Raw genomic sequence first — 57,671 nt, 5'->3', positions numbered from 1 at the left:
TTCAGACGCACGATCGCGACGGCTCCGTCGCGCTCGACTACAACGGATTCCTCGGTACCGGTCTCGGACACGGGCGCCCATCCTTTCAGAGGGTTCGAGCCTTCTGGGTTCGGCCCAACCTACCCGTAGGCTCCCGTCGGGACGCCCGAAGGACTAGTGTTCGGTTGTATGCGCAGGACGGCGAAGATGTTCGCGACGGCTGCGGCACTGACGACGATCATGGTGGGACCCCAGTCCGCATGGGCAGCACCGATACCGGTCCCGACCCCCGACGGGACGGTGAGCGCCCCCGCGCGCACGCAGATCTCGTTCGCTCCCCTGTCCGGCGCCCGCACCGGAACGGCGAACGAACACGAATCCCGCACGGCGATGTCGATCATCAAGCTCTACCTCGCCGAGTACGTGGTCCGGCACGGTGATCCCGCGGATCGTGACGCCGCGGTCGAGATGATCCGATCGTCCCACGACGGGATCGCCGAGCGACTGGCCTCGAAGTACCCGGGCGCGATCGCGGCGACGATCGCCGAGTTCGGGCTCGTCGACTCCTACGCCTCCGGATACTGGGGAACCGCGACGACCTCGACCTACGACATGGTCACCTATCTGGATACGAAGATTCGGACCGACCCCGGATCACCGGTGCTCGCGGCGATGTCGTCGGCCAATGATCGGGCGGCGGACGGAACCGCCCAGAACTTCGGTACCGCGCGGTTGCCGGGAGTGGTCGGCACCAAGTGGGGGTGGACGGACGATCGCAGTTCCGCGCACGCGTCGGCGTCGTTCGGACCGGATTTCGTGGTCGCCGCGTCGACCTACGGTTCGGCCGAGCAGCTTTCGTCCGACGTGACCGCCGCATTCACCGACGGTCCGGCCAACCCATCGCCTTCGGATCCGTTCTGCATTCCGATCGCGCCGCCGCTGTGCATACCGGGGACAGCGGTGGCGAGTCCCTAGTATTTTTGCCGCCATGACCAGTTCGTGGCAGGACCCCGATGCCGTCGAGTTCATGCTCGACGAGTGCGACACGTGGGCCGTCGTCGGGTTGTCGGGTGATCCGAGCCGGACCGCGTACGAGATCGCGGAGTTGTTGCAGTCGCGCGGTAAGCGAATCGTGCCGATTCACCCGTCGGCGCCGACGGTCCTCGGCGAGCAGGGCTACGCGACCCTCGCGGACGTCCCGTTCCCGATCGACGTCGTCGACGTGTTCCGGCGTTCGGAGGCTGCCGGCGAGTTCGCGGACCAGGCGGTGGACGTCGGCGCGAAGGCCGTGTGGTTCCAGCTCGGCGTCGTGGACGAGGACGCGTTCGACCGGACGATCGCGGCGGGTGTCCCGATGGTCATGGATACGTGCCCGGCGATCGAGTGGCGCAAACGCGGCTCGCGGTGAGTCAGCCGTTCAGCGGAACGCGTCGCCCTTTGTCCACGCAGCCTTGACGCGTTCGACGATCCGGTCGTGCAGCTTCGACGCTGTGCGCCACCGCATCGCGAGCCGGTCGTAGTCCATGTTGTGTTCGGCCACGATGTCCTTGAGCTGCTCGAGTTCCAGAGGAGCCAGCCGCGCGCGCAGTCCATCCTCACCGTCGGTGCGGTACACCGCGAACGGGTCGAACGGGCCCGGGGACCGCTTGCCGCGCCGCGCAACCGGTTTCCTCTCGGCCGGTTGCTTGTCGACCGGCGTCGCCGCGACCGGCGCCGGCTGGGGGCTCGCCGGTTCTGCCGCTGCCGCAAGGACACCGGAGAGTGCCTTCGCGAATCTCGGTGTGCGCGAGGCCTCGTCGGCGACGACCTGGACGAGCTTGATCAACGCGGTCGCCACGGCCGGTGTGCTCTCGCTCAGGCGCAGCAGGGCCGCACCGGCCTCCCCGAGTTGCAGGCGTAGTCGGGCCTCGCTTCGGTCGATGTCGGTCACAGCATTACCTGCGCATTCATGAGCACGTCCTCGGTGAGCATGCGCAGTGCGTCGTACTGTCCGCTGTTGCCGTACTTGCGCTTGAGCGTGCCGTACGGCACGAAGTCCGCGGACTGCGCGATCTGCGTGGCCTCCGGGATCCACGACGGTGCGACATTGGCGGTCTTCTCGTCGCGCTGCAGTCGCTCGATCGTGCTGCGGTGCAGATTCGACGCGCTGCGGTACTTGGTGATGACCAGCCCGATCTCCTTGATCGGATGACCGACCCGCTCGGCGAACTTCTTCACGCGGGACTGGAGTTGCGGAATTCCGTAGGTGGACAAGATGTCCGGGATCGTCGGGATGATGTATCCGTCGGCGAGCCGCAGGCCGTTGAGGGTGAGCATACCGAGGTTCGGCGGGCAGTCCACGAGGATGTAGTCGTAGCCGTCGGCGATCGGGGCGATCGCGGAGGACAGCACTTCGATCGGGCGGGTCGAGACCGGATCGGCGTACTGCTGGTGGCTCAGTCCCTCCTGGATGTCCATGAGATCGAGCGACGATGCGAGCAGGTCCACGCCCTTGACCGTCTTGACGGACGAGACGTTGCGCTGCAGCGCCTTCTCGATGTCGAAGTCGGGCGCCGACGGATCGACGGCCTTGCGGAACAGTGTCGCGAGGGTCCAGCCGAGTTCGTTGAGTTCCTGCCAGCGTTCCTCGCCGACCATCATGGTGGTCAGGTTGGTCTGCGGATCGAGGTCGATGAGCAGCACCCGCTGCCCGAAGTCGGCGGCCATGAACTCCGCCAGTGCCGCGGTCGTCGTGGTTTTCCCGACGCCGCCCTTCAGGTTGATCGTCGCGATAACCCGCGCCACCACCCGCTCCCTCCGCAAGAACCTCTCGTTGCGCGGGCAACTATACGTCGGTGTGGGTGTGTGGCTTCCGAGCAGGTCAGGGGAACTCGATGATCGCGCGACCCACGATCTCCCCGCGTCCGAGGGCCCGGTATGCCTCGTCGACGTCGTCGATCCCGTAGCGGCGGGTGATCACGCTCTCGGGACGGACCGTCCCGGCGGCGACCATCGCGAGCAGGGCCGGCATGTCGGTGCGGGCGCGGGCGCCGTAGGAGCCGCGAATCTCGAGCTTGCGCCGCACCAGCCGAGCGAGGTCGATCTCGCCGGTCGACCCGGCCGGGGCGATACCCACCACGACGGCACGTCCGCCGTCGTCGAGGACGTTGAGGGCGGTCGCGAACGTGTCGGCGCGGCCGAGCGCTTCGAAGGCGACGCGGACACCGGTGCCGCCGGTCAGTTCGCGAATCGCCTCGACGGGATCGGTGACCGAGGAGTTCACGGTGTGCGTCGCTCCGAGTTTCGTGACGGCGTCGAGTTTGTCGTCGCTGACGTCGACGGCGATGATCTGCGTCGCACCGGCGGCCTTCGCGAACTGGACGATGCTGGAGCCGACCCCGCCGGCCGCGATCACCGCGACGCGGTCGCCGACGACAACCTGCGCGACGTTCGCGACCGCGCCGTACGCGGTGAACGAACTGCACCCGAGGATCGACACCTCACCGAGGCCCACACCGTCGGGGACTCGGAACACGTCGGTGGCGGGAACGACGCAGTATTCGGCGAGTCCGCCCATCGAGTACATGGCCAGCGGAGTGCCGTCGGCGCGGGACAGCCGCGTCTCGCCGTCGTAGAGGGTGCCGCCGAGCCGGTTGTACGCGAAGAACTTCTCGCACAGGTCCTCGGCGCCGCGCACGCAGTGACGGCAGGTGCCGCACGGCATGATGAAGCTGCACACGACCGGGTCGCCGACCGCGAGTCCCTCGACGTCGTCACCGAGTTCGGCGACGGTGCCCGAGACCTCGTGCCCGAGGACCGCGGGCACCGGGAACGCGACCTCCGACCGGAGTACGTGCAGGTCGGTGTGGCACACCCCGCACGCGGAGACCTTCACCAGAACCTCGCCGCGGCGCGGGGCCGGGCGTGGGATGTCCTCGACGACGAGGGTCGGTGCGTTTCCTTCGAACACAGCAGCTTTCACGGCGTGGCGCCTTCCGTTCGGTGTCGTCGGACACGCTCACGCTAGTACTACATCGACGGTCCCCGCGGCAAGAGTCGCCGGACTCTGGCCGATTCCCTCCACCCCGCTGTAGGACTACAGTGGAAAGCAACTGACTACGGTCGTAATCAGATGGAGGGGGCGTATGCGCACCATCGACACACTCGGAGATCTCGTCTCTCCACTCGGCGGCTCGATCAACGCCGCCAACGTGATCATGCAACTCGCTCATCCCGGTGTCGGGCAGGGCGTGGTCGACAGCAAGGTCGACTCCGGCCGGGCCGACCTGCACCCCGTCAAACGTGCCCGCACCACCGGCACCTACCTGGCCGTCGCCGTGTTCGGCACCGAGGACGACCGCGACTTCATCCGTGAATCCGTGAAGAAGATCCACGCGCGTGTCACCTCCGAGCCCGATTCCGTCGTGCGGTACAGCGCCAACTCCCCCGCGCTGCAGCGGTGGGTGGCGCTGTGCCTGCTCAAGTACTTCATCGACCAGCACGAACTGCTCTACGGCCCGCTCACCGAGGAGGAATATCACCGGATCCTGCTCGACGGCAGCACCCTCGGGACGACGCTGAACGTGCGCCCCGAGGCCTGGCCGACCACCCGCACCGAGTACGAGAGGCTCTGGAAGGAGGGGGTCGCGGAGATCTCGATGAACGACGAAGTGCGCGAATACCTCACCGCACTGTGCAATCTCGCTGTTCTCCAGGTGCGCCTCGGCCGGGTGGGTCGCGCGATCCACCGCACGCTCGGGACGCCGTTCGAACTGGTCACACGCGGCGCGCTGCCGCCGGAGTTCCGCGACGTCATGCACTACCCCTGGACCGCCGACGACCAGCGGCGATTCGACCGCTACCTCCGGGCGGTCCGCCGACTCCACCGGGTGACCCCGCACGTGTGGCCGCTGCTGTGGAAGGCCTACCTCGTGGACATGCGCACCCGTCGGCGCCTGGGCCTGCGCGTCTTCTGACCGCGCTATCTGCCCTTGGCTTCGACAGCGATCGTGCCGCGCGCCCCACCGGGCGCAGCGGTCACGGCCGAATCGGCGGTGGCGTAGCCGTGCAGGTCGAGGCTCGGGGCATGGTCGAGGACCGCTCGCACGACGGAGTTTCCGGACAGGAAGATGATGACGCCGTCCGCGCCGGCGGTGGGCAGGTTCTCCCAGAGCGTGCTCTCGGTGCCGATGCTGCGGTTCACCTCGCTCATCAGCAGCGGCACACGGAAGTAGTACATGCGGTCCCATCCGCTGATGCCCGCGGCTTCGGCGACCTCACCGAGTGTGCGGGATTCTCCGTCCGCCAGAACCTTTTCGAAGGCGGTTTCGAGGACCGGGTCCTCCACGATCTCGACGGTGTTCGGACCGCCGCCGCAGGCCGCTCCCGTCGCCGCCACCGCGGCAGCCAGCCCCAGAATCGTCAGCTTCCGCGCCCAGCACGACGCCACTCCGGTAACTCCTGTCACTCGCCCCCCACCACGACGGCGAGAAAGCTATCACCCGGACCGGAGCAAATCCACGGGCGGTCAGACCGGAGGCCGCTCCCTCGCGGTGAGCACTGCGATGTCGCCACGCAGGGCTGCCTGCAGGGACCGGATGGAGCCGGCCGCGGCGTCGACCTGATCCCCCACGAAATGCGTGTTCTCCGCGGACAATTCACGAGCTCCCGAACGTCCGATGAGGCGGTCGATGCGCTCGTCCAGGCTGGCGGTACGTTCGGCGATCCGGTCGTGACGCAACTGCTCCTCCGCCGTGGTGAGCAGATCACCGATGCGCGCGAGCGCCGCGACGCGGTCGACGAGCTGATCCCACACCGCCTCCAGCGCTGTCGCCCTCGCCTCGAGCCCGGCGCGCGCGGCCGGCGCGCTACGTGCCGCGTCGGCGAGTTCCGCGAGCAGCCCGCGCAGGGCGACGGTGTCGACGGCGATCTGGGTGAGTTCGTCGGCCAGATCCAGTTGTGCGCGTTGGACGACGAGTTGCTCGGAGTTCCACGCAGCAGACATTTCGATGCGGTCGTAGAGGCTGCCCGCGAGAAAGAGAAGTGTGTCGTAACGGTCGACGAATCGATCGTCGTCCTCGGGAACCCGGCGGGACAACGCGTCGGCGGCCCGGCGACCCACAGCTTCGGCGGGGGTGCCTTCGGACCAGCGGGCGACCCGCTCGACGGCGACGCCGAGCACGGCGCCGCGCGCCTGGGCGGTGACCGGCACCGACACCGGTACGGGGGTGCGCTGCAGCGCGGCGAACAGCGCGTCGCGCTGCGCCGGATCGAGGTGCACGCCGTCGCGGCGGTCGCGGCGCACGGCCCGGACGCCCTGCGCATAGTGCGCCGGGGAGTGCACGAACGCGCGGTGTGCGGCGCGCAGGCGCTTGTCGAGTTCGAGTGCGCGGTACTCGAACACGAGCCGTGTCGCGCCGGGGCGCAGTTCCGCAGCGCGCGACGCGATGCGCGCGTGTTCGTCGGTGAGCCGGCGCAGGTCTCCGAAGCCGTCGAGGGTGGGCAGGGGCCGGCCCGTGCGGCGTCGGACCGCGAGGATCTCGCGGGTTTCCTCGTCGAGGTGCCCGGCGGCCAGGCACAGGGCTGCGGCGTCGCTCAGCGGCGCGTGCCGGCCGTCGATGCGGGCGCGATCGCACCACTGCCGCACCTGGCGGTCGATGCGCTCGCGGCGCAGCGCGGGCGAGTCGAACGTGTGCTCGTCGGACATCATTCAGGGCCTCCTCGCGGTGTCCGGACCCTTCCACTGTTCCAGAATCCGTGACGGTGCGACACGGACACCGCCCGCGAGCCACCGAAAGCGGCCCGTCGACGTGCCGTCGTTTTGCAGACCGCCGGGTCGGATTGCGTGAGATGGGTCACAGAAGTCGCGGATTCCGCCCGATTTGTCGTGCTCTTTCTTGACAGATGGATGAATTTGTCAAGTTGCCGACGGCATGTGACGGCGATACCGGCGGGTAACCTCCCGATCGGCACCGGCCGCGTGGTTACCCGTCGGTGTTACCCCGGAGTACGTGCGTGACGCTCGCCACACTCCGCATGGTTGACCCTTCATCGAAAGTCCAATTCGCGCTCTGCGCAACGCTTTCCACCACACGAAGGGTGGATGCGCAAGACCCCCAGGGTGTCGACATCCAAAACGTGACAAACCCTCATGTTTGGTCCATGCTTGTTACCGGAAGGATTACCCGTGCAGGGGCGGTCATCGACGACGATGGCCGAATGTGGCGGGAAACCTGCCGCAGAGCCGTCCGCCGGGCCGGGGTCGTCCTGGCACTTCGGACCCATGACCTGCCTTGCCCATCATGAGGAGTCGATCGATCACATGCACACGTCCGCGTTGTCAATTCGTGACATTGTCGGCGTTCTGATCGGTTAATTTGTCTTCCTCATCGGGGCGGAGTTTCGACGAGCGTCGCTACGAGCGCGCACAACCTTGGAGAACGGTGGCAACGAGTATGTTCAAGCGGATCGCAGTGGTCAACAGGGGTGAGGCGGCAGTCCGTCTCATCCGCGCAGTCCGGGAGCTCAACTCCGAGCACAACTACGACATCAAGACGATCGCGCTGCACACCGACGCCGAACGGCGGGCCATGTTCGTCCGCCAGGCCGACGAAGGCGTCACCCTCCGGCCGTCCACCACGGCCGCGACGTCCTACCTCGACCACGCCGAGCTCGAGCGCGCCCTCATCGAAGCGAAGGCCGACGCCGTGTGGGTCGGCTGGGGCTTCGTCGCCGAGGACCCCGCGTTCGCGGACCTGTGCGCCAAGCTGGGCATCACCTTCATCGGCCCGTCCGCCGAAGCCATGCGCCTGCTCGGCGACAAGGTCGAAGCCAAGATCCTCGCCGAGAAGGTCGGCGTGCCCGTCGCGCCGTGGTCCGGCGGTCCGGTCGAGAACCGCGCCGACGCCCGCCGCCACGCCCAGGCCATCGGCTACCCGCTGATCATCAAGGCCCGCTCCGGCGGTGGCGGTCGCGGCATCCGCAAGGTGTACGCGGAGGACGAGCTCGAACTCGCCCTCGAACGCACCCAGGGTGAGGCCGAGCGTTCCTTCGGCGACCCCGTCGTGTTCATCGAGCGTCTCGTCACCGACGCCCGCCACGTCGAGGTGCAGGTCATCGCCGACAACCACGGCAACGTGTGGGCACCCGGTGTGCGCGACTGCTCCATCCAGCGCAAGAACCAGAAGGTCATCGAGGAATCCGCGTCGCCGCTGCTCACCAAGGAGCAGTCCGATCACCTGCGCAAGGTGTCCGCGGACCTGGTGCGTGCCGCCGGATACAGCGGCGCCGGCACCGTCGAGTACCTGTACCAGCCCGACCTGAAGATCTTCACGTTCCTCGAGGTCAACACCCGCCTGCAGGTCGAGCACCCCATCACCGAGGCCACCACCGGCATCGACCTGGTGAAGCTGCAGATCCTCGTCGCCGCCGGCGAGGCCCTGCCCGGCGACTGCCCCACCGAGTTCGGGCACGCCGTCGAGGCCCGCCTCAACGCCGAGGACGCCGACAACGGCTTCGCTCCGGCGCCCGGCACCGTGCAGCTGCTGAAGTTCCCGCTCGGCTCCGGTCTGCGCGTCGACACCGGTATCGCCCAGGGCGACGTCATCCCGCCCGACTACGACTCGATGGTCGCCAAGATCATCGCGTGGGGCCGTGACCGCGACGAGGCCCTGGCCCGTCTGCGCACCGCGCTGCGCGAGACCACCGTCGTCCTCGACGGTGGCACCACCACCAAATCGTTCCTGCTCGAACTGCTCGACCGCACCGAGGTCATCGACGCCTCCGCCGACACCGGCTGGCTCGACCGCACCGGCGCCGGCACCGCCACCGGCCCCAGCCGGGTCGCGGACGTCGCGCTGATCTCCACCGCCATCGACGTGTACGACGCCGACGAGGCCCGCGAACGCTCCGCGTTCCTCACCTCCGCGCGCGGTGGCCGCCCCCGCGCCGGCCACACCGTCGGCCGCAAGATCGAGCTGAGCTACCAGGGTCAGGCCTACGAGCTGTTCGTCGGCCAGGTCGGCCCGCACCGCTACCGCGTCGAAACCGGCAGCGGCGAACTGGATGTCGACGTCGATCGTCTCGGCGAGTACGAATCGCGCGTGACGGTCGCCGGACGTCGCCACCATGTCGTCTCCATCGCCGGACCCGCGCACTTCCTCGTCGAGGTCGACGGTGTCAGCCACCAGATCAGCCAGGACGAGGCCGGTGTCGTGCGCACGCCCGCACCCGCCGTCGTCGTCGCCGTGCCCGTCGCCGTCGGCGACGAGGTCGAGGCCGGCCAGACGCTCGTGGTGCTCGAGTCCATGAAGATGGAAACCGCCGTCCGCGCACCCTTCGCCGGCAAGGTCCGCGAAGTCCTCGCGGTCGTGAACTCGCAGGTCGACGCGGGCGCTCCGCTGCTGCGCGTCGACCAGGTCGCCGAGGAGACCGTCACCGCGGTCGTCGAACGCGTCCAGTTCCCGGCCCCCGCGCCCGCGATCACCGGTGACGCCGGTGCCGACGCCCTCGCGCGCATCGACGCCCTCGAAGCGCTGATCACCGGCTACGACGTGTCCGCCAAGCGCACCGCGACCCTGCTGAGCGAGTACGACCGCCTGCGCAGCGAGGCCGGCAAGCAGTGCGATCTGGTCCGCGCCGAGCTGTCGCTGCTCACCACGTTCGCGGACGTGTGCGAGCTCTCGCGCAACAGGCCCACGCAGGACGAGGAGTCGGGCGACAACCGGGTGCACAGCCCCCGCGAGTACTTCCACGGCTACCTGCAGTCCCTCGACGTCGAGGTCGGCGGCCTGCCGGACAGCTTCCGCACCCGCCTGTCGCGCGCACTGCGTCACTACGACGTCGATTCGCTCGACCGCACCGGCGAACTCGAGGAAGCCGTCTATCGGCTGTTCCTGGCGCAGCAGCGCATCGAGACCGCGGTGCCGGTGGTGTCGGCGCTGCTCGAGCGGTGGCTCGCGAACGTCGAGACCCCGCGCCTGTCGCACGAACTCAACGAGGTCCTGGACCGGCTGATCGTCGCCACCCAGGTGCGCTACCCGCTCATCGGTGACGCCGCCCGCAACCTGCGGTTCCGGTTCTTCGAGGAGCCGGTCATCCGCAAGGCCCGCGAGCAGGTGTACGACGGGGTGCGCGGCAGCCTCGCGTACCTCGCCGACAACCCTCAGGCCGCCGACTACGCGCAGCGCATCGAGACCCTCGTCGCGACGCCCGAGCCGCTGATCGACCTGCTCGCGCAGCAGATCACCCGCCCGGAATCGGTGCCGGGACCGCTGCTCGAGGTGATCACCCGCCGCGCCTACAAGATCCGCACCCTCGAGGACGTGCAGTCCTACACGGTCGACGGCCGCCAGTTCGTCACCGGAAACTTCGACCTGCGCGGCACCCGCCTGTACCTCATCTCCGCCGAGGCACGGCATGCCGAGCTGTCGGCCGCGCTCGACTCGGTCGAGGCCGCTGCGAAGCCGCTGCCGAGCATCGAGAACCTCGTCGTCGACCTGTACGTGGCGTGGAACGACGCCCCGGCCGACGCCGACGCCCAGGCCGAGGCGCTGCGCACCGAGCTGCTCGCCCGCCCGGTCACCGCCACGGCTCGCCGCGTCACGGTCACGGTGTGCCACACCGACACCGCCGAGGAGCACGTCTTCACGTTCCGCCCGTTCGCCAGCGGATACGCCGAAGAGCACAACATCCGCGACATCCACCCGCTGACCGGTCAGCGACTGGATCTGTGGCGGCTGAAGAACTTCGTCGGCACCCGCCTGCCCGCGAACCCGGACACGTACCTGTACCACCTTGTCGCCAACGAGAATCCGTCCGACGAGCGGTTCATCGCGCTCGCCGAGGTCCGCGACATCGCGCCGCAGCGTGACGAGACCGGTGCGATCGTGGCGCTGCCCGCGTTCGAGCGGGCGCTGGCCAGCTGCCTCGACGGCATGCGCCGGGCGCAGGCCGCCCGCGGCAACCGCCGCCTCGACTCGAACCGCGTGGTGCTGTTCGTGTGGCCGGTCGTCGAACTGACCCTCGACGAGCTCAAGCGCGTCGGGCAGGGTGCGGCGCCGATCACCGTCGGTGCCGGGCTCGAGGAGATCACCGTCATCGGCTGGCTGCGCGACAACCCGGAATCCCCGGCACGCGAAGTGGCGCTGCGGTTCTCGTACCGCTCCGGCGCCGGCGTCGTCGCCCGGGTGACCGAGCCGCCGAAGGAGCCGCTGAAGCCGCTCGACGAGTACACCCAGAAGGTCCAGCGCTCCCGGGCGCGCGGCACGGTGTACCCGTACGAGCTGGTTCCGCTGCTCACCAAGGGCAACGGCAGCTTCGTCGAATACGACTTCGACGCCTCCGGCGAGCTCGTACCGGTGGACCGCCCGTACGGCCGCAACACCGCGGGCCTGATCGTCGGCGTCGTCACCACCAAGACCGCGCGGTACCCCGAGGGCATGACCCGTGTCGCGCTGTTCGGCGACCCGACCAAGGCGCTCGGCACGGTCGCCGAGGCCGAGTGCTCCCGCATGGTCGCCGCGATCGACCTCGCCGAGAAGCTCGGCGCCCCGGTCGAATGGTTCGCCCTCTCCTCCGGCGCGACCATCTCGATGGACTCCGGCACCGAGAACATGGACTGGGTGTCGCGTGGCCTGCGCCGCATCATCACGTTCACGCAGAACGGCGGCGAGATCAACGTCGTCGTCACCGGCATCAACGTCGGCGCGCAGCCGTACTGGAACGCCGAAGCGACGATGCTCATGCACACCAAGGGCATCCTCGTGATGACCCCCGACAGCGCGATGGTGCTCACCGGTAAGCAGTCGCTCGACTACTCCGGTGGTGTCTCGGCCGAGGACAACTTCGGTATCGGTGGATACGACCGCGTCATGGGCCCGAACGGGCAGGCGCAGTACTGGGCACCGAACGTCTCGGCCGCCGTCGAGATCCTGTTCGGGCACTACGAGCACGCGTACCTCGCACCGGGAGAACGCTTCCCGCGCAAGGCCGAGTCGAACGACCCGATCGACCGCGACGTCCGGGTGTACCCGCACGTGCACCCGTCCAGCGACTTCACGACCGTCGGGGACATCTTCTCCTCGGAGACGAACCCGGATCGCAAGAAGCCGTTCGACATCCGCACGGTGATGCGCGCCGTCGTCGACCAGGACCACGCGGTGCTCGAGCGCTGGGCCGACATGGCCGACGCCGACACCTCCGTGGTGTTCGACGCCCACCTCGGTGGCCACGCGGTCACGGTCGTCGGCATCGAGTCCCGCGCGATCGCCCGCAAGGGCTGGTTCCCGACCGACGGACCGGACCAGTGGACGTCGGGCACGCTGTTCCCGAAGTCGTCGAAGAAGACGGCCCGCGCGATCAACGCGGCGAGCGGTAACCGGCCGCTGGTCGTGCTCGCGAACCTGTCGGGCTTCGACGGTTCCCCCGAGTCGCTGCGCAACCTGCAGCTCGAGAACGGCGCCGAAATCGGCCGAGCCATCGTCAACTTCGACGGCCCGATCGTGTTCGTCGTGGTCTCCCGCTACCACGGTGGCGCGTTCGTGGTGTTCTCCGGCGCACTGAACGAGAACATGGAAGTGCTCGCGGTCGAGGGCTCGTTCGCGTCGGTGCTCGGTGGCGCACCCGCCGCGGCGGTCGTGTTCACCCGCGACGTGAACAAGCGCACCGCGTCGGACCCCCGTGTCGTCGAACTCGAGGCTCAGCTCGCCGCCGCCGAGGACGGCGAGAAGGCCCGCCTCGGTGTCGAACTCGCGACGCTGCGCACCGCGGTGCGGTCGGAGAAGCTCGGTGAGGTGGCCGCCGAATTCGAGGCGATCCACAACATCCAGCGCGCCCAGGAGGTCGGTTCGGTGCACCGGATCGTGCCGGCAGCCGAACTGCGTCCGCAGATCATCGCCGCCATCGAACGAGGCATCGCCAAGACCCTCGCGTAACACGGCAGTAGCCGAAGGGCCCCGCACCTATGCAAGGTGCGGGGCCCTTCGGCGTCTCGTGCTGTGGGTCGTGGGTGTGGTTGTGGCCCGCGGTTTTCCGAGCGAATGTACCGCTCGTCTCCTCAGACCGACCGAATGTGCCACTCGCTCGGAAGGGGGCGGGGTTCGCTCGGAAGGGGGCGGGGTTCGCTCGGAAGGGCGGCAGGTTCGCTCGGGAGAACCGGGGTCAGTCGAGGGTGCGGATCCAGTCCGCGACCACTCGCGCGACGTCGTGGGGAGCCTCGGGGATCAGCGCGTGCCCGCAGCCCGGAATCAGGGCCGTGGTGACCTTGTCGGCGCCGAATTCGTCGACGAGCTCGCTGCGGGTCTCGGCCGGACGGAAGACGTCCTCACCGGCCTGTACGTCCAGCAGCGGCGACGGCGCGACCGTCCACCACGATTCCTTGTCGGTCGCCGCCATCGCGGCACGCTGGGCGATGATCGCTTCGGGCCACCAGCCTCCCAGCCACTCGGACGGGTCGTGACCGGGCGCGAAGAACACCGCGGCGAGTTCTTCCAGGCGTTCCTCGTCCGGCAGGGTCAGATCCGAGCACCGGGCGACGCGTGCGGTCAGCGAACCGGGGAAACGTCGGGCGCCGGCGGCGAGGACGGCGACGCCGCGCACCAGGTCGGGCCGGTCCGCCGCCAGCACACGGGCGACGTAGTGGCCGAAGGCATGACCGGCCACCACGGCCGGTGCCGCATCGAGGCGCTCGAGCACCTCCGCGACGTCCCGAGCGAGATCGTGGAGGTCCAGACCGTCCATCGGGCCCGTGCTCGCGCCGATGCCACGCGGCTGGGGACGCAGCACCCGAAAACCGGCTGCGGCGAGATCGTGTGCGACAGGATCGAAGTCGAGGGAATCGCGTCCGAGGGACGGCAGCAGGACGACGGTGGGACCGGCGCCGTCGACGAGCACCTCCATCCGGACGTCGCCGAATCGGACCGTCTGGTTGTCACCCATGTCCGTCACCCTAGTGGGCCCTTGTGGGTGCACCCGATGGCCCCCTCTCCGGCACGGCGTGTCAAATCGGACGGATACCTCGGATCGGTGTGGCACCGAGCGCCAGTCAAACCCCAATGTGACCATGTTCACATCGGACGGGTCACTTCTTGAGGAGTCAACACGGACAAATGTTTCCGGTCCGTGACCTCGAACTATTGCTGCACTCAGTGCATTCCACACGCGGTCGGCAGCCTTACCCGCCACCGATGCACTCGCACGTCGTACTTTCGCTTGTACCAACGATTTTCAAAACATACCGACCGAATGTTGCTCATTATCTTGATACTTCAACCTCGAAACTCACGTACGCCAGTTCCCCTCGGCAGGTAAACAATTGGTGAAGTCCACCCGAACATGCCGTTGGCACGTACCCATCGGTACATGCTGGACGTATGACCAGTTCGATGCCCGAGACGGGCCCATCGAACGTCCAAATCTCTTCTGCACCCGCATTTTTCGAATTTCGGACCGCTTCGGTGGGGCCCAAAGTCCTGACCGCGAGACAGACATGACAAACCACGGGGGATGCTGCAGGATCGTTGTTGTCAGCAACCACCCCCGCGATTGAGATTTCGATCCTTTCGGCCCACAGCGGTTTTCGCCGCAACCTCGGAAAGCAGCAGGGGCATCCGAGGAGAGGGGCCGGGGTGCCGGCCGAACCCGACGACGGTTCGCGCTCGCATCGACACACCACCTCGCGTCGAGGACGACCAGAGCAGGAGAATACGAAATGACCAGCACCCTCGAACCGTCGACCACCACTGCCACCGCACCCGGTAACAAGCTCCGCGGACGCGTCGCATTCGTGACAGGCGGAACCCGCGGGATCGGTGCGGCCATCAGCCGCAGCCTCGCCGCCCAGGGTGCAACCGTGGCCGCGGGTTACGGCCGCAACACCGAACAGGCAGCGCAGTTCCTCGACGTTCTCAACGGTGAGGCCGGGGAAGGTGCCGGCATGAGCGTGCACCAGGGCGACGTGTCCGACCCCGCCGAGTGCCGCCGTACCATCGACGAGGTGATCGAGCGCCACGGCCGTCTCGACATCCTGATCAACAACGCCGGCATCACGATCGACCGCACCGTCCCGAAGATGACCGACGACGACTGGAACACCGTCATCTCCGTGAACCTGTCCGGGGCCTTCTACCTCGCGCAGGCCGCGATGAAGCACATGCTCCCCCGCGGCACCGGGCGCATCGTCAACGTCTCGTCCGTCATCGGCGAGACCGGCAACATCGGCCAGGCGAACTACGCGGCGTCCAAGGCCGGGCTCTTCGGCCTCACCAAGACCCTCGCCCGCGAGGCGGCGTTCCACCTCGCCCGCGCCGGCAAGCTCAACGACGGTGGCATCGGCCTGACCATCAACACCGTCACCCCCGGCTTCGTCGCCACCGAAATGGTCGACGCCATCCCGGACAAGGTGCTCGACCAGATCAAGGAGAGCATCCCGGTCAAGCGCCTCGCCCATCCCGACGAGATCGCACGAGTCGTGCATTTCCTCGCCGCCGACGCCTCCTCTTACATCACCGGCCAGGTGTGGGGCGTCAACGGCGGCCTCGACATGTGATCATCTCCAGTTCCACAACTATCCCGAACGGCGAATCGTCCACATGCAGCAATTCGAAGTGAATCGACACGGTCGAATCGTATTTCCGTGCAACTTCTTTCCCGATCTCGACTTCTCGACGATCACAAGTCTCGAGCAGCTCGACTCGATCATCCGGCGTGACTTCGACACGAAGGCGCCGACGGTCTCGGAGATGATCGCGCGCAACGAACGAGGTGCCTACCGGTCGAAGACCGACCTCATGCGCGACATGGCACTGAACGTGTACTGGGCGAATCGTTTCGTCATCACCATGTTCGAGAAGCGTCCGATGCGCTGGGCGGACGTCCCGCGCACCCGCGACGATGTCTACATGCCGGTGATGACCCCGTGGCCCGGCAGCGAAGCCCGCGCCGCGGAGATCGAGGACGCGTTCCGCGCACTTCCCTCCGGGCCTGACGCCACCGCCGAGGAGCACATCTTCGACGTCCTCTTCGACGTGTTCGCCGCGCGCAAGAACATCGCGTCCGACCTTCCGACGGTCAAGCCCACCGTCGCGCAACTGCTTGCCGATCCGAGCAACATGACGTTGCGGCTCGGCGACTACGACCCCGACTTCCGTCGCTACAGCTACGACGAGATCCTCGACGTCAGCGAGGACGTCGCGGAGCTGGAGGCCCTGCACCGCTGGGCGATGGTGCTGCACAACCAGCAGCCGTGGGATCGCACCCAGGCCGAGCTCGTTGCGGTCGAGGACCTGAAGGACGACGACTACGTGGTGGTCCTGCATCCGCGTGATCGTCATGTCCAGCGCTTCATCGCCAAGGCACTGGCCGAGCCTGCGTCCGGCACGCTGCTCGCACCGGTGTCCCCGTACTCGGCGCAGGAGCCGGTCGAACCGGTGCGTCCGTTCCCGCCGATCGACGTGCGGCGCGACTTCGCCGTCCAGCCGCGGATCGAGGCGTTGTCGGCGGTGCACGGCGACACCGTCTGCACGAACGAGGACCTGATCCGCAACTCGGCCTACAGCTGGTCGCCGATGACGGCGGACGAGATCACCGCGAAGACGGGGATCGAACAGCGCCGCTACACCTCGGGCAGTTTCGAAGAGCTCGCACTGAAGGCCGCGAAATCGGCTCTCGCCCATGCAAATCGGGGCCCCGAGGAAATCGGCGGCGTCCTCGTGTGCACGTGCACCAGCTCCCGGCCCATTCCGTCGCTGGCCACCTGGCTCTGCGGCGAACTGGGTATCGGCCAGACGCACGCGGCGTACGACCTGGTCGCGGCGTGCGCGGGCCTGCCGTACGGCCTCTCCGAGGCGACCCGCATTCTGCAGCAGGTCCAGCGACCGGTGCTCGTGGTGTGTGTCGAGAAGTTCTCCGACAAGGTCGGCAACGTCCGACCGTCGCGGATGATCTTCGGTGACGGCGCGGCTGCGATCGTCCTCGGTGTCGCGCCGGAGGGTACCGAAGGCGACATCGAGTACCTGCAGACCTTCGCCGGAGGTCCGGCCAGCGAGATCAACTCGATCATCTGGCCGAACCCGGACTTCGACAACGCCATCACGGTCTACGGACCCGAGGTGAAGTCGCTGGCCGGCCGGTACCTCGGGCAGATGCTCGACGAGCTGAAGGAACTCCCCGCGCCCGACGGACGGCAGGGCACCCTGCTCGACAACATCGACGTGGTCGTTCCGCATCAGGCCAACAAGACGATGGTGCTCGAACTGGCCGCCGCGTCCGGCCTGGCAGCCGACCGGCTGTACTTCAACATCGACAAGGTCGGCAACGCGTCGTCGGCGAGCATCCCGCTCGCGGTCGCCGACGCCGTCCGCGACGGTGTGATCACGGAGCCCGTCCGAGTATTCGCGCCCGGCTTCGGTGCTGGAGCGGTCGCGGGATTCTCGGTCATGCGTATCGATCCGGCGGTCGTCGCGCCGGCCTGATACGCGACACGCGCGGAATTCGGGAGCCGCGCACGGCATCCGGGACTTCGTAACGACAGTCCCGGATGCCGCGATAGTCCGGTTCGGTCGGCCGATCGGCCGACCGAACCGTTTCCCGAAAGGAACAGCACGAATGAAGTTCCGCCGTATCGCGGTTGCCGCGCTCGGCTGCGTTTCGCTCACCGTGGTCGCCCCCACGACCGCGAACGCGTTCAGCCTCACGGATCTGCTGCCGATGGGTGTCGCCGACATCTTCCCGAGCGGATCCGCCGGTCTGTTCGCACCGCCTCCGCCTCCGCCGCCGGCTCCGGCCCCGGCTCCGCTCGCTCCCCCGGCACCTCCTGCAGCTCAGGCACCGGCCCAGCCCGCGCCGAGGCCCGCCCCGAGCACCGGCTACAAGAACTGCACCGAGGCGTGGAACGCCGGTGTCGCCCCGCTCTACCGCGGGGAATCCGGCTACGCGCCGAAGCTCGACGGCGACAGCGACGGCATCGCCTGCGAGAAGGATCCGCGCTGACGGCTCCGACACCGCACTCGTAACGAGGGGCAGTTTCCCGGATCTCCGGGGAACTGCCCCTCAGCGCGTGCGAGGAGCCAAGCCGTGCAGCAGGGAATCGACGACCTCGACGATCAACTCGTCACGCAGCGGGTCGATCGTTCTGTTGTTCGCCATCACCGCGATCCCCTGCAGCGCGGCGAAGTACACGGTTCCGATGATCTCGGCATCGTCGACGAGTTCGTCCTCGACGGTGGAATCGGCGAATCCACTTGGCAGACTTTGGCAGAGCACCTGGATGTGCAGCAGATCCTCGATCTGATCTTCACCATCGGCAGCTACGACACGCTGGCCCGCATGTTCACGTCGCTGCAACTCGGGATCGACGACGACATCGTCTACCTGATGAAGTTGCCGACGACTCCGCCCGAAACCGATGACGGGACCGTTCACCCGGTCTGAGCAGGTGAACGGTCCCGTCACCGGGAGTGGGGGCGGGCGTCAGAGCCAGCGGGGAGGAGTGGCCTCTCCACCGGTGACACCGACGGCGCCGCGGCCGGCGGCCCAGCGCACGACGCCGGCGAGCGTACCGCGCACGGTGTGCTCGACGGGAGCGTCCTCGATCACGCGCAGCGGTTCGCGGCCGTCGACCTCGAGGACGAGACCCGCACCGAGGTCCTTCTTCCGCCACATACCGACGATGTCGTCGAGCAGCGAATCGAGAACCACCGCAGGGAAATCACCGAAGCGGCCACCGTTGCCGAGGTCGACGGCGTGGATCCACACCTCACGGGTGCGCATCCACGCGGTTTCCTCGGCCGGCACCGTCCGGCCCTGCGCGGTACGGACCTGCGCCTGCCACGCCGACTCCGGAAGGTTCCGCCACTTCTCATCCAACCGGGCAACGGTGTGCGCGAACAGGTTTCGCAGCGCCGCCGGGTTGAGAGTCGCGCCCTCGGCGATCTCCTGTGCGCGCTGCTCGGTCGACTCGTACATCGGCGTCTCGACACCCGTTGCGGCCCAATCCATCAGCCGGCACAACGCGGCGGCGTTGTAGCCCAGGTGCGCGACGAGGTGACGGCGGGTCCACCCTTCGAGCAGAGTGGGGCCGTCGAGCTCGTCGTCGGTCAGTTCCGCGAGACGCTGCGACAGGTAGGCGGTTCCGCGACGTGCGATGAGCAGCCGCTCGGACAGTTCGAGATCGTTGAATCCCACGACGTCCTACTTGATCACGGTCTTGTTCTTGACGGTGCCGAGGCCCTCGATGGTCACCTCGCACACCTCGCCGTCCTGGATGTAGCGGGCGGGCTTGCGGGCGTGGCCGACACCACCGGTCGTGCCGGTGATGATCACGTCACCCGGCTGCAGGGTCACGATGTGGGAGATGTAGTCGACGAGCTTGGCCGGGGTGAACACCAGATCGTTGGTGTTCGACGACTGCATGACCTCACCCTCGAGACGGGTCTCGATGGCGGTGCCGAGCTGGTAGTCGGTATCCAGGAACGGACCGAAACCGCTGGTCTTCTCGAAGGTCTTGCCCTGATCCCACTGCAGCGTGCGGTACTGGTAGTCGCGCATCGTGTAGTCGTTGATGACCGAGTAGCCGGCGATGTAGTCGGCGGCGTCGGCCTCGTCGACCTGGTAGGCCTGCTTGCCGATGACGACGGCGAGCTCGGCCTCCCAGTCGAGCTGCGACGCGGCGTAGGCGGGGACGACTACGTCGTCGTAGGGGCCGGTGAGGGCTTCCTTGAACTTCGAGAACAGGGTCGGGTACTCCGGCAGGTCGCGGCCCATCTCCTTGATGTGGGTCGCGTAGTTCAGTCCGACGCACACGATCTTGCCGGGTGCGGGAACGACCGGCGCGTAGTCGGCGGCGGCGAGGTCGACGGTCTTGCCCGACGCCTGCTCGGCCACGGACTTCCAGTCGGCGTCGGCGAGCAGGGCCGACAGATCGGCGTAGCCGTCGATCACGGTGGCGCTGGAATCGCTGTCGACGCGGACTGCGGCGGTGCCGCCGTCGAGACGGAGGGTGGCGAGTCGCATGGGGGTCAGGCTCCTTCGGAGATGATGGTGCGGTTGAAATGCAGACGCTCCACGATGGGCGCGTCGGAGAAGGCGAACAGGTCGATGCCGTTGTCGGTTTCGAGCGACCACTCGGTCCAGGACGGCACCACGATCATGTCGCCCTTGGTGACGTCGTGGCTCTTGTCGGCGAGGTGGAAACGGCCCTGTCCCTCGAAGACCTGGAAGACCACCGAGCCGACGTCGCGGCGGGCGCGGGTCTGCGCCCCCGCCCGCAGGCGGTGGAACTCGGCGCGGATCGTCGGCATGACGTCGCCACCGGTGGTGGGATTGGTGTAGCGGATCGCGGCGTGGCCCGGCTCCGGGGTGGCCGCGTAACCCTCGTCCTCGAGGGCGAGCTGCTCGTTGAGCGCGCGGTCGGTGTACACCCAGCGGTAGCACGCGATCGGCGAGCTGGTCTTGCGGTCGACGCCGACGAGCGGACGCAGACCCGGGTGCACCCACAGCCGCTCCGAGCGGGAGATGTCCGGGGTGCCCTCGTCGGTCACGCCGTCGGAGCCGAATTCGAAGAATCCGGTGTCGGTGTAGTTCACGAAGGGGATGTCGAGGCCGTCGATCCACGCCATCGGCTGGTCGGTCTCGTTGTGGTGGCCGTGGAAGTTCCAGCCCGGCGTGAGCAGGAAGTCGCCGCGGCGCATGGCGACCGGGTCGCCGTTGACCACGGTCCACACGCCTTCGCCTTCGACGACGAAGCGGAAGGCGTTCTGCGAATGACGATGCTCCGGCGCGGTTTCCTTCGGGCCCAGGTACTGGATCGCCGCCCACAGCGTCGGGGTGACGTACGGGACGCCGCCGAGACCGGGGTTGGCCAGCGCGATCGCACGACGCTCACCACCGCGCCCGACCGGCACGAGGTCGCCGGCGCGCTGCGCCAGCGGGTAGAGCGTCGACCACTTCCAGACGAAGGGCACGGCCTTGGAGGTCGGGACCATCGGCATCAGATCGCCGAGCTGGGTCCACAACGGATTCAGGTGTTCCGTCTCGAAGTCGTCGTACAGCTTCAGAAGCTCGGGATCGACAGGCTCGGTGGCAGTCATGAATTCTCCTCTCGGCAACGGTGCATCTCGTTGTCCGGCGTTGTTCCCAACCTAGGTGGGTCGAATCACGACAAGCCAACTATTTCTGCTGTGCAGAATACTGGGCGTCCGTTCCCTCGATATCGGCGATGTCGACCTCGATTCCCCGGACCGCCGCCTGCATCTGAGCGACGAGCTTTCCGCGCAGATGCTGCCGGTACCGGGTGATCGGCACCGCGGCCGTGACGGCCCCGATGGCCGTGCCGCGCGCGTTGCGGATTGCCACTCCGAACGCCGCGACGCCGGCCTCCGTCTGCTCGACGTTGACCGCGAACCCGACGTGGCGCGCGGCCTCGAGTTCGTGCACGAACTCCTCGAACTCGCCGATGGCCATCCGGCGGTCGGTCTCGTACGCGGGCGTCGGCCCCTGGCTGATACTGGGCTCGTCCGCGGGACGCAGATACAGCTGCTCGAGGACCGAACGCGGGAGTTCCGCCAGGAGGATGCGCCCGCCGGCGGTCAGCTCCGCAGGTAGAACCTGACCTCGGCGATCGCCCACACGCAGGATCGATTCGGTCTCGGCGGTCCACAGGAACCGGGCCTGGGATCCCACGCGGATCACGAGGTTGATCGTCTCACCGGTGAGTGCCGCGAGTGCCTCCATGTGGGGCCGGCACATGTCGGTGAAGTCGCGCGTCCATCCCTGCCGGGCGGGACCGACCCCCAGTGCCGGCCCCGGGTGGTACATCCGTTTCTCGTCCTGCACGGCGAACCCCCGGTACACGAGCATCGCGAGCAGACGGTGCGCGGTCGACGGGGCCGTACCGAGTTCCTGGGCCGCGTCCTTCAGCCGGAGCGCCCCGGCGTCGCGGAGCAACTGGAGCAGGCGTAAGGCGTTGTCGACCGACTCGAGCATGTACGTCGGCTTCCGGATCGTGTCCATCGGCTTGTTCTGCATAGCAGAACTTTATTGCACGGAAGGGTGGCGCGCACCCACCGTTGAGGAATGCTTTCCCCCAACGAGGCTTCACCGGCGCGGGCCACCGGCAACATCACCCTGCCCCGCGCCCACGTGATCGCGGTGATCGTCTGCTGGCTCTTCGTCGTCTTCGACGGATACGACCTCATCGTCTACGGCAACGTGATCTCGAGCCTGCAGGCCGAATGGGGCATAAGCGCTTCGACCGCCGGCACCCTCGGAAGCCTCGCGTTCGTCGGCATGATGATCGGCGCGGTCCTCGCCGGGCGACTGTCGGATGCGATCGGACGAAAGCAGGCCGTCATCGGCTGCGTGGTCGTCCTGTCGGTCTTCACCACGCTCTGCGCGATGGCACCGGGACCGATCGTCTTCGGCCTGCTGCGGCTGATCGCCGGTATCGGCCTGGGCGGTCTCGTGCCCACGTCGAACGCACTGGCCGCCGAACTCGTACCGGACAAGTGGCGCGCCGCCGTCGCCACCATGATGATGTCGGGCGTCCCGATCGGCGGTTCGATCGCGGCCCTGATCGGTATCCCGGTGATCCCCCATTGGGGCTGGCGCCCGATGTTCGCGTTCGCCCTGGTTCCCCTGGTGATCCTCGTTCCGCTCGCGGTGAAGGTGCTGCCGAATCATTCGCTGCTCGAGGCCCATCCCGACAGTTCCGAGGGCGGGTTCAAGGCACTCCTCGGCGCGCGGTTCCGCACGATCAGCATCATGTTCGCGGCCGTCACCGTCGTGACGCTGCTGGCGTGGTACGGCCTCGGCACGTGGCTGCCCAAGCTCATGCAGGGTGAAGGCACCGATCTCGGCAACGCGCTCACGTTCTCGCTGGCCCTGAACCTCGGGGCGGTCGCGGGCTCGTTCATCACCGCCTGGGGCGGGGTGCGCTTCGGATCCGTGCCGACCAGCATCGTCGCGGCGCTCGTCGCCGGTGCCGCCCTGCTGACGTTGCTGCTCGACCCGCCGGTCGCCGTGGTCTACCTGATCTTCGTTCTCGCCGGTGTCGGTACGCACGGCACGCAGGCGCTGATCATCGCGGCGGTCGCCTCCTACTACCCGGACCATCTCCGTGGCACCGCGCTCGGCTGGGCACTCGGCGTCGGACGCATCGGCGCCGTCGCGGCCCCGCAGCTGGGTGGCTGGCTGCTCGCCGCCGGACTCGGCGCCGACTCGAACTTCGTCCTCTTCGGCATCAGCGCACTGATCTCGTCGCTGCTGTTGACCGTGATCTGGAAGAAGTTCCCCGCCAGCGATCGGACGTTGCGCGGTCCGATCCTGACCCACTGATCACCGATCGCCCTGCGATCCCGGACTCCCCATCCCCGCTTTCACGACCGAAGGAGCGTCATGTCCGATCTGAAGGACGCACGAGTTCTCATTGCCGGTGGCGGCATCGGCGGTGTCGCCAACGCCCTGGCCCTTGCCCAGAAGGGTGCTCAGGTCACCCTGTTCGAGCGTGCTCCCGAGTTCGGCGAGGTGGGCGCCGGCCTTCAGATCGGCCCGCACGGCTCCCGCATCCTGCAGTCGCTCGGGGTGTACGACGAGGTCATCGCCAAGGGCGTGCTCCCCAAGAACCTCGTGTTCCGGGACGCCGTCACCGCGGAGATCCTCACCAAGGTCGACCTCGGCCGCGACTACCAGCAGCACTACGGCGGCGTGTACTTCGTGGTGCACCGCTCCGATCTGCACTCGGTCCTCGTCGACGCAGCCCGCAAGGCCGGTGCCGACCTGCGCGTCGACTCGGCGGTGCAGGACGTCGTCACCGAGGGCGACACCGTGCGCGTCATCCTCGAGAACGGCGAGGAACACGTCGGCGACGTCGCGCTCGGCATGGACGGTCTGCACTCGCGGCTGCGTCCGAAGCTCTCCGACGACAAGCCGGTCGGCTCCGGGTACGTCGCCTTCCGCGGCACCTTCCCGATGCACGAGGTGCCGCTCGACGAGGAGATCGAGGACGTCGTGGGCTACATCGGCCCGCGCTGCCACTTCATCCAGTACCCGCTGCGTCAGGGCGAGATGCTCAACCAGGTCGCGGTGTTCCAGTCGCCCGCGTTCCTGCGCGGCGAGGAGATGTGGGGCAGCCCCGAGGAACTCGCCCACGCCTACGACCACTGCCACGAGAGCGTGCAGACCGCACTGAAGTACCTGTGGACCGACCGCTGGTGGCCGATGTTCGACCGCAACCCCATCGACAACTGGGTCGACGGCCGCATGATCCTGCTCGGCGACGCCGCGCACCCGCCGCTGCAGTACCTCGCCTCCGGCGCCGTCATGGCGCTCGAGGACGCCAAGTGCCTCGCCGACTACGCGGCCGAGGATCTGCAGGGCGACACGAAGAACTGGCCGAAGATCCTCCGGGACGTCAACGCCGAACGCGCACCGCGCTGCAACCGCATCCTGACGACCGGCCGCATGTGGGGCGACCTGTGGCACCTCGACGGAGCCGGCCGCGAAGCCCGCAACGAGCTGTTCCGCACGCGCGACACGTCCAGCTACAAGTACACCGACTGGCTGTGGGGCTACAGCTCGGACCGCAACCGCTGATCCTGTCGTCGAGCGTCGCGGCGCGTCACTCCCCGCCCATGAGTGACGCGAGGCGGCGCTCGGCGCTCGCCAGCGCTTCCCGGGCGGTGGCCAGGTCTTCGCGCAGAGCCGCGAGCTGCCGGTGCATCCCGAGCGTCATGTCCCCCGGTTCCGGGATCGCCAGGACATAGGACCCGCTTCCGCGGCGCGTCTCGATCAGTCCTTCCATCCGCAGCACGTCCTGCGCGTCCTTCACGACGGACGGCGAGACCCCGTAGTGGGCGGCGAGTTCGTGCACGCCGGGAAGCTGGTCCCCGACGGCCCATTCCTTCCACGCCAGCCGGTGCTTCAGGTCGGTGGCAACGTTCTCGTACTTGTAACCCATGCCCGACCGTAACACTTTTCCGTACAACTGACATTCTCTTTTCGGGGCGGGCACCTACCATTGCGCGCATGAGTGCGCTACGGGCCGCGGTCGTCGGCGGCGGAATCATCGGTGCCGCAACGGCACGCCGGCTCACCGAGTGCGGTGCCACCGTGACCGTGTTCGAGAAGGAACGCGACCTCGCCGCGCACCAGACCGGGCACAACAGCGGCGTGGTCCACGCCGGGCTGTACTACACGCCGGGCAGCCTCAAGGCACGACTGTGCCGCCGCGGCGTGGAGTTGCTGCGCGACTACACGGCCGAGCGGAATCTGCCCTACGAGGAGTGCGGCAAACTCGTCGTCGCACTCCACGACTCCGAACTCGGCCGCCTCGACGCGATCACCGCCCGGGCCACCGAGAACGGGGTGCCCGGCATCCGGAGGATCGGGCCGAACGAGATCGAGGCGATCGAACCGCGCGCCCGCGGCATCGCCGCGCTGCACTCCCCTCACACCGCGATCGTCGACTACGTCGCGATCACCACCGCTCTCGCGGGTGACGTCACCGCGGCGGGCGGCACCATCCGCACGGGCACCGAGGTCACCGAACTGATTACGCGCGGCGACGAGGTCCTCGTCGGAACCCGATCCGGCACCGACGCCTTCGATCTCGTGATCACCTGCGCAGGGCTGCAATCGGACCGGCTCGCCCGCGCCGCCGGTGATGCAGCGACCCCACGGATCGTGCCGTTCTTCGGCGACTACTACCTGCTGCGACCCGAACTCTCGACGACCGTGCGCGGGCTGATCTACCCCGTGCCGGACCCGCGCTATCCGTTCCTCGGCGTGCACCTGACCAAACGCATCGACGGTTCGATCATGCTGGGCCCCAACGCATTCCTCTCCCCCGGACGGGAGGCCTACGCCCGGCGATCCGGGTCCGCGCGGGACCTGTGGGAGGCACTCGCCTTCCCCGGCTTCGCACGATTCGCCGTCCGCAACGTCCCCGCCGCGCTACGCGAACTGCGGACCGCGGTGAGCACCCGCGAATTCGTCGTCGAGGCAGCGAAATACGTTCCCGGCCTCACCGTCGCCGACGTGGTGCGCGGACCACGAGGAATCCGCGCCCAGGCCATGAACGCCGACGGCAGCCTCGAGGACGACTTCGTGGTCACCGGGCACGGACGGCTCGTTCACCTGCGCAACGCGCCCTCCCCCGGCGCGACGTCGTCGATGGCGATCGCCGAGTATCTCGTCGACGCCGCGCTGGAGCGGGTCGGTCGCTGATCGGACGCTCGACGCTCAGGCGATCGATTCGAGCCACCGCGTCATGACCGCGTGTGCCTGCGCGGACGACTGCGCATGCACCGACCGGAGTTCGGCGAGCACCGACTCGGCGGCGCCGGCGCCGAGGGTCTCCTCGAGTGCGCGACGGTATTCGTCGATCGCGAGCCACTCCGCGGCGACATCGGGACCGGCCTCGAGGTGGAACTGCACGCCGTAACTGCGGCCGTGCCGGAACAACTGGTTCGGATACGCCGGCGACGACGCGAGCAGCGTCGCCCCGCGCGGCAGATCGAACGTGTCGCCGTGCCACTGCAGGGTCGGGAAACTCGCCGGCAGTTCCCCCCACACCGGGTCCGCAGCGGACGCCGCGGTCAGTTCCACGTCGCACACCCCGACCTCGGGCGCCGGACCGGAGTACACCTTCGCGTCCAGCGCAGCGGCCAGCAACTGCGCCCCCAGACACACACCCCACACCGGAACATCGGACGCGAGAGCCGAACGCAGGTAAGCGATCTCGTCGTCGATCCACGGAACGACCGCACCGTCGTTCGCGCCCATCGGGCCACCCATGACCACGATGCCCCGGTAGTCGACCGTCTCGGGCAACGGCTCTTGCCACAACCGGACCGTGTGCACCGGACCGAACTCCTCCAGTGCCGGCAGGTAGTCCGCCAGACCCTCGCATTCCACGTGCCGCAGTTCCAGGAAGCCAGTTGTCATCGGCACATCATGACAGCCGTATGTTACGGGCGCTAGACCGGTTCAGAGCCGGGGAGCGGCGGGCCGGCGACGAGACAGTGCGGCGACCGCCTTGCGTCTCAGCACATAGCGGCGCAACGCCCGCCGGTCGGCCGCGGTGACCTCGATCCCCCACATCTCCTGCGCGATCGGATGCATCAACGCGCGCACCGCACGGGTGGGCACCCGGCGCTGCACCCAGTCCTGCGGACGCATCACCTGATCCCGGTAGAAGTCGCCGCGCGGGGTCCGCTGCAGCACCGTGCGGCAGGTGTCGTCGAACCAGTCGGTGAACTCGGCCCACGTGTCCGGCAACCCCCGGTCGCTGATCCCGTACCGCCGGAACCACGCGCCGCAGTCGCGGTACAGATCCTCCCGCTCGCCGACTGTCAGCGGTCGCACGAACGTCTCGATCATCGTGACGAGCGTGTCCACGTAGGTGGCGTGCTGGAACTGGAACAGGTCCGGGTTCAGACTGTGGTAACGGCGGGCGAGATCGTCGACGCCCTTGATGCGTTCGTGCCCGCGCCGGATGATCGACGACAGGTCCGTGTCGTCGTACGCCATCCGGATCAGCAGCGGAACGGTGTGCCGTTTGTGCAGCCACAGCCGGCGCGGGGTACGCGAATGTTCCATTCCCGCAGCGATCGCCGGATGCAGCATCTGCAGCCCCACCGCGCGCGGCAACGCGAGCAGGAACCGCCGATCGCCGAGATACCGGAGCAGCAGCCCGTCCGGGTCGATGTCGGTCGAGTGCGCAACCACCGTGAGCTCGGACTCCCGACCTCAGATGATGTTCTTGCCGGACTGGATGCGACGGCGGAGGTCCACCATCAGCGCCAGGCTGCCGCCGTGCCGGATGAACTTCGGGATGAACCGGTTGACGAACGAGACGAAGACGAACAGGTGCTCGAAACGGCGGCGGTCGTCCTCGCTCCAGCTGTACCCGAGCTGTTCACGGAAGTACGGCGGCAGGGTCCCGATCGTGAGGAACTTCAGCAGATTCCCGAAAATGAGCCGCATCGGCAAGTTGATCATCTTCAACCCGACGAGATCGTTCAGGAACTGCTTGGTGGTCTCGTCGAACACGACCCGTTCGCAGCCGCGGTTCCAGTACCGCTCGAAGTCGGCACGCGTAGCGGGCCAGATGTCCTCGGTGACCTGCAGGGTCGTACCCAGTTTCGAGGCGGTCGCGTAGAAGTCCTCGATCTGCTCCTCGTCGAGGGTACCGTGCAGCAGCTGGTAGCTGTCCTCGATGCCGACGTAGAGGCACGCGGCGACCCACATCTGCAGCTCACGGTTGAACGCGTTGTACTTGACCGGGCTGTTCTCGTCCGAACGCACCTGCCGGTGCGCACCGTTGACCGCCTCGCGGAACGCCAGGCGTTCCTCGTCGGTGCCCAGGATCGCGACCGCGAGGTATTGCGTCGTGGTGCGGGCCCGCTTCCACGGATGGTGGACGAGCGAGCCGGACGTCACTTTGCTCTCCATGACGCCGTATGCGACCTCGGGCCAGCCGAGCTGCATGATGACGTTCGCGGCGGCGCCGGCGAACGACCAGAAGTCGATGGCGTCGGACAGGGCATGCTTCTTGCGGCTCCACCGGTTCGGGCCGCTGGTGATCTTGATTCGCGTGCGCGCGGAGGTCAGTACGGGTTCGGTATCCACGGCGTCGTCGAGGTAATGCGCGGGCATCGGGTCCTCCTCAGATTCTGTTCGGACGGGTGCGCCGGACCGGCGCGGGATGTGCGTTTACCACCTGTCAGTTCCCTCCACTGCCGATGCCCTGGAGGAGCATCCGCCAGAAGGCCGCGAGTTCTTCGCCTGCCGGGATGAGGATCGGATCGGCGACGGCCGGCGGTCCGATGAGCGTGCCGGGCGTCGTCCGGTTCGCCACACCGAGATCGTTCGGCCGCGGCGCGTTCTGGGCGCCGCGCTGGCCGTGGTCCTCGCCGGGCGGGCAGTAGTGCGTGAGGTCGACCGTGACCGACGACTCGTCACCGAGCGCACGGCGCGGCGTGTCGTACACGCACACCGGACCCTGGGTGGCGATGAGCGCAAAGTCCGCGCGGTCGCCGTGCACGATGGATTCGAGCGCGGCCAGGCCACGAGGAAGGGCGACCAGGCCGGTCTGCAGCGCGGCCGAACGATCCGAGATGATCGGTGCGACGTCGACGAGGTTGGCGAGCACCGCCGCGAACGACTCCTCGTTGGCGGCAAGCACACCGTCGGCGCGGCGCATGGCGTCCGGGGTCGTCGTCATCATCTCGTTGATCCGGTCCTCGTTGGCGTACAACGTGTCCGCGATCGTGCGCGCCGCGGCCATCCCGTCGACGAATTCCTCCGAGTTGTTCGCCATCGTCGACATCAAACCTGCTGTGCGGCTGAGCAGTTGGGTCAGATCGGTCGCGTGGGTTTCGAGGCGGCCGGACAGATCGTCGGCGTCGGTGATGAGCCGCGCCAGATCGGGACCCAGACCCTGGAACGCGGCGCCGAGTTCGGCACCGACGGTGGCGATGGTGCCGGGTTCGACCGTGTCGAGGAGCGCCGCCGTGCTCGCCAGCGTTTCGGCGATCTGAACCGGCTGCTCCTCGGCCGGCATCTCGATCGAATCACCGTCCGCGAGGTACGGACCGTGATCGACGCGCGGGAAGATGTCGACGTTGAGCATGCCGGCGAGCGTTCCCTGCGTGATCTTCGCGATCGAGTCGGTCGGGATCTCGGTGCCACCTTCGAGCTCGAACTCGAGCCGGGCGCCACCGCTCTGCGGGTCGACCGACACTGCCGACACGACACCGACCTGGACACCGCGATAGGTGACGACGGTGCCTTCCGAGACCCCGAGCGCGTCGTCGACGTGGGCGGACAGCCGCATCTCGTCGCCGAGTCCCCGCGGGCCGACGATGTAGTAGATGCCGTAGGGCACCACGATCAGGGCGGTCAGCACGAACAGAACAAGCTGGACGAGGACGATTCTCTTCATCGGGTGCCTCCTCCGAGCATCTCCTGCAGCGACGTGGGTGACGGTTCCGGCGGTGTCCCGGTGAAGTAGCCGCCGGCCAGGATCGTGTCGATGCTCTCCGGTATCTCGAGCGCACCGTCGAACACCAGGTAGTCACCGCGCACGGACTTTCCGAACGCGTCCATGAACGCGTTCATGGCGGCGAGGGTGCCGCCCATGCGGTCGTTGAACGCCTGCAGGGTGGACGCGACCGTCCCGGCGTCGGCCAGGAACCCTGCCGGGCCCTGCGGCACGGCACCGGTCAGCGCCTGCACGTTGAGGGCGAGGCGGGTCGTCGAGTCGAGCAGCGCGGAGATGGAATCACGTTGTGTGACGAGCACTTCGACCGCTTCGGCGGTGTTCGCGAGATATGCGTCCATCGTCTGCTCTTCGTCCGCCATGCGGCGGGTGACGTCGGCGGCCAGCGTCATCGCCTCATCGAACGCGGTCTGCTGGTCGATCGCCCGCGTCATCAGGTCGGTCGCGGTGTCGGCGAGTGCCTGCACCCGGTCGGACCGTCCGGTGAACGCGACGTTCAGTTCGTCGACGACGGTCGCGAGCTGATCCATCCCACTGCCGCTGACGACGTTGCCCAGGGAGGCGAGCATCGTCTCGACACGCGGCCCGAGATCGGTGTTGTCCACGTCGATGACGTCTCCGTCGGACAACCGGTCCGGCGCCGCGTCGACAGGGTTGATCAGCCGCAGGTACGGACTGCCGAGCGCGGACGGAATCTCCACCGAGACAAGCACATTGCTCGGGACCTCGAGTTCGCGCTGCAGCGACACCTGCAGGCCGGCACCGCTGGTCGTGGTGTTCAGGGACGCGACGCGGCCGACGATCTGCTGCCCGTACCGGACGTCGGCACCGAGGACGATGCCGTCGGCGCTCGCCAGATGCACATCGACGTCGAACGCACCGGCACCCGCGGACCGGCCGACCGGAAGGTCCTGGATGCCGTAACCGCAGCCCGACACGGCGACCGTGCCGGCGACCGCGACCGCCAGCGCGGCGAGACGGACCGCTCGCCGGGACGGAACGGTGGATGTCGGGGTCACGGGTTCCCTCCGGTGATGGCGGTGACGATTCCCAGCGGGTCGGATGCGCTGATCGGGAACGTGATGGGGTTGGTCAATCCGGCGCCGGTGCACAGGGGCAGCGGATGCTCGGCGCACAGCGGGCCGGCGACCGCGAACTGGGTCAGGTTCGTCGACACGTTCAGCCGGATGCGGCTGCGTCCGTCGGGGCCGACCGTCTTCTCGAGGTTCTGCATCATGAGCGGCACGAGATCCATGAACTCCGCGAGTCCGGCCTGGTTGCCGGTCAGGGCGTCGCCGAGTCCCTCCAGGTTCGCCGAGATCGCACCGAAGCTCTCCTGGTGCTGGGTGACGAAGCTGTCGAGTTCGGCGAAGACCGTCTGCAGTTCCTCGAGCGGCACGGTGATGTCGAGGTCCGCGTCCTGCCACACCGTCGACAGCGTGGACATGTCGTCGACCATGCTGTCCAGGGACACCTGCCGCGCATCCATCGCCTCGATGAGCGTCGACAGGTTCTCGACGAGCACCGAGAAGTCCTCGGAGGTTCCCCCGATGACACCGGAGGCGGAGCTGAGGTCGCGGACGGCGTTGTTGAACGCCTCGCCCTGGCCGCCCCACGTCTGCGCGCCGCTCGCGAGCACCGAGCCGACGTCGCCGCCCTCCGGTCCCATGAAGTCGACGAGGGTCGAGAGACTGCCGAGCATGCCGTCGATGTCGATCGGCGAATGCGTGCGTTCGACCGGGATCGTGGACTGGTCGGGCAGTTGGGGGCCGTCGGTGTAGGCGGGGCCCAGTTCGATGTAGCGCTCGCTGATGATCGCCGGGCTCATCACGTAGGCGTTCACGTCGGCGGGAAGCTTCACCGATTCGGGCACGGTCATCGTCACCCGCACCGAGGTGCCCTGCGGTTCGATGTCGGTGACGGTGCCGACACCGACGCCGAGGACGGCGACCTTGCTGCCGGTGTAGATTCCGTTGACGTACTCGAAGTCGGCGTGCACCGTGGTGACCCGATCGGTGCGCCCGAAGATGTACCAGATCGGCGCGACGATCAGCAGCAGCGTGACCACGAGGAGCGAAACGATCTTCTTGCGGTTCGACGAGCGGGCCGGAGTGGGCTGTTCGCTCCCCGGCATGTCCTGAATCACCGACATTCCTGCATCACTCCCATCGCGCACAGAAGGTTGTCGGGCAGAACCGCAGCGGGTGTGGTGACGTCGGCCCAGGTGCCGTTGCCGGTGGCGTCGGTGACCGTGCGCAGCGCCGGCGGCAGCTGCGTCATGAGCGCGGCGATGTTGTCCGAGTTGCGCTGCAACGTGCCGGTGACGGCGACCAGGTTGGCCACGAGCCGGTCGGCCTCCTCACGGTTCTCGGTGAACGTCTGCGACAGGGTCGAGATGACGGCGCGGAGATTGTTCGCGAGCCCGGTCAGCGCTTCCTTACGGACCGACATGGTCTGTACCAGAGTGCGTGCGTCCGCGGCGGTTTCGACGAGGGAGTCCTGCTGGTCGACCGCCATCACCGACAGCCGGCGCGACATCTCGAGCAGCTGGTCGAACTGTTCGCTGTGACGTCCGAACGCGGTGGAGGCCGCGCTGATCCCGGTGAGGGTGCGTTCGACCTGGCCGCTGTCGGACGGCATCACCTGCGACAGCGTGGTCATCATCTGTTCCATCGCCTCGAGATCGAGTTCCCGGGAGACCCGCTCGGCACCGGCACCGACCTCGTCGAGCGAGTACGGAACGGTCGTGCGCTCGAGCGGGATGGTGTCGCCGCCGTCGTCGACACCGCCGGGGCGGACGTCGAGATAACGCTTGCCGAGGACGGTTTCGAGGCGGACCGACGCGGTGGAGGTGTTGCCGACCGTGCGGTTGTCCTCGAGGCGGAACTCGACGTCGACGTGGTCGCCTGCGAGCTCGATGTTCTCGACCCGGCCGGCCGGGACACCCGCGACGTACACGGGATCGCCCGTCGCGAGACCGGCGGCGTTCGCGAATTCCGCTGTGTACGGCTCGGTTCGGGCGTGGTACCAGAATCGAGGGATGCCGATCGCGGCGCCGAGACCGACGACGAGGACGACGATGCCGATCGTGCCGAGCACCAGCGGCATGTGCGTGGTGTTCTGGCGGCGGCCGAACCCGAACAGGAATTCGAGTGCGCCGACGAACACGTCGATGAGTTTGACCAGGAACATCATGGCAGCGTTCCCTCCCCCGCCGCAGCTGCCGCGGAGTTCTCCAGCACGTCCACGAGATCGTCGATGTAGGTGATCCCGATCGCGACGAGGGCGACACCCGCGCCGAGGCCGACGAGGACGAACATCCAGGCGAAGCTCTGCAGGATCCGCCCGTTGTGCCCGCCGAGCGATCGGACGCCGCGGACGATGAGGTCGATGAGTCGTGTCAGTAGGATCATCGGCACACCGGCGAGTGGGTAGGACCGAAGATGTTCACTTCTGCGTCGCCTGCTTTCAGGGTGAAGTTGCACAGGTAGAGGCTGACGAAACTGCCGTACTGACCGGTGCGGTTGATCTGGTGTGCGAAGTTCGGGAGATTCGCCACCATGCGTTCGAACTCCGGGGTGTTCGCGATCCAGGTGTCGGTGACGGAGGCCAGGCTCGCGAGCGAGCGCGCGAACGCGCCGTCGGACTGTGCCATGATGTCGGCGAGCTCGTCGACCGTCGCGGTTCCGGAGTCGAGGAACCCGGCGATGCGCGTGCCGTCACCGACGACGGAATCACCCAGTACGGCAAGCCCGTTCACGAGCGAGGTGAGTTCGTCGCTGCGGTTGTCGAGCGTGCCGAGCAGCCGCGTCATGTTGTCGACGACCTCCCCGAGGATGCCCTCGCGGTCGCCGAGGCTGCCGGTCAGGGTCGCGACCCGGTCCAGGAACTGTGCGACGGCGTCGCTGCGCCCGTTGAACGTGTCGGTGATGTTGCGCGCGAGGACGTTCACCTCCTCGGGCGGCAGCGACTCGAACAGCGGCCGGAACCCGTTCATCAGCGCCGTCAGATCGACCGGCGGGGTCGTCTGCGAAATCGGGACCACCGATCCGGGTTCGAGCACCTCGGACGAGCCGGGCGCGTCGACGTGCGGTTCGGGCATCGTGATGGCCACGTACCGGGCGCCGAGCATGTCGCCGTAGCGCACCGCGGCCTGAACGTCGCGGGTGAGCACCTGATCGCCCTCGATCTCGACGGTCACCCGCGCGAGCGCAGCACCACCGTCGGCGTCGGCGACGTCGACCGCGTCGACCCGGCCGACCCGAACACCGGACAACGTGACGGGGTTGCCGACGTTGAGACCTTCGACGTCGGTGAATTCGAGGACGTAGTGGTCGGTGGAACCGCGGACCGGGACCGCGAGGGTGTTGAACACCAGGGATCCGCAGATCGCACCGACGGCGCAGTAACCGACGAGCGACACCATCTGGGAACGCTTCAGTTTCACGGGATCTGCACCTCGCTTCCACGGACGAGCGGGCCGAGGATGAACGTGAGCGCCGGGTTCAGCGCTGCGCCGGCCTCGTCGAGCGAGGCGGGGACGGTCGCCTCGGCCACACCGAGTGCGTCCTCGAGCAGACTCAGCGGTTCGGCTTCCTCGGGGCCGCCGACGATTCGCTTCGGCGCGTCGTAGGTGCCGTTGCCGGGACTGTTGCATTCGAGGCCGGTGAGCGGACCGTATACCGGGCAGTCCGCCGACGTGTACGGCATCGGATCGGCGAAGGACGGCACCGCGGTGATGTTGAACCGCCCGCTGGCGAAGACCCGTGCGCCGGCGTTGCCGAACAGTCCGGCGTTCTCGAGGGTTTCGTACAAGCCGCTCGGATTGGCGGCGGTCGTCGCGAGGATCGTCCCGATCGAGTCGGTGACGGTGATCATCGCGTCCCGGCGCTCACCGGCGAATCCGTCGACCGAGGCGGCGAGCAGCGTCGCCGCGCCGAAGGCATCGGCCAGCCGGTCACGGTTCTCGACGATCGCACCGGAGACCTCGGCCGCGGACGCGACCATGCCGACGATGTCCGGGGTGGCGTCCGACAGCGACCGCATCACCTCCACGAACTGCGGTGTGGTGTCGAGGAATTCGGCTGCGGCCGGGGCCATCTGATCGCTGACCGCGGCGAACCGGTCGATCGTGCGGCCGATGGTCTCGCCGTTGCCGTCGAGTGCGCTGCTCAGGGCGCTCAGAGCGACGGAGAGCTGGTCGGGGCGCATGTCGTCGAGCACGCCGGCCATTTTCGTGAACACGTCGTACATCGCAACGGCTTCCGGGCCGGAATCGACCGCGATCGTCTCGACCTGCCCGAGCGTGCCGACGCCGGACGCCGCGGTGGTCTCGATGCCGTCCGGGCTGCCGGCCGGATCGTCGACCGGGTCGACGAGTTCGACGTAGATGTCACCGAAGAACGTGCGGGGCACGACCCGGGCGAGCACCGACGACGGCACGAGTTCCGCAGCAGCGGAGTCGATCGCCAAGCGCACCTGGGATTCGGCCGAACCGGCCTCGACGGAAGCGATCCGCCCGATCTCTACGCCGTGGTACCGCACGGGTGCGCCCCCGTTGACGAGACCGACGGCCGCGGGCACCTCGACGAAGACGTCGTTCGTGTCCTCGAAGGTTCCCGTTCCGCGCAGCACCATGCCCACCGCGACGGCCAGCGCCGCACAGACGCTGACCGCTCCGACGAGGACGTACCTGGTCTTTTCACGTGATGTGGGTCGATCCACGTCACACCCCCATTCCGGGAACTTCGGGAACCAGACCCCACAGCGCGAACGTCAGCAACACGTCGAGGACACCGATCGACAGGATCGCGGTGCGCAGGGCACGGCCGGCCGCGGCACCCACACCCGCCGGACCACCCGACGCGTAGTACCCGTAGGCGCAGTGCACGAGGCTGACGACCATCGCGAAAACCATGGCCTTGATTCCGGAGTACAGCAGGTCCTGGGGTGTCAGGACCAGATGAAAGAAGTAGTCGTACGTGCCGGCTGATGCGCCGTTGAACACGACGACGACGAGGCGCGTCGACAGGTAGCTGGCGAGCAGGCCGATCATGTAGATCGGGATGACGCAGACCATCGCGGCGAGCGTGCGGGTGGCCGCGAGGAACGGTATCGACTTGATGGCCATCGAGTCGAGTGCGTCGATCTCGTCGGAGATCCGCATCGCACCGATCTGCGCGGTGAAGCCGACACCGACCTTCGCCGACAACGCGATCGCCACGACCACGGGCGCGAGCTCGCGGGTGTTCGCGACCGCCGACAGCATGCCCGACATCGTCGTCATGCCGACGAGTTCGAGGCCGCGCTGCGTTTCGACACCGAGCATCATGGCTGCGGCCAGCGACATCGCGAACACGATGCCGATCGTGCCGCCACCGGACAGCAAGGACTGGGTACCGAAGCTGACCTCGCTGATCTGTGCGATCACATGCTTGCGGAACTTGCTGAGCGCGTACGGAATGGACGCGATCGTGCGGAAGTAGAACGAAACGTGCATGCCGAGCGTGGCGAGATTGTCGCCGACGCGGTGAACCGCGCGGGTCGCGGTGTGGACAGGTTCTCGGGCGGTCAGGGTCAACGGAATTCACCCACCGCCGGAACGATGACCGTGTACAGCGCCGAGAGCGCGGTGTTGACGATGAACACGAGCGCGAACGCGATGACGACCGCTTCGTTGACCGCGTCGGCGACACCGCGCGGGCCGCCCTTGGTGTGCAGTCCCTTGAACGTCGCGACGAGCGCGGAGAGCAGACCGAACACGGCCGACTTGACCAGTGCCATAACGAAATCCGCGGGACGGCCGTATTCGGCGAAGGTCGCCATGAACGTACCGGCGGGAAGATGCTGGACGTAGATGTGGTAGAGCCAGCAGGCGCCGACACCACCGAGCGTGACGATCGAGCACAGCGCGAGCGAGACCACGACGGCACCGACGAGGCGGGGCGCGACGAGGCGCTCGAGGACGTCGAGACCCATGACCTCCATCGCGTCGATCTCCTCGCGGATCTTGCGCGAGCCGAGATCGGTGCAGATCGCCGAGCCCGCCACACCGGCGAGCATGAGCGCGCACACGAGGGCGGAGGCCTGGCCGACGATGATGAAGGCGACGACGGCGCCGGAGTAGCCACCGGCACCGATCCGGCCGGCGAGTTCGCCGACCGACACTGCGATGAACACGCCGACCGGAATCATCAGCAGCAGCGACGGTCCCGTGCACACGCGCCCGATGAAGAGCGTCTGGGTCACCGTCTCGTACAGCGACAGCCGGCGTCGCAGCACGGCGACGGCGAGAACGACCAGCGACTGCACGGCGAATCCGATGAGGAAACCCCCCTCGGTCGCGACGTCGCGAACCGGCCCACGAGGAGCCGGCAATTCATAGGTCATCTACTGCATCCCTTCGGTTTTCACACAGGGGTGGCTCCGTCGATCGGGTACGGAAGCAGACGTCGATTCAGGGTGAAGTGTGACACACCCACCGACGCTGGGCAAGATCTAAGTGAACCGCGATTCTCATCAGACGGAGCGGGTGTGCCCATGGAAGCCAAGACGTACCGCACCGCTCACAACCTGGGAATATCTGTTTTCCGTCAGCGCTTTTCGCCGAGCGGCGGACGTTGACTACGATGCACCGATCGGACGGTTAGGAGAACGCCGATACTGCCCGCCGCACCGCGCAGGCAGCCCGTCGCACAGGCGACTAGGTCATGCACACGTTCGAGAACGTCAGCACCGGCCAGCAGACGATGGAACCGAGGAACGAGATCACCAGGTCGACACCCTCCATGTCGGAGAGATGCGAGGTGTGGGTGAGCGTCCAGACGACACCGATCAGGCCGTAGGGAATGGCGACCAGGACGACGAGACCGATGAACTCGGCGACGGACATCTCGTAGGACAGGACTTTGCGTGCGACATCGAGCACCGATCGGACTCCTGAACGATGGGCGGACAGTAGGTCGGGACGCCGGGTGTCCCCTGCAGCGCATCCATGCCCTACCCCCTCGGATGTGCATCCGTTGCAGATCCGGATGCGACGGACGCGGAGGAGGCTATCACCACCCAGCCGCAGAACTTCCACTTTTGTGAACAATCATTCCGCAGGAGTTGTTCGTTGGTCGGGCATCCCTCTTCGCGAGTAATTCCTGCTCACAGCAGTGCAGGCCGAAAGACCCTGTAACAGGAACGGGGCGAGGCCGAATATATGTGGACAGCGATTCGCAATCGTGGAATTGGCATATGCTCTCACGGAGCGACACACCCCAGCGAGCGTCATCCGGGCAACACCGACAGGGCAAACCGAGCGAACAGAGGCAGGTGCGCGTGGTCAGCAAGACTTCCTCCCCCCGGGTCGAGCGCCGGTCGCGGCCGAAGGACCGTCGCGACCGGATTGCGACCGCTGCCGCGATCGCCTTCGCCGAGCGCGGCTACCACGGGGTGAGCGTCGAGGACATCGCCGCCGAAGTGGGAATCACCAAATCCGCTCTCTATCGCCACTTTCCGGGAAAGTACGCGCTCTTCCTCAACTCGGCCCTGATCCTCCTCGACGCACTCGAAGCCGCACTCGAGCAATCGTCGGATCCGCTCCCGGGCAGCGCCTACGATCAGCTCCGCGCACATCTGTCCGCGATCATCGGCACCACGATCACGCATCGCCGCACCGCGGGCATCTACCGGTGGAAACGCCGGTACCTGCAGAAGGAGGACCGGCTGCCCATCCGCACGCGATCGTGGGAGGTGAACCGCGTCATCCGCGAATGCGTCATGCGGATCCGGCCGGAGCTGTCCGACCGGGACGCCTTCGTCACCGTCGCCGCGATGCTCAGTGTGATCGGGAGCATCACTGCGCACAGCCTCGTGCTCTCCCCGCGACGCACCGAGCAACTCCTGCTCGGCGCATGCACCGCGATCGCCGAATGCGACGCCGGCTCGTCCGGCACGAGCGTGACCGTTCCCGCGGCCGTCCCCGAGCCGGCCGCGGTGAGCAACATACGTGAGGATCTGCTGCGGGCCTCGGTCCATCTCTTCCACGATCGGGGGTACGCCGAGATCGGGGTCGAGGAGATCGCCGCCGCGGTCGGCCTGCCGGCGTCCGGGGTCTACCGCTACTACCCGTCGAAGGCCGACATTCTCGCGGCCGCGTTCTACCGGGCCATCGACGGGCTCGAAGCGGCGGTCGCCGAGAAGCTTCGCACCGCCTCCGATCCGGTCGACGCGGTGCGGGCACTGACCGCGGTGTACGTGGAACTGTCGTTCTCGCAACGAGAGCTGATGTCCGTGTACTTTGCGGAGCTGGTCCACGTCGCACCCGGCCCCCGCGCGGACCTGCGGCTGCGGCAACGCTCGAACATCGAGCAGTGGGCGGCCCTCCTCCGCGAAGTCCGCCCGGGTCTGTCCGTCGTCGAATCACGGTTCCTGATGTACGGGGCGCTCAACCTGGTGTCCGATCTCGGCGTGTTCCTCGGGCCCGCCGCCGCACAGCAGGAAGCACCGCGCATCCACAATCTGATGATGATCACCCTGCTCGGTTCGAACGTCCCGGAGGAATAGGCATGGCACGCATCGCAATCGTCGGCGGACACGGGAAGGTGGCCCTGCACCTCGAACGGCTCCTGGCCGAGGCGGGGCACGAGACCACTGCTCTCATCCGCAATCCCGACCACGCCGACGATGTACGCGCAGCCGGCGGCAACCCGCTGGTCGCCGACGTGGAGCACCTCGACGTCACGGCGCTCGCCGATCTGCTGCGCGGTCACGATGCGGTGGTGTGGTCTGCGGGCGCGGGCGGCGGCAACCCGGCGCGCACCTACGCGGTGGACCGCGATGCCGCGATCGCCTCGATGACCGCGGCGCAGCAGGCGGGTGTGCGGCGCTACGTGATGGTGTCCTATTTCGGGGCCGGACCGGACCACGGCGTCGCCGAGGACAACAGCTTCTTCCCGTACGCGGAGGCGAAGGCGGCCGCCGACGCCCATCTGCGTGGCACCGACCTGGACTGGACCATCCTGGGTCCGGGGTCGCTGACGTCCGATCCGCCGACCGGGCTGATCGACACGGGTTCGGCCGCGGCCGGGGGCACGGTGAGCCGGGCCGACGTCGCAGCGGTCGCCGCCGCGGTGCTCGACCGTCCCGCGACGGTGCACCGCACCATCGAGTTCAACAACGGTCTGACACCGATCTCCGCGTTCCTCGACGCTCTCGGCACGAATTCGTGAACCCGCGATCGCGGTAGCGCCACCGGCGCTAGATTCCCCCGTAGTTCGCGACCGCACACACGGCGACGGGGGCACGGCCGATGGAGGCATCCGATGAGACCTGGGATTCGGGCATGGCCTGCATGCGGCTCGGGTCGGGTGCGCCGTTGGTGCTGTTACCGGGCCTGAGCTCTGATCATCGGGCGCCGGAGGGATTCGACCGCAAGGCGCAGCTCGGTGCGATGGCTCCGTACGCCGCACACCGGGAGGTGTGGTGGGTCAACCGGCCGACGGGCCTGGCCGCGGGCACCACGATCGCGGACCTGGCTCGTGCCTACGCCACCGCGCTACGTGCCAGGTTCGACGTGCCCGTCGACGTGATGGGCACCTCCACCGGTGGGAGCATCGCGCTCCAGCTCGCCGCGGACCACCCGGACGTGGTGCGCCGGCTCGTCCTGATCTCCTCGGCACATCGGCTCGGCCCCGGGCGTCGGGTCCAGCGGGATGCGGCCGCGGAGGTACGGGCGGGTCGTCCACGCCGCGCGATGGCCGGGCTCGCCGCCGCGACCGCCGCGCACGGCTGGTCGCGACGTCTGCTGTGGATCGCCGGCTGGCTGCTCGAACCCGCCATGCGCGGGCGCGGGCACGACGGACACAGTTACGACGACATGCTGATCGTCATCGATGCCGAGGACCGCTTCGACCTGTCGGACCGGCTCGCCGACATCCGGTGCCCGGTGCTGGTCGTCGGCGGCGACCGCGACGGCTTCTACAGCCCGGATCTCTTCGCGAAGACCGCGGACGGCGTCGCGAACGGACAGCTGGCGCTTTACCCCGGGGTCGGGCACGTGGGTGTCGTGCGCATCAGGCAGCTGCCCGGCGACGTGCTGGACTTTCTCGACCCCTGAGACGGTCCCGAAAGCACTGGAAATCCCTGGAAGCCGAATGCCGCACCGGCGCGGCCGGTGCGGCATTCGGGTGTGGTCGGTCAGGCCTGCGGGGTGAGCTCCGCGACCCGGACCGGGGAGGTGTCCGCCGCAGCAGCCACGGCCTCCTCGAACTCGCGGCGTCCGACCTGCGAACCGAGCACCAGGGCGAGCCGGGCGAGGAAGCCTTCGCGGTCGGACTCGTCGGCCTGGTCGATCGCGGCGGACAGGCCCAGCCACACGTTCTCGCGGCGCGCCTCGTCCTCGGTGACGGCCTCGGCGGGACGTGCCGGAACGGCCGGACCGTCGGGGGCGGTGCCGGAACGCAGGGCGGCGGCGACACCGGACAGCTCGGCCACCGGGACGCGGCAGAGCAGCAGTCCGTCGGGGCGGATCACGAACGCCTCACCGGCGGTCGCGCCGAGAGCCTCGATCAGATCCGGTGCGTCGAGCACCGTCGCCTCGGCCGGGGCGGTCTCGACCGCACCGCCGACGAGGACGGCCCGCACGCTCTCCGGGGACAGTGCCGCACCGAGCTCGGCCGCTGCGGCCACCAGGGCCGAGCTGCCGTCGGCGTCGAGGCCGACACCGAGCACCGCGAAACCGGTACCGCGAACCACGTTCAGCGACGAGTCCTCCGTGCCGGTCGCGGTGACGACGCGCACCTTCCGGTCGTCCACCGGGTCGCCCGGCAGCACACCGGTGACGCCCGCGGCGACGGGCCAGGTCAGCGGGGACAGCCGCGCGTGCGTCGCGCTGGACTGCCGCGGGTTGATGAGGTGCCCGAACTCGGGACGGTGCACCGCGAGGGCCAGCACGGCATCGCGGGTCGTGCGGTAGCCGTGACTGCCGGGCGACATGATGAGCGTGGACTTGCCGGCGTTCGCGACGTTCTGTTCCCAGGCGTGGTGCCGCTCGGCCGAGTACGCCCGGAGCAGTGCCGGCTCGGCGTTGCCGTGGATCACGGCGGCGAGCTGCCAGGCGAGGGTTTCGGCGTCCTCCATGCCGGAGTTGAGCCCGCGCACGCCGAAGATCGGCACGAGGTGCGCGGCGTCGCCGGCGAAGAGGATGCGGTCGTGGGTGAAGTCGCGCAGGGCCAGCGCACGGGCGTTGTAGAACCCGTGCCACTCGAGCGTCCACGGCAGGTCGTTCTGCAGCCAGTCCAGGTGCTTGGTGATCCGCGCCCGGATCGCGTCTTCCTGGGTCTCGATCTCGGCGTCCTCGGACGGGTCGAGCTGGTAGTCGATGCGCCAGATGTTCTTGGGCTGCTTGTGCATGATGATCGTCGAGCCGGGGTTGCTCGGCGGGTCGAACCAGACCATGCGCTCGGCGGGCAGCTCGGACTCCCAGTGGATGTCCGCGATGACGTAGCGGCCCTCGTAGTTGGTGCCCTCGAGACGCAACCCGGCGAGTTCACGCATGCGGCTGCGTCCACCGTCCGCGGCGACGACCCAGCGGGCGCGCAGGTGGCGCTTGCCGTCGGCGGTGTCGACCTCGAGGGTGACCTCGTCCTCGCCGCGCAGGATGCCGGCGATGCTCGCCGACCAGTACAGGGTGATCAGCGGGTTCTGCTCGATGGTGTCGACGACGATCTGCTCGTACTCCGACTGGGAGACGTTGATCATCGGCGGGCGCACGTCGAAATCGCGCAGCGGCATCTTGAACTGCAGGACCTGCTGGTCGCGGTAGAAGCTGCGGCCGCCGACCCACGGCAGCACGATCTTCTCGAGCTCCTCGCCGAAGCCGAGACGGGCCGCGGCCTCGAGGCTGTGGCGGGAGATGCAGATCGCGCGGCTGCCGAAGGAAACCTGATCGGCGGCCTCGATGACGGTGACCGGGATGCCGCGCTGGGCCAGGCCGAGTGCCGTGGCCATGCCGACGGGGCCGGCACCCACGACGACGACGGGCAGCGCGTCGTCGGTGGGTTCCATCGACGCGAACGAGGATGCGGGGTACTTGCGTGGCTGGTAGTAGGTCGACACGAGGTCAGATCCCTTCCTTCTCGAGACGGGCGGGACGTGCGGGCGTGGAGGGCACGCGGAGGACGAGAATGCTCACGAGGCTGATCAGCGCGATCAGCACGAAGTAGCCGGTGATCGACCACGAGGTGCCGGTCTTCGCGAACAGCGTGGTGGCGATCATCGGGGCCAGACCGCCGCCCAGGATCGCGCCGATCTGGTAGCCCAGGGACGCGCCGCTGTAGCGCACGGCCGGCGGGAACAGCTCGGAGAACAGCGCCGACTGGGGTCCGGCGCAGCAGCCGAGGGTGAAGCCGAGTCCGGCCATCGCCACGAACATGACCGGCAGGCTCGCGGTGTCCATGAGCGGGAAGAACAGGGCGGCGGCGATCACGAGTGCGGCGGAGCTGCGGATGTAGACGGTGCGGCGGCCGATGAGGTCGGAGCGCCAGGCGCTGAACGCCATGCCGGCCATCCAGACCGGGCACGAGGCGATGAGCAGGCTCAGCATCGTCGTCTGCGAGAAGCCGAGTTCCTTCTCGCCGTACTTGAGCACGTAGACCATGTAGGCGTAGGCGATGCCGTTGGTGGCGATGAACGTGCCGCCGGCCAGGAGCACGGTCTTCCAGTGCTTGGTGAGGACCTCGACGATCGGCAGTTTCGCGTGGGTCTCGACGGTCTCGTCCTTCGCCGTCTGGAACTCCGAACTCTCCTCGAGGCCGAGACGGATCCACATCGCGACACCGACCAGAACGGCCGAGAGCAGGAACGGAACACGCCAGCCCCACGAGTCGAACGTGGCGTCGTCCATGAACACCGACAGTGGCAGGAAGACCAGGTTGGCGAGCAGGACACCGGCGGGCACCCCGATCTGGGGTGCGGCGCCGTACAGGCCGCGCTTGCCCGCGGGGGCGTTCTCGGTGGCGACGAGCACCGCGCCACCCCACTCGCCACCGACGCCGAGTCCCTGGACGAAACGCAGGGCGACGAGCAGGATCGGGGCGGCGACACCGATGGCCGCGTAGTTCGGCAGCAGGCCGATCGCGACGGTCGCGCATCCCATCAGCAGCAGCGAGATCACCAGCATCGACTTGCGGCCGACCTTGTCGCCGAAGTGACCCATGACGACGCCGCCGATGGGGCGTGCGACGAATCCGACAGCAAGGGTCGCGAACGCCGCGAGCGTGCCGGCCAGGTCGGAGGACCCGGGGAAGAACTGGGGACCGAGGACGAGTGCCGCGGCGGTGCCGTAGATGAAGAAGTCGTACCACTCGATCGCGGTGCCGACGAAACTTCCGACAGCGGCCTTACGCGCGGTCGCGGCAGTGCCGGACGCGTCGCGCTTGTCGATAACCGTCATGGATGGGGACCTTTCGAGGAGGGCGGGAAACGTGACCGCCGACACCACGATGACGCCCCCACAACCCCGTGAAAAGCGCGAAATTTCCCGGTTATTCCACGACTCTCTCGAAGTAAGGCTGTTTCTGCACGTCGGACGGGACGATCGGCCCTGTGGCGAACGTGAGAAATTCCCGGGCCGCCCGGCTCAACAAGGCCCCGTCCTTCCAGGCCACCACCACGTCGACCGGCTCGGGGACGGGGTCGGTGACGTTGCGGACGGCGATCTCGAGGCCCTCGTAGGTGATGTCGCTGCGCGGCCGCGACAGCAGCAGCGTCCAGCCCAGCCCCCGCCCGACGAACGCCCGGGACGTCTCGAAGTTGCGGGTCCGGTACACGACGTTCGGGGTGAAACCGGCCGCACGGCACACCCCGAGCCCGTGGCTCGAACTCGGCGGTGAATCGAGCAACACCATGGGCGAGTCCCCGAGGTCCCGCAGCCGGATGGGCCCACCGTCCACCGCCAGGGGATGCGCCGCGGGCAGCAGCACCCGGGGGTTGCGGTGCCCGATCACGACCGTGCCCAGCCCGGGCTGCAGATCCAGGGCGTACATCACGGCGACGTCCACCTCCCCGGACTCGAGCTGGGCGGTGAGCTGGGTCTGGTCGTCCTCGTGGAAATCGAGCTGCACGCGCGGGTGGGTGCGGATGAACCCCTCGAGCAGCGGGGGCAGCACGGTCGGTCCCAGCGACGGATAGCACCCGACCTTGACGCGCCCGACGACCTCGCCCGCCTCGGCGCGCGCGTCGGCCTGCAACTCCCCCGCCTGATGCAGCAGGATCCGGGCCCGTTCGAGAACGCCTTCGCCGGTGGGGGTGAGCTGGACGCCGCGGGCACGCCGGCGGATGCACAGGCGGGCACCGAGGGAACGTTCGAGCTCGGTGATCGACGAGGACACCGCCGACTGCGACATGCTCAGCACGTCCGCGGCACCGGCGATCGACCCCCACTCGGCGACCGCGACGAACGCCGCGAGCTGACGGAGCGTGTAGTGGGGCACCGGATCGACTGGGCTCATGGTGTCACCGTAGGCGCACCGACGTCCCCGCACCGACGATGCGGTGCGGGGACCGGGCACGGGGCCGTCAGCAGGCGGTCAGGTCGACGTCCTTGCTCTCCCTGACGAAGACGGCGAGAATCACGGCGCTCATCGCGCACAACGCGACCAGGTAGGCGACGACCGAGGTGATCGTTCCCGAACTCGCGAAAAACGAGGCGACGATGACGGGGGTGAACCCGGCGCCGAGGAGACTGCCGATCTGGTAGCCGAGGGACGCCCCGGTGTATCGGGACCGGGTACCGAACTGCTCGGCCAGGAACGCCGGCATCGGGCCGAAGGTGAGCGACTGCAGCACCGAGCAGCTGATCACGAAGGCCAGCACGACCAGCAGGAAGTTGCCGGAGGACGCGAGCTGGAACAGCGGCCACGCCAGCACCACCATGCCGACGAACCCGCTCAGCATGACAGGCTTGCGCCCGTAGCGGTCCGACAGTCGCGCCGCGCCGAGGATGCCGAAGATCGCGAAGAACTGGCAGATCGCGAACGCATTCAGACCCTCCGACCGGGACACACCGTTCTCGGCCGCGTAACCGATGACGAATGTCGAGAACAACGCCTGGATCACGAACGGAGCGGTGCACACCAGCCCGGCGAGGACGAGGGTGCGCGGGGCACGCAGGATCGCCAGCAGAGGCATCGGCTCCGCCGCCCGGTCCTTCTTCTCGGCCGCCGCCTTCATTGCCTCTCGGAACAGCGGGCTCTCCGCGACCCGGGCGCGGACGAACAGACCGACGGCGAGCAGCACCGCCGAGAACAGGAACGGGATGCGCCAGCCCCATGACAGGAAGTCGTTCTCGGGAAGCGTCGCCGCCAGTGCGAGCGCAAGCGTGCCGAGCACCGCACCGGTCGGGCCTCCGGCATTGGTGAAGGCGGCAGCGAATCCGCGATTGCGGTCGCCGGCATGCTCGAGCGACATCAGCGCCGCCCCTCCCCACTCCCCACCGATCGCGACGCCCTGGACGGCGCGCAGCACGATCAGCATGACCGCGCCCCAGGTCGGGATCGCGGGCACCAGCCCGATGAGGAACGAGGCCGCGCCCATGATCGACATGGACAGCAGCAGCATCTTCTTGCGGCCGATCCGGTCACCGAAATGCCCGAATACGATGCCGCCGAGGGGGCGCGCGATGTAGCCGATCGCGAAGGTCGCGTAGGACGCGATCAACGCCGCTGCCGGACTCAGGTTCGAGAAGAACACCGGTCCGAAGACGAGTGACGAAGCGGTCGCGTAGAGGATGAAATCGTAGAACTCGATGGTGCTGCCGAGGTAGCTGGAGAACACCACACGACGAAGATCGCTTCGCCGTTTCATCGTATCGACGGGGGCGGACGACTCCGATTCTGCGAGCGTCATGGATGGTCCTTTGTCCGGAGGGGAACTGTCGGGCGGCCGGGCAGGCGCGCCGACCGGGGGAATTCGGTGCGGGATCTCAGAAGGGAGGTGCGGGATCTCAGAAGGGATAGGACGGGACCTCACGGACCGCGGTTATCCAGCGTGTCTCGGTGAAGGCCTCGAAGCTGTTCGCAGCGCCACCGAAGCGAGCCCCGTTGCCGGAAGCTCCGAAGCCGCCGAACGGGATGTTGGCCTCGTCCGCCACGGTCTGGTCGTTGATGTGGGCGATACCGGTAGGGATCCGATCCGCCAATTCGAGCCCCCTTCCGATGTCGCGGGTGAAGATGCCGAGGGACAGTCCGTACTCGGAGTCGTTGGCGAGCTCGACAGCCTCGTCCGGCGTGGTGAACTCCACGACCGACGCGACGGGGCCGAAGACCTCCTGCGCGTAGGCCGGCGCGTCCAGGGGCACGTCCGCGAGGACGGTGGGCCGATAGTACAGACCTTCGTAGGTGCCGCCGGCGGCGAGTCTGGCTCCGGCATCGACCGAGGCGGTGACCAGCGCATGGATCTTGTCGAGCTGCCCCCGGTCGATGATGGGGCCCAGAGCGACCTGCTCCGTCATCGGATCACCCACCGGAAGCGCGGCCGCCTTCTCGGCGAGCTTGGCGACGAACTCCTCGTACACGGACGTGTGAACGAGGTGACGGCCGGTGGCCATGCAGATCTGTCCCTGGTGGAGGAAGGAGCCGGCAGCGGCGGCGGAGACCGTCGCGTCGAGATCGGCGTCGTCGAGGACGATGATCGCCGAGTTGCCCCCGAGCTCCAGGTGCACCTTCTTGAGGTGGCGGGACGCGGCGGCTCCGACGTGGCGGCCCGCGGAGGTGGAGCCGGTGAAGGAGATGGCGCGGACCCGCGGATCCTCGACGAGAGCTGCTCCCACATCGGCGCCACCGGGAAGAACCTGCAGGACGCCGGCGGGGAGCCCCGCCTCCTCGAAGATCCGGGCCAGCACGACGCCGCCGGAGACGGCGGTGCGCGGGTCCGGCTTGAGGATGACCGCGTTGCCGGTCGCGAGTGCGGGGGCGACCGATCGGATCGACAGGATCAGCGGGAAGTTGAAGGGTGCGATGACGCCGACCACTCCGACCGGGACCCGCTTGGACGTGCTCAGCAGCCGCGGAGTGACGCTCGGCAGGATCTCGCCGTGCGGGTGGGACGGCAGTGCTGCACCCTCGAAGCACTCCTGGGCGGCGACGTCGGTCTCGAGCGCGGCCTTGGGCCGCAGCGAGCCGGACTCACGCATGATCCAACGCTGGATCTCGTCCGCGTGGGTCTGCCACAACTCGCCGGCACGACGCATCACCGCGGCCCGCTCCGGGTGGGGAAGGGACGCCCACTCTCGTTGTGCGGCAACGGCTCGCGCGGCGGCTGCGTCGAGATCATCGGTGTTCGCGAGCCCGACGGTTCCGAGAGTCGTACCCGTCGCGGGTTCGACGACCTTGATCTCCCCCGCGCCGCCGGCCGTCCAACTCCCGGTGAAGATCCGGCCCTGCCATGCGGATTCGTCCAGAAATGCCATCAGGAACTCCTTGATTTGCGGGTGCCGGACCTGCCGGCGGAACAGAGAACGGCGACGAGCAGAACGCCGGCGTCCGGGGCACTCGAAGGTGCCGCACCAGTATGGGTCACATCACATGATGTGAATAGCAGAATCAACTAGGGATATTGCACAGGAAAACTCAAGAAGGCCTTCACGAAAACGTCCAGCGCGGCCGGACCGGCCGCGCTGGACGGTGAGAGTTCGCCCGGGTCAGCGACCCGGCAACGACATCGCTGCCCAGGCGCTCAGTATCTGTGCCGGATCATCTTCGGGCGCAACGGGAGGCGCGGCGGGAAACCCCGAAGGCGTCCGCGAGAATCGCGGTGCCGGTGCAGGTTCCGGGCACCCTTCACGTTCCAGGAAGGTTCCGCGAGCGACGAGGTGCTTGTTCGCGGGGGCCTCGCTCATGGAGAGGACCGGTGCGACGCACGCGTCGGAACCGGCGAACACCGCCGACCATTCGTCTCTGGTCCGGGTCGCGAATGCCGCGGCGAATCGATCGCGAAGTTCGGGCCAGCGGCGCCGATCCCACTGCCCGGGCAGCGTTTCGTCCCCGTCGAGATGGAGACCGGCAAGCAGCTGGGCGTAGAACGGCGGCTCGAGGGCCGCGACGGCCACATACCGGCCGTCGGAGGTGCGGTACACGTCGACGAACGGCGCTCCCGAGTCGATGAGGTTCGTGCCCCGTTCGTCGTTCCAGGCACCACCGGCGAGCATCGAGAACGGGTTCGCCATCAGATGAGCCACACCGTCGACGATCGCGGCATCGACGACCTGGCCCTCCCCGGACCGCTCACGCTCCCACAACGCGGCCAGGATTCCGGACACCAGATACATTGCCCCGCCGCCGAAGTCACCGACCAGGCTCAGTGGAAGCTGCGGCGGACCCCCGGCGCGGCCGATCGCGTGCAGCGACCCGACCAGCGCCTGATAGGTCGGGTCGTGCCCGGCACGTTGCGCGAGCGGACCGTTTTGCCCCCATCCCGTCATCCGACCGTAGACGAGCCGGGGATTGCGAGCGAGGCAGGCGTCGGGCCCGAGTCCGAGACGTTCGGTGACGCCGGGCCGGTATCCCTCGATGAGAACGTCGGCGTGTTCGACGAGTTCGAGCGCGGCGGCGAGGCCGTCGGCACTCTTCAGATCGAGGGACAGCATCCGCTTCCCACGCTGGAGGGTGTCGAAGCGCGGGTCGATGGGCATGGCGAATCCCGCACCCGCCCGTTCGACACGGACGACATCGGCGCCCTGGTCGGCGAGGAACATCGCCGCGAACGGGGCAGGCCCGAGTCCCGCGAGTTCGACGACCTTGAGGCCGGCCAGCGGGCCCGCTCGGTGCTCTGTCATGGACTTGCTCTCCTCGAGTTGGGTACGCCGGCGGCGGGATGCCCCGACCGCCGGCGCCGATACCGATGGGTGTCAGGCGCTGACGAGCTGCCCGACGGTGACGATCTCCATTCCCGGGGTGATGTGGTCCGCGATGAACCGCTCGTTGAGCTCGATTCCGTAACCCGGGCCCTCGTTCGGGAAGAGCTTGCCGTCCTTGAAGATCGGCACGTTCGCGGCGATGTCGTTCTCGATGACCTGCTTCTCGTTCTCCCACTGGTTGTTGATGATCAGCGGACCGAGATTTTCGTGGGTGAACTGCGAAGCCCAGTTGTTCGCGATCATCAGATGGGCGGACGGGCTGGCCTCGAGACCCGATCCGATCATGCAGCCGCTGTAGACCGCCATGTCGGCGAGGCGCGCCATCGTGAGCCAGCGCTGCGCCTTGACGAGACCGCCTGCCTTCTGCATCTTGATGAACAGTCCGTCCGCCGCGCGGCGCTCGATGATCTCGCGGATGTTGTACAGCTCCTGAGCGGATTCATCGGCGAACACCGGTGTCTCGATCCGGCCGCGCAGCCGGGCCATACCTTCGATGTCCCAGTGCGGAACAGGCTGCTCGATGCACTCCATCCGGAACTCGTCGAGACGGCGCATCGTCTTGAGTGCTTGATCGTAGTTCCAGAAACCGTTGGCATCGACGACGATACGTGCACCGGGACCGAGTGCGGCGCGTACTTCGCGGACATTGTCGACATCGTGGTCGGAGTTGCCGTCGGACTTGAGCTTAATCAGCGAGTAACCCTGCTCGTGAGCCGCAACCGCCTCGGCCACGATCTGGTCCGTCGGCCCCGCGGACGCCACCCAGCCCTGCACCGATGCCTCGATGTTCTTGCCGCCCAGCAACTGGTAGACCGGAACGCCGAACGCCTTGCCCTTGAGATCGTGCAACGCGAAATCGACGAGCGCCTTGGCCTGGTTGTTGTCGCGGACGAAGGTGTCCATCTGCCCGACGATCTTCTCGATGTTGAGCGGGTCCTGGCCGATGAGGAACTGCGGCGCGATGTGCTTGGCGATCATCGCGATCATCGAATCCTGTGTCTCACCGCGGTACCACGTCGAGGTGTCCCCGGAATCGCCGTAGCCGACGATGCCCTCGTCGGTGTACACCTTGAGCACCACCGAATGAATGTGTGTGATCCGGGTTCCCGGCATGATGAACGGCTTGACCAGCGGGGTGGAGACCGGGGTCAGTTCGACCTTGGTGATGATCATGAGGTCTGCTCCTGCAGTGTGGGAAGGACGGTGGCGCCGGCAGCGGCCAGTGCACCGAGATCGTTGCTGTCGAGACCGAGTTCTCTCAGAACCTCGGTGGTGTGTTCACCGGTCAGCGGGGCCGGACGTGTGATCGCCCCGGGGGTGCGGGACAACTTGGCGGGGATCCCCGGCACCGTGACTTCCCGGCCGCTGACCGGGTGCTCCACGGTCGGGAGCATGTCGCGGGCCGCGAAGTGCGGGTCGGCGAAGATGTCCTCGGCGTCGAAGATCGGACCCAGCGGCACCTTGCCGCCCAGCAGGTCGATCAGTTCCGCAACCGTGTGCCGGCGGGTCCAGTCGTTGACCACCTCGTACACGGCGTCGCGGTTCTCCCAGCGAGCGTGATCGGTAGCGAATCGCGGATCGTCCACGAGCTCCGGCCGGCCCATGATCGCGACGAGTTTCGCCCACTGCGGGTTGTGCGGGGCACCGAGTGCGACGACACCGTCCGACGCCTCCACCGTGTCGAAGGGGGCGAAACCCTGCAGCTGGTTGCCGATCGGTGTGGGCACCTGCCCGGTGTGCCCGTACGTGTTGACGACGACCTCCGAGATCGCAAGCACGCTGTCGGCCATCGCGACGTCGACGTACTGGCCACGACCACTGCGTTCCGCCTCACGCAGGGCGGCAAGGATGCCGAATGCCGCGAACAGCCCGGGAACGGTGTCACCGACACCGGAACCCACACGGACGGGGTGCTCGGCATCGCGACCGGTGATGGACATCAGCCCACCCATGGCCTGTGCGACGATGTCGAATGCGGGCCAGTGCGCGTACGGGCTTTCGCCGCCGGGCTTGTCCCCGAAACCGCGGATGGAGGCGTAGACCAGTCTCGGATTCCGCGCCGCGAGGGTCTCGTAGCCGAGTCCGAGGCGTTCCATGACGCCCGCACTGAAGTTCTCGACGAGCACGTCGGCATCGTTCACCAGGCGCAGCAGAACGTTGCGGGCCTCGGGCTTCTTGAGGTCGAGCACGACGCTGCGCTTGTTGCGATTGGCGGACTGGAACACCCCGCCGTAGTCGCGAGGCTCGTCGTCGGAGCCGAACGGCCCGGTGTACCGGAGGAAATCGCCACGCGGAGGCTCGATCTTGATGACATCGGCGCCCTGATCGGCAAGAAGCGAAGTACAGAACGGTCCGGCGAGCGCTTGGGTCAGGTCGATCACCCGCACCCCGTCGAGAGCACGCCGTCCGGCGGCCCGGCGGCTCACAGCGTGGCCTCACGTCCGAGCAGGGCACGTCCGATGACGACCTTCTGGATCTGCGGAGTACCCTCGCCGATCTCGAGGCCGGACACGTCGCGCAACATGGCCTGCAGCGGAAGCTCCTCCGCGAACCCGGAGTGCCCGTGGGCGACGACGCAATCGCGGATGGTCTGCAGCGACACGTCGGTGGCATAGAGCTTGGTCATCGCGGCCTCCTTCGTGAAGGGCCTGCCGGCGTCGGCGAGCGACAGGGCACGATAGGTCAGCCACCGCGCGGCCTCGAGCTTGGTCGCGTTCTCGGCAATGGGGAAGGAGACCCCCTGGAACGACGAGACGGGCTTCCCGAACGCCTTGCGGCTCTTGACATATTCGATCGTGATGTCGAGCGCCTTGCGCGCGACGCCGGTGGACATGAGACCGATGACCGAGCGCGTGTAGTCGAATTCGCTCATCACGAGCCGGAATCCGTTCCCGACACCGCCGATCACGTACTCGTCGGGAACGAACACGTCGTCGAGGAACACCCCGGCGCGGCCGAGCGGCTTCCATCCGGCGTCGGGGAACTTCTGCATGCTCACGCCCTTTGCGTCGAGCGGCACGAGGAATGCGGTGACGCCGGAGTCCTCCGGCCCCTCGCCCCGCGCCTTGACGAACGTGATCATCGCCTTGGCGTGCGGCGCGAACGTGATGGAGGTCTTCTCACCGTTGAGCTTCCAGCCGCCCTCCACGCGTTCGGCCTTGGCGCGCATGGCCATCGCGTCGGAGCCCGATCCCGGTTCCGTCAACCCGAGTGCGACGACGTGGCGGCCCTCGACGATGCCGCGCACCCAGTCGCGCGCCACGCCGGGCGCGAGGAAGCGCTCGAGCAGTGGTCCGGTGAGGTTGTTGGTGTAGGCGAGCTGCGAGGCGTAGAAGTTCGCGTACGCGAGTTCCTCGTGCGCGATTCCGAGGTGTGTCTTGGTCATGCTCTCGCCGATCCTCCCCACCCCGCCGTTCTCCTCGGACACCCCGAGTCCCAGAAGGCCCTGGGCCGCCATCTTCTCGGCCAGATCCCACGGGAATTCCTCGCTGTGAGCCCGCTCGAGGTAGCTGTCCGCATGCGGCGCAGCGAATTCCCGTACCCATTGGGCGAATTCGTCGTACTCGGGAGCGAAGAGGACCGGGGGGTGCAGAGCGGACGTGTCTGACGACATGGAAATCTCCTCGAATCTTGCTGGATGGCAACGGACGGTCGGATCCGCTGCGACTGCGCGTGCGTCCCATCCGCGGTGCGGTGCGATGGACCCAGTATGTCCGCCGTCACTAACACTGAAAAGAACAAGAACCGAGTGATATTTATGAGTAAAACTGTGTATTGCGTCAGAGTGTGGCCGCGCGCTCGGTCGCGAACGCGAGGAATGCACGCGCGACCCTGCTCAGCAGGACATCGGGCCGCCACGCGATCACGAGGCGGACCGGTTCCAGTGCCGGCCGCTCGATGGGACGCAGAACGATCTGCATGCCCCCGTACGTGCGATCCAGCTTCGGCCGACTCAGCATCACGGTCCAACCCAAGCCGCGGCCGACGAACGCGCGCACCGTCTCGTAGTTCGCCGAGCGATAGCCGATCCGGGGAGTGAAACCCGCCAGGGCGCACACCTGCAGCGCGTGGTTCGAACTCGGCGCGGCGTCGAGCAACACCATCGGCTCGTCGGCCACGGATACGAGATCGACCGGCCCGGGATCGTCCGCGAGACGGTGTTCCGCCGACACCACCAGCGCAGGATTGCGCGTCCACAGGGTCGCCGTTCGCCACTGGCGGGGAATATCGAGGTCGTACACGATGACCGCATCGAGTTCTCCGCGCTCCAGCGCAGCTTCGAGTTCATCGGCCATCGCTTCCCGGAACTGCAGGGTGACGCCCGGATGGCTACGCCGGAACTCGTACAGCAGAGGCGGCAGAATCGTAGGCGCCACGGTGGCGTAGCACCCGATGACCAGCCGGCCCTTCAGTTCACCACCGGCGCCCGCGGTCTCGGCCTCGATATCGGCAGCCTGCTGCAGCAGTGCCCGCGCCCGAACCAGGACCGATTCGCCGGTCGGAGTGAGCTGCACGCCGTGGGCGCGCCGCCGCACACAGAGCTGGGCGGACATCGCCTTCTCCAGCTCCGTGACGGCCAGCGACACAGCCGACTGGGACACCAGCAGGCGGTCCGCGGCGGCGCTGATCGTGCCGGTTTCCGCGACCGCGACGAAAGCGACCAGCTGTCGCATGGTGAACGCCGGGGCACGGTCGAGACTCATGCCCCGATGATAGGAGCCTGCCCATGCCCCCTCGGCGCCCGCGACAGATGCCGCTCGAGGATCGGGCCGATCACCGCGAGACCCGCAGGACCGGTGAGTTGCTCGTGGGACAGCGGCACCGGGCACTCGACCACACCTTGCGTCACGTGTTCCTTCCAGGCGGAGGCGCCGGTGTCCCGATCGAGATCCCGGCCGCTGTCCGCGGCGGCGCTGAAGTACAGGAGGTCGACGCCGTCGAGCACCCCGGGGTGGTGTGCGAGCGCGAGGTCGACGAGTTCCCCGTACACGCGGTAGAGGGTTTCGAGGTCGGCCGCGGTCAGGGCAGCGAAGATGCCGCCCTTCGCGTGCAGCAGTTCCGCGACGGTCTCGAAGGTCGGCTCGGCACCGGTGACCGGGAGGTCGTCGACGTCGCCGAACTCTTCGAGCAACCGGCCGATCGTGGGCCGCTCGGCGATCGTCCCGGTCAGCACGCGGGTGTCCAGCATGGCGAGGGTCGCCACGTCGTCGCCGGTGCTGCGCAGGCGCATCGCGATCTCGTGTGCGATCTGCCCGCCGACCGAGTAACCGACCAGGTGGTACGGGCCCGTCGACTGCACGGACCGAATCTCCCGGACGTAGCGGTCGGCGAGGTCTTCGAGGGACGCGAACCTGGTGTCGGGTTCGGTGAGCGCCGGCGCCTGCAGCCCGTAGACAGGGCGGTCGTCGCCGAGGTACTGGGCAAGGCCGGCGAAGCACCAGGCCAATCCGATCGCCGGGTGGATGCAGAACAGGGGTTCCGCGGTACCGGGGCGCAGCGGCAACAGGACCGAGACCGCCGCTCGTGCCGCGTCCGGGTCGGTCGATGCGCCGCCGCTGTCGATTCGGCGGGCGAGGGTAGCGGGGGTCGAATGCGTGAAGATCCACTGCACCGGAATCTCCGCTCCCGTCGATTCCCGCAGGCGGGCAACGACACCGGTGGCGGTCAACGAGTTCCCGCCGAGGGAGAAGAAGTTGTCGTCCGCGCCGACGCGAGTCACCGCGAGTTCGGCCGAGAACGCTTCGGCCACCGCAGTTTCCGTTCCTTCGCGCGGTACCCGGAATTCGGTTGCACCGCAACGGAAGTCCGGCTCCGGCAACGCCGCCCGATCCACCTTCCCGTTCGCCGTCACCGGCACCGCGTCGATCACCGACACGACGGACGGCACCATGTGCGGCGCCAACCGCGTCCCCACCTGCGCCAGCACCGCCACCGGATCCAGCTCCGCGGCTGGTTCCGGCACCACGTATCCGACGAGCCGATCGCCGGCACCCCGGTGCACCGTCGCCACGGCTTCTCGGACACCGTCGCACGCCCGCAGCGCGGATTCGATCTCGCCGAGTTCGATGCGGAACCCGCGGACCTTCACCTGCTGATCGGAACGGCCCACGTAGTCGAGTTCGAGCGTCCCGTCGTCGCGGCGGCGCCACCGCACCAGATCCCCGGTGCGGTACATGCGCTGCCCCTTCGGTCCCGCGACGAAACGCGAAGCGGTCAGTCCGGCGCGATTGCGGTAGCCGCGGGCCAAGCCGGGACCGGACAGGTACAGCTCCCCCACCACCCCGACGGGGACCGGCCGCAGCCGGTTGTCGAGCACGAGTTCGGCGAATCCGCGGATGGGGCGGCCGATCGTGACGGGTTCCCCGCTCTGCAGTGCGTGCCCCGCGTTCGACTGGATCGTCGTTTCCGCCGGGCCGTAGGTGTTGACCATGGTCCGGCCCGGCGCCCACCGGGCGACGAGTTCCGGCGGGCAGGTCTCGCCACCGACGATCACCGTGTCGAGCCGGTCGAGTCCGGCCGGATCCACCGTGCCCAGCGCCGCGGGGGTCAAGGCCGCGTGCGTGACCTGTTCCCGGGCGAGCAGGTCGGCCAGTTCCCGACCACCGAATACCCCGGGCGGGGAGATCACCGAACATCCACCGGATCCGAAGGCCCACAGCATCTCCAGCACCGCCGCGTCGAAACTCGGCGACGCCGCGTGCAGCACACGTGCGTGCGGACCGAGCCCGAACCGAGCGCACTGTTCTGCCACCAGGTTCGCGAGTCCCGCATGGGTGACCGTCACGCCCTTGGGGATCCCGGTCGACCCGGACGTGTAGATCACGTACGCGGGATGGTCCGCCCGCAGCGGATGGATCCGCTCAGCGTCGACGATCGGGTTTTCCCGCATTCCAGTATTTTCCGACGTTTCCGCGAGCAGCAGCCAGGGCACCGCATCGGGGAGGCGATCGACCGCGTCGGGTGTGGTGAGGCCGAGCGAGGCGCCGGAGTCGGTGAGCATGTGCTCGATCCGCCCGGCCGGGTATCCGGGGTCGACGGGGACGAACGCGGCTCCGGTCTTCGCGACCGCCCACACCGCCAGCACCGACTCCACCGACCGTGCCATGCCGATGGCAACGCAGGTCTCGGGTCCGGCTCCCAGTGCAATCAGATTGCGCGCGAGACGGTTCGACCGGTCGTCGAGCTCATCGTAGGTCACGCGACGATCTCCGCACACGATCGCGGTCGCCGAGCGATCACCTGTTCCCGCGGAAAGAAGGTCGGGCAGCGTCGCCGGCGAGACGCCGGGTTCGCCGAGCACCGGGACGAGCTGAGCATGCTCGACGGGGCCGAGCAGGTGCAGCCGGTCCAGGCACACGTCCGGTTCGGTCGCGACGGTGTGGACGATGCGCAGCACGCGGTCGAGGATTTCCTCCATCTGCCGGTGATCGAACAACTCGGGCAGGTACTTGATCGACAGGTGCAGCCGATCGTCCACGTGCGCAACCAAACCCATCGGATAGTGCGCCGCGTCCGCACCCGAGACATCCACCACCCGCATCCCCGCGATGTCCGTCTCCGCCGTCAACCCCCCACGATCGACCGGATACGACTCGAACACCGTCATCGTGTCGAACACCGCACCCGGCCCCGCCACCCGCTGCACATCCGACAACCCGACATAGTGATGATCGAGCAACCCCGCCTGCTCGGCCTGCACGCGATCGACCAACTCCCCCAACGACACCCCGGCGCCCCACCGCACCCGCACCGGCACCGTGTTCACGAACAACCCCACCATCGACTCCACCCCGTCGATCTGCGGCGGCCGCCCCGACA

The 57,671-nt window shown here is 67.9% G+C and carries 50 protein-coding genes (1 of these 50 running past the window's edge); 14 read left to right on the top strand and 36 right to left on the bottom strand.

Going from position 1 to position 57,671, the window contains the following annotated elements; translation table 11 throughout:
• Positions 1 to 71: the start of an enoyl-CoA hydratase-related protein gene (locus tag ACWDUD_RS08920; protein ID WP_450109093.1), read on the bottom strand. It extends 787 nt beyond the left edge of the window; the window shows 71 of its 858 coding nt (coding positions 1-71); it begins with the start codon at positions 69 to 71; its stop codon lies off the left edge, out of view.
• Positions 72 to 168: 97 nt separating this feature from the next.
• Here ACWDUD_RS08920 and ACWDUD_RS08915 point away from each other — a divergent pair, with 97 nt between their 5' ends.
• Entirely contained in the window at positions 169 to 954 is a 786-nt protein-coding gene (locus tag ACWDUD_RS08915) for a hypothetical protein (RefSeq protein WP_248675331.1), read from the top strand.
• A gap of 13 nt (positions 955 to 967) precedes the next feature.
• On the top strand, positions 968 to 1,387 hold the full coding sequence (locus tag ACWDUD_RS08910; RefSeq protein WP_197255569.1) for a CoA-binding protein: 420 nt from the start codon (positions 968 to 970) through the stop codon (positions 1,385 to 1,387).
• Between the two features lie 9 nt (positions 1,388 to 1,396).
• Here ACWDUD_RS08910 and ACWDUD_RS08905 read toward each other — a convergent pair whose 3' ends face one another.
• The 3 genes from ACWDUD_RS08905 to ACWDUD_RS08895 form a co-directional block, all read right to left on the bottom strand.
• The gene (locus ACWDUD_RS08905) at positions 1,397 to 1,909 is read right to left on the bottom strand and encodes a hypothetical protein (RefSeq protein WP_450109092.1); all 513 of its coding nucleotides are present in this window, start codon (positions 1,907 to 1,909) and stop codon (positions 1,397 to 1,399) included.
• Entirely contained in the window at positions 1,906 to 2,763 is an 858-nt protein-coding gene (locus ACWDUD_RS08900) for a ParA family protein (RefSeq protein ID WP_248675333.1), read from the bottom strand. The genes ACWDUD_RS08905 and ACWDUD_RS08900 overlap by 4 nt, the downstream gene beginning before the upstream one ends.
• A 76-nt stretch (positions 2,764 to 2,839) precedes the next feature.
• Positions 2,840 to 3,940 carry a zinc-binding dehydrogenase gene (locus ACWDUD_RS08895; protein WP_197255566.1) on the bottom strand — a complete coding sequence of 367 codons (1,101 nt, stop codon included), beginning with the start codon at positions 3,938 to 3,940 and terminating at the stop codon, positions 2,840 to 2,842.
• Between the two features lie 163 nt (positions 3,941 to 4,103).
• Here ACWDUD_RS08895 and ACWDUD_RS08890 point away from each other — a divergent pair, with 163 nt between their 5' ends.
• Positions 4,104 to 4,934, top strand: a complete 831-nt coding sequence (locus tag ACWDUD_RS08890) for an oxygenase MpaB family protein (protein ID WP_197255565.1) — start codon at positions 4,104 to 4,106, stop codon at positions 4,932 to 4,934.
• 5 nt (positions 4,935 to 4,939) lie between these two features.
• Here ACWDUD_RS08890 and ACWDUD_RS08885 read toward each other — a convergent pair whose 3' ends face one another.
• A complete protein-coding gene (locus ACWDUD_RS08885; protein ID WP_450109091.1) occupies positions 4,940 to 5,407 on the bottom strand; it encodes a hypothetical protein in 468 nt (155 codons plus the stop codon).
• Between the two features lie 78 nt (positions 5,408 to 5,485).
• On the bottom strand, positions 5,486 to 6,667 hold the full coding sequence (locus tag ACWDUD_RS08880) for a hypothetical protein (protein WP_450109090.1): 1,182 nt from the start codon (positions 6,665 to 6,667) through the stop codon (positions 5,486 to 5,488).
• A gap of 745 nt (positions 6,668 to 7,412) precedes the next feature.
• Between ACWDUD_RS08880 and ACWDUD_RS08875 the strand changes: the two genes are divergently transcribed.
• Complete coding sequence (locus ACWDUD_RS08875) at positions 7,413 to 12,890, top strand: ATP-binding protein (RefSeq protein ID WP_450109128.1); 5,478 nt, start codon at positions 7,413 to 7,415, stop codon at positions 12,888 to 12,890.
• A 226-nt stretch (positions 12,891 to 13,116) separates the two neighbouring features.
• Here the strand turns inward: ACWDUD_RS08875 and ACWDUD_RS08870 are convergent, their stop codons facing one another.
• The gene (locus tag ACWDUD_RS08870) at positions 13,117 to 13,893 is read right to left on the bottom strand and encodes an alpha/beta fold hydrolase (RefSeq protein ID WP_248675337.1); all 777 of its coding nucleotides are present in this window, start codon (positions 13,891 to 13,893) and stop codon (positions 13,117 to 13,119) included.
• 772 nt (positions 13,894 to 14,665) lie between these two features.
• Here ACWDUD_RS08870 and fabG point away from each other — a divergent pair.
• The 4 genes from fabG (at position 14,666) to ACWDUD_RS08850 (ending at position 18,384) form a co-directional block, all read left to right on the top strand.
• A complete protein-coding gene (fabG, locus tag ACWDUD_RS08865; RefSeq protein ID WP_248675339.1) occupies positions 14,666 to 15,502 on the top strand; it encodes a 3-oxoacyl-ACP reductase FabG in 837 nt (278 codons plus the stop codon).
• Positions 15,503 to 15,545: 43 nt separating this feature from the next.
• Positions 15,546 to 17,426 carry a 3-oxoacyl-ACP synthase III family protein gene (locus tag ACWDUD_RS08860; protein ID WP_248675340.1) on the top strand — a complete coding sequence of 627 codons (1,881 nt, stop codon included), beginning with the start codon at positions 15,546 to 15,548 and terminating at the stop codon, positions 17,424 to 17,426.
• A gap of 133 nt (positions 17,427 to 17,559) precedes the next feature.
• The gene (locus ACWDUD_RS08855; RefSeq protein ID WP_450109089.1) at positions 17,560 to 17,943 is read left to right on the top strand and encodes an excalibur calcium-binding domain-containing protein; all 384 of its coding nucleotides are present in this window, start codon (positions 17,560 to 17,562) and stop codon (positions 17,941 to 17,943) included.
• 84 nt (positions 17,944 to 18,027) lie between these two features.
• Positions 18,028 to 18,384 (top strand): hypothetical protein, encoded by a 357-nt coding sequence (locus ACWDUD_RS08850; protein ID WP_450109088.1) that lies wholly within the window; start codon positions 18,028 to 18,030, stop codon positions 18,382 to 18,384.
• Between the two features lie 39 nt (positions 18,385 to 18,423).
• Here the strand turns inward: ACWDUD_RS08850 and ACWDUD_RS08845 are convergent, their stop codons facing one another.
• From ACWDUD_RS08845 to ACWDUD_RS08830, 4 genes are all read right to left on the bottom strand, one after another.
• A complete protein-coding gene (locus ACWDUD_RS08845; RefSeq protein ID WP_197255558.1) occupies positions 18,424 to 19,137 on the bottom strand; it encodes a maleylpyruvate isomerase family mycothiol-dependent enzyme in 714 nt (237 codons plus the stop codon).
• A 6-nt stretch (positions 19,138 to 19,143) separates the two neighbouring features.
• The gene (locus tag ACWDUD_RS08840; RefSeq protein WP_197255556.1) at positions 19,144 to 19,965 is read right to left on the bottom strand and encodes a fumarylacetoacetate hydrolase family protein; all 822 of its coding nucleotides are present in this window, start codon (positions 19,963 to 19,965) and stop codon (positions 19,144 to 19,146) included.
• A 5-nt stretch (positions 19,966 to 19,970) separates the two neighbouring features.
• Positions 19,971 to 21,041 carry a cupin domain-containing protein gene (locus tag ACWDUD_RS08835; RefSeq protein WP_450109087.1) on the bottom strand — a complete coding sequence of 357 codons (1,071 nt, stop codon included), beginning with the start codon at positions 21,039 to 21,041 and terminating at the stop codon, positions 19,971 to 19,973.
• Between the two features lie 79 nt (positions 21,042 to 21,120).
• Positions 21,121 to 21,978, bottom strand: a complete 858-nt coding sequence (locus ACWDUD_RS08830; RefSeq protein ID WP_450109086.1) for an IclR family transcriptional regulator — start codon at positions 21,976 to 21,978, stop codon at positions 21,121 to 21,123.
• Between the two features lie 48 nt (positions 21,979 to 22,026).
• On the opposite strand from ACWDUD_RS08830, the gene ACWDUD_RS08825 reads away from it, so the two are divergent.
• Positions 22,027 to 23,286 (top strand): MFS transporter, encoded by a 1,260-nt coding sequence (locus ACWDUD_RS08825; RefSeq protein ID WP_197255550.1) that lies wholly within the window; start codon positions 22,027 to 22,029, stop codon positions 23,284 to 23,286.
• A 60-nt stretch (positions 23,287 to 23,346) separates the two neighbouring features.
• The gene (locus ACWDUD_RS08820; RefSeq protein ID WP_197255548.1) at positions 23,347 to 24,543 is read left to right on the top strand and encodes an FAD-dependent monooxygenase; all 1,197 of its coding nucleotides are present in this window, start codon (positions 23,347 to 23,349) and stop codon (positions 24,541 to 24,543) included.
• 25 nt (positions 24,544 to 24,568) lie between these two features.
• Here ACWDUD_RS08820 and ACWDUD_RS08815 read toward each other — a convergent pair whose 3' ends face one another.
• On the bottom strand, positions 24,569 to 24,907 hold the full coding sequence (locus ACWDUD_RS08815) for a winged helix-turn-helix domain-containing protein (RefSeq protein WP_197255546.1): 339 nt from the start codon (positions 24,905 to 24,907) through the stop codon (positions 24,569 to 24,571).
• 68 nt (positions 24,908 to 24,975) lie between these two features.
• Here ACWDUD_RS08815 and lhgO point away from each other — a divergent pair, with 68 nt between their 5' ends.
• A complete protein-coding gene (lhgO, locus tag ACWDUD_RS08810) occupies positions 24,976 to 26,175 on the top strand; it encodes an L-2-hydroxyglutarate oxidase (protein WP_450109085.1) in 1,200 nt (399 codons plus the stop codon).
• A 15-nt stretch (positions 26,176 to 26,190) separates the two neighbouring features.
• Here lhgO and ACWDUD_RS08805 read toward each other — a convergent pair whose 3' ends face one another.
• From ACWDUD_RS08805 to ACWDUD_RS08745, 13 genes are all read right to left on the bottom strand, one after another.
• The gene (locus ACWDUD_RS08805) at positions 26,191 to 26,895 is read right to left on the bottom strand and encodes a type 1 glutamine amidotransferase (RefSeq protein ID WP_450109084.1); all 705 of its coding nucleotides are present in this window, start codon (positions 26,893 to 26,895) and stop codon (positions 26,191 to 26,193) included.
• Between the two features lie 42 nt (positions 26,896 to 26,937).
• A complete protein-coding gene (locus ACWDUD_RS08800) occupies positions 26,938 to 27,678 on the bottom strand; it encodes an oxygenase MpaB family protein (RefSeq protein ID WP_450109083.1) in 741 nt (246 codons plus the stop codon).
• A gap of 21 nt (positions 27,679 to 27,699) precedes the next feature.
• Positions 27,700 to 28,608 (bottom strand): oxygenase MpaB family protein, encoded by a 909-nt coding sequence (locus ACWDUD_RS08795; protein ID WP_450109082.1) that lies wholly within the window; start codon positions 28,606 to 28,608, stop codon positions 27,700 to 27,702.
• 67 nt (positions 28,609 to 28,675) lie between these two features.
• A complete protein-coding gene (locus tag ACWDUD_RS08790) occupies positions 28,676 to 29,896 on the bottom strand; it encodes an MlaD family protein (protein WP_197255536.1) in 1,221 nt (406 codons plus the stop codon).
• Complete coding sequence (locus ACWDUD_RS08785) at positions 29,893 to 30,972, bottom strand: MCE family protein (protein WP_197255534.1); 1,080 nt, start codon at positions 30,970 to 30,972, stop codon at positions 29,893 to 29,895. The genes ACWDUD_RS08790 and ACWDUD_RS08785 overlap by 4 nt, the downstream gene beginning before the upstream one ends.
• Positions 30,969 to 32,087 carry an MCE family protein gene (locus ACWDUD_RS08780; protein ID WP_197255584.1) on the bottom strand — a complete coding sequence of 373 codons (1,119 nt, stop codon included), beginning with the start codon at positions 32,085 to 32,087 and terminating at the stop codon, positions 30,969 to 30,971. Before ACWDUD_RS08780 ends, ACWDUD_RS08785 begins: the two co-directional genes overlap by 4 nt.
• 8 nt (positions 32,088 to 32,095) lie before the next feature.
• Positions 32,096 to 33,145: an MCE family protein gene (locus ACWDUD_RS08775; protein WP_197255582.1), complete on the bottom strand. Its 1,050-nt coding sequence runs from the start codon at positions 33,143 to 33,145 to the stop codon at positions 32,096 to 32,098.
• Positions 33,145 to 33,366, bottom strand: a complete 222-nt coding sequence (locus tag ACWDUD_RS08770; RefSeq protein WP_197255532.1) for a hypothetical protein — start codon at positions 33,364 to 33,366, stop codon at positions 33,145 to 33,147. Before ACWDUD_RS08770 ends, ACWDUD_RS08775 begins: the two co-directional genes overlap by 1 nt.
• Positions 33,363 to 34,400 carry an MCE family protein gene (locus ACWDUD_RS08765; protein WP_248675351.1) on the bottom strand — a complete coding sequence of 346 codons (1,038 nt, stop codon included), beginning with the start codon at positions 34,398 to 34,400 and terminating at the stop codon, positions 33,363 to 33,365. Before ACWDUD_RS08765 ends, ACWDUD_RS08770 begins: the two co-directional genes overlap by 4 nt.
• Positions 34,397 to 35,677 (bottom strand): MCE family protein, encoded by a 1,281-nt coding sequence (locus ACWDUD_RS08760; protein ID WP_450109081.1) that lies wholly within the window; start codon positions 35,675 to 35,677, stop codon positions 34,397 to 34,399. The genes ACWDUD_RS08765 and ACWDUD_RS08760 overlap by 4 nt, the downstream gene beginning before the upstream one ends.
• Before the next feature lies 1 nt (position 35,678).
• On the bottom strand, positions 35,679 to 36,533 hold the full coding sequence (locus ACWDUD_RS08755; RefSeq protein ID WP_197255530.1) for an MlaE family ABC transporter permease: 855 nt from the start codon (positions 36,531 to 36,533) through the stop codon (positions 35,679 to 35,681).
• Positions 36,530 to 37,342 carry an MlaE family ABC transporter permease gene (locus tag ACWDUD_RS08750; protein ID WP_248675354.1) on the bottom strand — a complete coding sequence of 271 codons (813 nt, stop codon included), beginning with the start codon at positions 37,340 to 37,342 and terminating at the stop codon, positions 36,530 to 36,532. Before ACWDUD_RS08750 ends, ACWDUD_RS08755 begins: the two co-directional genes overlap by 4 nt.
• A gap of 313 nt (positions 37,343 to 37,655) precedes the next feature.
• Entirely contained in the window at positions 37,656 to 37,844 is a 189-nt protein-coding gene (locus tag ACWDUD_RS08745; protein ID WP_231610900.1) for a hypothetical protein, read from the bottom strand.
• Between the two features lie 434 nt (positions 37,845 to 38,278).
• Here ACWDUD_RS08745 and ACWDUD_RS08740 point away from each other — a divergent pair, with 434 nt between their 5' ends.
• The 3 genes from ACWDUD_RS08740 to ACWDUD_RS08730 all read left to right on the top strand — a co-directional run bounded on the left by ACWDUD_RS08740 (position 38,279) and on the right by ACWDUD_RS08730 (position 41,057).
• The gene (locus ACWDUD_RS08740; RefSeq protein ID WP_450109080.1) at positions 38,279 to 39,505 is read left to right on the top strand and encodes a TetR/AcrR family transcriptional regulator; all 1,227 of its coding nucleotides are present in this window, start codon (positions 38,279 to 38,281) and stop codon (positions 39,503 to 39,505) included.
• Between the two features lie 2 nt (positions 39,506 to 39,507).
• On the top strand, positions 39,508 to 40,170 hold the full coding sequence (locus tag ACWDUD_RS08735) for an SDR family oxidoreductase (RefSeq protein ID WP_197253099.1): 663 nt from the start codon (positions 39,508 to 39,510) through the stop codon (positions 40,168 to 40,170).
• An 80-nt stretch (positions 40,171 to 40,250) separates the two neighbouring features.
• Positions 40,251 to 41,057 (top strand): alpha/beta fold hydrolase, encoded by an 807-nt coding sequence (locus ACWDUD_RS08730; RefSeq protein ID WP_231610899.1) that lies wholly within the window; start codon positions 40,251 to 40,253, stop codon positions 41,055 to 41,057.
• Positions 41,058 to 41,137: 80 nt separating this feature from the next.
• On the opposite strand, the gene ACWDUD_RS08725 is transcribed toward ACWDUD_RS08730, so the two are convergent.
• The 11 genes from ACWDUD_RS08725 to ACWDUD_RS08675 form a co-directional block, all read right to left on the bottom strand.
• Positions 41,138 to 43,057 carry an FAD-dependent oxidoreductase gene (locus tag ACWDUD_RS08725; protein ID WP_197253100.1) on the bottom strand — a complete coding sequence of 640 codons (1,920 nt, stop codon included), beginning with the start codon at positions 43,055 to 43,057 and terminating at the stop codon, positions 41,138 to 41,140.
• 4 nt (positions 43,058 to 43,061) lie between these two features.
• The gene (locus ACWDUD_RS08720; RefSeq protein ID WP_450109079.1) at positions 43,062 to 44,393 is read right to left on the bottom strand and encodes an MFS transporter; all 1,332 of its coding nucleotides are present in this window, start codon (positions 44,391 to 44,393) and stop codon (positions 43,062 to 43,064) included.
• 91 nt (positions 44,394 to 44,484) lie between these two features.
• On the bottom strand, positions 44,485 to 45,450 hold the full coding sequence (locus tag ACWDUD_RS08715) for a LysR family transcriptional regulator (protein WP_450109078.1): 966 nt from the start codon (positions 45,448 to 45,450) through the stop codon (positions 44,485 to 44,487).
• Positions 45,451 to 45,517: 67 nt separating this feature from the next.
• Positions 45,518 to 46,846 carry an MFS transporter gene (locus ACWDUD_RS08710; RefSeq protein ID WP_450109077.1) on the bottom strand — a complete coding sequence of 443 codons (1,329 nt, stop codon included), beginning with the start codon at positions 46,844 to 46,846 and terminating at the stop codon, positions 45,518 to 45,520.
• A 97-nt stretch (positions 46,847 to 46,943) separates the two neighbouring features.
• On the bottom strand, positions 46,944 to 48,407 hold the full coding sequence (locus ACWDUD_RS08705; protein WP_197253103.1) for a benzaldehyde dehydrogenase: 1,464 nt from the start codon (positions 48,405 to 48,407) through the stop codon (positions 46,944 to 46,946).
• Positions 48,408 to 48,638: 231 nt separating this feature from the next.
• Positions 48,639 to 49,772 (bottom strand): CaiB/BaiF CoA transferase family protein, encoded by a 1,134-nt coding sequence (locus tag ACWDUD_RS08700; RefSeq protein ID WP_450109076.1) that lies wholly within the window; start codon positions 49,770 to 49,772, stop codon positions 48,639 to 48,641.
• A gap of 72 nt (positions 49,773 to 49,844) precedes the next feature.
• Positions 49,845 to 51,026 (bottom strand): mandelate racemase/muconate lactonizing enzyme family protein, encoded by a 1,182-nt coding sequence (locus ACWDUD_RS08695; RefSeq protein WP_420750764.1) that lies wholly within the window; start codon positions 51,024 to 51,026, stop codon positions 49,845 to 49,847.
• Complete coding sequence (locus ACWDUD_RS08690) at positions 51,023 to 52,279, bottom strand: CaiB/BaiF CoA transferase family protein (protein ID WP_420750763.1); 1,257 nt, start codon at positions 52,277 to 52,279, stop codon at positions 51,023 to 51,025. Before ACWDUD_RS08690 ends, ACWDUD_RS08695 begins: the two co-directional genes overlap by 4 nt.
• Positions 52,276 to 53,466: an acyl-CoA dehydrogenase family protein gene (locus ACWDUD_RS08685; protein WP_450109075.1), complete on the bottom strand. Its 1,191-nt coding sequence runs from the start codon at positions 53,464 to 53,466 to the stop codon at positions 52,276 to 52,278. The genes ACWDUD_RS08690 and ACWDUD_RS08685 overlap by 4 nt, the downstream gene beginning before the upstream one ends.
• A gap of 166 nt (positions 53,467 to 53,632) precedes the next feature.
• Entirely contained in the window at positions 53,633 to 54,556 is a 924-nt protein-coding gene (locus ACWDUD_RS08680) for a LysR substrate-binding domain-containing protein (protein ID WP_197253108.1), read from the bottom strand.
• The coding region (locus ACWDUD_RS08675) for a non-ribosomal peptide synthetase (protein WP_450109074.1) at positions 54,553 to 57,671 on the bottom strand (3,119 nt) is incomplete at its 5' end. The genes ACWDUD_RS08675 and ACWDUD_RS08680, both read right to left, overlap by 4 nt.

The organism is Rhodococcus sp. NPDC003382, from assembly GCF_053589135.1.
This window is presented reverse-complemented; position numbering and strand designations above follow the sequence as displayed.

Bases quoted from the DNA above. Each gene is read 5' to 3' on its own strand.
- ACWDUD_RS08915 (WP_248675331.1), top strand. From the start codon at position 169: ATGCGCAGGACGGCGAAGATGTTCGCGACGGCTGCGGCACTGACGACG.
- ACWDUD_RS08910 (WP_197255569.1), top strand. From the start codon at position 968: ATGACCAGTTCGTGGCAGGACCCCGATGCCGTCGAGTTCATGCTCGAC.
- ACWDUD_RS08890 (WP_197255565.1), top strand. From the start codon at position 4,104: ATGCGCACCATCGACACACTCGGAGATCTCGTCTCTCCACTCGGCGGC.
- ACWDUD_RS08880 (WP_450109090.1), bottom strand. From the start codon at position 6,667: ATGATGTCCGACGAGCACACGTTCGACTCGCCCGCGCTGCGCCGCGAG.
- ACWDUD_RS08875 (WP_450109128.1), top strand. From the start codon at position 7,413: ATGTTCAAGCGGATCGCAGTGGTCAACAGGGGTGAGGCGGCAGTCCGT.
- ACWDUD_RS08870 (WP_248675337.1), bottom strand. From the start codon at position 13,893: ATGGGTGACAACCAGACGGTCCGATTCGGCGACGTCCGGATGGAGGTG.
- fabG (WP_248675339.1), top strand. From the start codon at position 14,666: ATGACCAGCACCCTCGAACCGTCGACCACCACTGCCACCGCACCCGGT.
- ACWDUD_RS08860 (WP_248675340.1), top strand. From the start codon at position 15,546: ATGCAGCAATTCGAAGTGAATCGACACGGTCGAATCGTATTTCCGTGC.
- ACWDUD_RS08855 (WP_450109089.1), top strand. From the start codon at position 17,560: ATGAAGTTCCGCCGTATCGCGGTTGCCGCGCTCGGCTGCGTTTCGCTC.
- ACWDUD_RS08840 (WP_197255556.1), bottom strand. From the start codon at position 19,965: ATGCGACTCGCCACCCTCCGTCTCGACGGCGGCACCGCCGCAGTCCGC.
- ACWDUD_RS08835 (WP_450109087.1), bottom strand. From the start codon at position 21,041: ATGACTGCCACCGAGCCTGTCGATCCCGAGCTTCTGAAGCTGTACGAC.
- ACWDUD_RS08830 (WP_450109086.1), bottom strand. From the start codon at position 21,978: ATGCAGAACAAGCCGATGGACACGATCCGGAAGCCGACGTACATGCTC.
- ACWDUD_RS08825 (WP_197255550.1), top strand. From the start codon at position 22,027: ATGCTTTCCCCCAACGAGGCTTCACCGGCGCGGGCCACCGGCAACATC.
- ACWDUD_RS08820 (WP_197255548.1), top strand. From the start codon at position 23,347: ATGTCCGATCTGAAGGACGCACGAGTTCTCATTGCCGGTGGCGGCATC.
- ACWDUD_RS08815 (WP_197255546.1), bottom strand. From the start codon at position 24,907: ATGGGTTACAAGTACGAGAACGTTGCCACCGACCTGAAGCACCGGCTG.
- lhgO (WP_450109085.1), top strand. From the start codon at position 24,976: ATGAGTGCGCTACGGGCCGCGGTCGTCGGCGGCGGAATCATCGGTGCC.
- ACWDUD_RS08805 (WP_450109084.1), bottom strand. From the start codon at position 26,895: ATGACAACTGGCTTCCTGGAACTGCGGCACGTGGAATGCGAGGGTCTG.
- ACWDUD_RS08795 (WP_450109082.1), bottom strand. From the start codon at position 28,608: ATGCCCGCGCATTACCTCGACGACGCCGTGGATACCGAACCCGTACTG.
- ACWDUD_RS08790 (WP_197255536.1), bottom strand. From the start codon at position 29,896: ATGAAGAGAATCGTCCTCGTCCAGCTTGTTCTGTTCGTGCTGACCGCC.
- ACWDUD_RS08780 (WP_197255584.1), bottom strand. From the start codon at position 32,087: ATGCCGGGGAGCGAACAGCCCACTCCGGCCCGCTCGTCGAACCGCAAG.
- ACWDUD_RS08775 (WP_197255582.1), bottom strand. From the start codon at position 33,145: ATGTTCCTGGTCAAACTCATCGACGTGTTCGTCGGCGCACTCGAATTC.
- ACWDUD_RS08770 (WP_197255532.1), bottom strand. From the start codon at position 33,366: ATGATCCTACTGACACGACTCATCGACCTCATCGTCCGCGGCGTCCGA.
- ACWDUD_RS08750 (WP_248675354.1), bottom strand. From the start codon at position 37,342: ATGACCTATGAATTGCCGGCTCCTCGTGGGCCGGTTCGCGACGTCGCG.
- ACWDUD_RS08745 (WP_231610900.1), bottom strand. From the start codon at position 37,844: ATGTCCGTCGCCGAGTTCATCGGTCTCGTCGTCCTGGTCGCCATTCCC.
- ACWDUD_RS08735 (WP_197253099.1), top strand. From the start codon at position 39,508: ATGGCACGCATCGCAATCGTCGGCGGACACGGGAAGGTGGCCCTGCAC.
- ACWDUD_RS08730 (WP_231610899.1), top strand. From the start codon at position 40,251: ATGGAGGCATCCGATGAGACCTGGGATTCGGGCATGGCCTGCATGCGG.
- ACWDUD_RS08720 (WP_450109079.1), bottom strand. From the start codon at position 44,393: ATGACGGTTATCGACAAGCGCGACGCGTCCGGCACTGCCGCGACCGCG.
- ACWDUD_RS08715 (WP_450109078.1), bottom strand. From the start codon at position 45,450: ATGAGCCCAGTCGATCCGGTGCCCCACTACACGCTCCGTCAGCTCGCG.
- ACWDUD_RS08710 (WP_450109077.1), bottom strand. From the start codon at position 46,846: ATGACGCTCGCAGAATCGGAGTCGTCCGCCCCCGTCGATACGATGAAA.
- ACWDUD_RS08705 (WP_197253103.1), bottom strand. From the start codon at position 48,407: ATGGCATTTCTGGACGAATCCGCATGGCAGGGCCGGATCTTCACCGGG.
- ACWDUD_RS08700 (WP_450109076.1), bottom strand. From the start codon at position 49,772: ATGACAGAGCACCGAGCGGGCCCGCTGGCCGGCCTCAAGGTCGTCGAA.
- ACWDUD_RS08695 (WP_420750764.1), bottom strand. From the start codon at position 51,026: ATGATCATCACCAAGGTCGAACTGACCCCGGTCTCCACCCCGCTGGTC.
- ACWDUD_RS08685 (WP_450109075.1), bottom strand. From the start codon at position 53,466: ATGTCGTCAGACACGTCCGCTCTGCACCCCCCGGTCCTCTTCGCTCCC.
- ACWDUD_RS08680 (WP_197253108.1), bottom strand. From the start codon at position 54,556: ATGAGTCTCGACCGTGCCCCGGCGTTCACCATGCGACAGCTGGTCGCT.